This window comes from Streptomyces sp. NPDC057271, assembly GCF_042668715.1.
Taxonomy (GTDB): domain Bacteria; phylum Actinomycetota; class Actinomycetes; order Streptomycetales; family Streptomycetaceae; genus Streptomyces.
Genome location: NZ_JBHUYJ010000026.1, coordinates 1 through 54,690, shown reverse-complemented (window position 1 = coordinate 54,690; position 54,690 = coordinate 1). Strand labels below are relative to the sequence as shown.

The 54,690-nt window shown below is 71.4% G+C and carries 61 protein-coding genes (1 of these 61 only partly in view); 22 read left to right on the top strand and 39 right to left on the bottom strand.

From position 1 onward, the window contains the following. A protein-coding gene (locus ACFUJR_RS15260) for a helix-turn-helix transcriptional regulator (RefSeq protein ID WP_383164127.1) crosses the window boundary here: on the top strand, nt 1–215 show its end. Its footprint begins 286 nt before the window's first position; the window shows 215 of its 501 coding nt (coding positions 287–501); its start codon lies off the left edge, out of view; the stop codon is at nt 213–215. 16 nt (nt 216–231) lie between these two features. Here the strand turns inward: ACFUJR_RS15260 and ACFUJR_RS15255 are convergent, their stop codons facing one another. The 32 genes from ACFUJR_RS15255 to ACFUJR_RS15100 all read right to left on the bottom strand — a co-directional run bounded on the left by ACFUJR_RS15255 (nt 232) and on the right by ACFUJR_RS15100 (nt 23,253). Continuing rightward, complete coding sequence (locus tag ACFUJR_RS15255) at nt 232–1,749, bottom strand: DUF2637 domain-containing protein (RefSeq protein WP_383164124.1); 1,518 nt, start codon at nt 1,747–1,749, stop codon at nt 232–234. Nucleotides 1,750–2,247: 498 nt separating this feature from the next. Further along, nucleotides 2,248–3,207 (bottom strand): hypothetical protein, encoded by a 960-nt coding sequence (locus tag ACFUJR_RS15250; protein ID WP_383164122.1) that lies wholly within the window; start codon nt 3,205–3,207, stop codon nt 2,248–2,250. Continuing rightward, nucleotides 3,204–3,842 (bottom strand): plasmid partition protein, encoded by a 639-nt coding sequence (locus ACFUJR_RS15245; RefSeq protein ID WP_383164119.1) that lies wholly within the window; start codon nt 3,840–3,842, stop codon nt 3,204–3,206. The genes ACFUJR_RS15250 and ACFUJR_RS15245 overlap by 4 nt, the downstream gene beginning before the upstream one ends. A gap of 236 nt (nt 3,843–4,078) precedes the next feature. Continuing rightward, nucleotides 4,079–4,504 (bottom strand): NUDIX domain-containing protein, encoded by a 426-nt coding sequence (locus ACFUJR_RS15240; protein ID WP_383164116.1) that lies wholly within the window; start codon nt 4,502–4,504, stop codon nt 4,079–4,081. A gap of 66 nt (nt 4,505–4,570) precedes the next feature. Continuing rightward, nucleotides 4,571–4,813, bottom strand: coding sequence for a hypothetical protein (locus tag ACFUJR_RS15235; protein WP_383164114.1), 243 nt, complete (start codon nt 4,811–4,813; stop codon nt 4,571–4,573). Nucleotides 4,814–4,898: 85 nt separating this feature from the next. Next, entirely contained in the window at nt 4,899–5,078 is a 180-nt protein-coding gene (locus tag ACFUJR_RS15230; RefSeq protein ID WP_383164111.1) for a hypothetical protein, read from the bottom strand. Continuing rightward, nucleotides 5,078–5,557, bottom strand: coding sequence for a hypothetical protein (locus tag ACFUJR_RS15225; protein ID WP_383164108.1), 480 nt, complete (start codon nt 5,555–5,557; stop codon nt 5,078–5,080). Before ACFUJR_RS15225 ends, ACFUJR_RS15230 begins: the two co-directional genes overlap by 1 nt. Next, nucleotides 5,554–5,754 (bottom strand): hypothetical protein, encoded by a 201-nt coding sequence (locus ACFUJR_RS15220; protein WP_383164105.1) that lies wholly within the window; start codon nt 5,752–5,754, stop codon nt 5,554–5,556. Before ACFUJR_RS15220 ends, ACFUJR_RS15225 begins: the two co-directional genes overlap by 4 nt. A 22-nt stretch (nt 5,755–5,776) precedes the next feature. Beyond that, nucleotides 5,777–6,055 (bottom strand): hypothetical protein, encoded by a 279-nt coding sequence (locus ACFUJR_RS15215; protein WP_383164102.1) that lies wholly within the window; start codon nt 6,053–6,055, stop codon nt 5,777–5,779. Next, complete coding sequence (locus tag ACFUJR_RS15210; protein ID WP_383164099.1) at nt 6,052–6,486, bottom strand: hypothetical protein; 435 nt, start codon at nt 6,484–6,486, stop codon at nt 6,052–6,054. The genes ACFUJR_RS15215 and ACFUJR_RS15210 overlap by 4 nt, the downstream gene beginning before the upstream one ends. Further along, nucleotides 6,483–7,154, bottom strand: coding sequence for a GGDEF domain-containing protein (locus ACFUJR_RS15205; protein WP_383164096.1), 672 nt, complete (start codon nt 7,152–7,154; stop codon nt 6,483–6,485). Before ACFUJR_RS15205 ends, ACFUJR_RS15210 begins: the two co-directional genes overlap by 4 nt. Before the next feature lie 119 nt (nt 7,155–7,273). Further along, a complete protein-coding gene (locus tag ACFUJR_RS15200) occupies nt 7,274–7,549 on the bottom strand; it encodes a hypothetical protein (RefSeq protein ID WP_383164093.1) in 276 nt (91 codons plus the stop codon). A 106-nt stretch (nt 7,550–7,655) separates the two neighbouring features. Beyond that, nucleotides 7,656–8,345, bottom strand: a complete 690-nt coding sequence (locus tag ACFUJR_RS15195) for a hypothetical protein (RefSeq protein ID WP_383164090.1) — start codon at nt 8,343–8,345, stop codon at nt 7,656–7,658. A 34-nt stretch (nt 8,346–8,379) separates the two neighbouring features. Continuing rightward, nucleotides 8,380–8,583, bottom strand: a complete 204-nt coding sequence (locus ACFUJR_RS15190) for a hypothetical protein (protein WP_383164087.1) — start codon at nt 8,581–8,583, stop codon at nt 8,380–8,382. Next, on the bottom strand, nt 8,580–9,587 hold the full coding sequence (locus ACFUJR_RS15185) for an AAA family ATPase (protein ID WP_383164084.1): 1,008 nt from the start codon (nt 9,585–9,587) through the stop codon (nt 8,580–8,582). Before ACFUJR_RS15185 ends, ACFUJR_RS15190 begins: the two co-directional genes overlap by 4 nt. Beyond that, on the bottom strand, nt 9,584–9,937 hold the full coding sequence (locus tag ACFUJR_RS15180) for a hypothetical protein (protein WP_383164081.1): 354 nt from the start codon (nt 9,935–9,937) through the stop codon (nt 9,584–9,586). The genes ACFUJR_RS15185 and ACFUJR_RS15180 overlap by 4 nt, the downstream gene beginning before the upstream one ends. Then, nucleotides 9,934–10,551, bottom strand: coding sequence for a hypothetical protein (locus tag ACFUJR_RS15175; protein WP_383164078.1), 618 nt, complete (start codon nt 10,549–10,551; stop codon nt 9,934–9,936). The genes ACFUJR_RS15180 and ACFUJR_RS15175 overlap by 4 nt, the downstream gene beginning before the upstream one ends. Before the next feature lie 125 nt (nt 10,552–10,676). Then, nucleotides 10,677–10,967: a hypothetical protein gene (locus ACFUJR_RS15170; RefSeq protein WP_383164075.1), complete on the bottom strand. Its 291-nt coding sequence runs from the start codon at nt 10,965–10,967 to the stop codon at nt 10,677–10,679. Next, the gene (locus tag ACFUJR_RS15165) at nt 10,964–11,212 is read right to left on the bottom strand and encodes a hypothetical protein (RefSeq protein ID WP_383164072.1); all 249 of its coding nucleotides are present in this window, start codon (nt 11,210–11,212) and stop codon (nt 10,964–10,966) included. The genes ACFUJR_RS15170 and ACFUJR_RS15165 overlap by 4 nt, the downstream gene beginning before the upstream one ends. 19 nt (nt 11,213–11,231) lie before the next feature. Then, the gene (locus ACFUJR_RS15160) at nt 11,232–11,660 is read right to left on the bottom strand and encodes an RRQRL motif-containing zinc-binding protein (RefSeq protein WP_383164069.1); all 429 of its coding nucleotides are present in this window, start codon (nt 11,658–11,660) and stop codon (nt 11,232–11,234) included. Between the two features lie 273 nt (nt 11,661–11,933). Continuing rightward, nucleotides 11,934–12,674: a hypothetical protein gene (locus ACFUJR_RS15155; RefSeq protein ID WP_383164066.1), complete on the bottom strand. Its 741-nt coding sequence runs from the start codon at nt 12,672–12,674 to the stop codon at nt 11,934–11,936. 100 nt (nt 12,675–12,774) lie between these two features. Beyond that, nucleotides 12,775–13,392, bottom strand: a complete 618-nt coding sequence (locus ACFUJR_RS15150; RefSeq protein WP_383164064.1) for a hypothetical protein — start codon at nt 13,390–13,392, stop codon at nt 12,775–12,777. A gap of 114 nt (nt 13,393–13,506) precedes the next feature. Beyond that, nucleotides 13,507–13,815 carry a hypothetical protein gene (locus ACFUJR_RS15145; protein ID WP_383164061.1) on the bottom strand — a complete coding sequence of 103 codons (309 nt, stop codon included), beginning with the start codon at nt 13,813–13,815 and terminating at the stop codon, nt 13,507–13,509. Nucleotides 13,816–13,817: 2 nt separating this feature from the next. Continuing rightward, complete coding sequence (locus ACFUJR_RS15140; protein ID WP_383164059.1) at nt 13,818–16,355, bottom strand: DNA translocase FtsK; 2,538 nt, start codon at nt 16,353–16,355, stop codon at nt 13,818–13,820. Between the two features lie 42 nt (nt 16,356–16,397). Continuing rightward, nucleotides 16,398–18,473, bottom strand: a complete 2,076-nt coding sequence (locus tag ACFUJR_RS15135) for a hypothetical protein (RefSeq protein WP_383164056.1) — start codon at nt 18,471–18,473, stop codon at nt 16,398–16,400. A 354-nt stretch (nt 18,474–18,827) separates the two neighbouring features. Further along, on the bottom strand, nt 18,828–20,573 hold the full coding sequence (locus ACFUJR_RS15130; protein ID WP_383164053.1) for a DUF2637 domain-containing protein: 1,746 nt from the start codon (nt 20,571–20,573) through the stop codon (nt 18,828–18,830). Next, the gene (locus ACFUJR_RS15125) at nt 20,570–20,833 is read right to left on the bottom strand and encodes a hypothetical protein (protein ID WP_383164050.1); all 264 of its coding nucleotides are present in this window, start codon (nt 20,831–20,833) and stop codon (nt 20,570–20,572) included. Before ACFUJR_RS15125 ends, ACFUJR_RS15130 begins: the two co-directional genes overlap by 4 nt. A 212-nt stretch (nt 20,834–21,045) precedes the next feature. After that, nucleotides 21,046–21,258, bottom strand: a complete 213-nt coding sequence (locus ACFUJR_RS15120) for a hypothetical protein (protein ID WP_147986118.1) — start codon at nt 21,256–21,258, stop codon at nt 21,046–21,048. A 147-nt stretch (nt 21,259–21,405) separates the two neighbouring features. Continuing rightward, entirely contained in the window at nt 21,406–21,720 is a 315-nt protein-coding gene (locus ACFUJR_RS15115) for a WhiB family transcriptional regulator (protein ID WP_383164048.1), read from the bottom strand. Nucleotides 21,721–21,880: 160 nt separating this feature from the next. Next, nucleotides 21,881–22,066: a hypothetical protein gene (locus ACFUJR_RS15110; protein ID WP_383164045.1), complete on the bottom strand. Its 186-nt coding sequence runs from the start codon at nt 22,064–22,066 to the stop codon at nt 21,881–21,883. Further along, entirely contained in the window at nt 22,063–22,275 is a 213-nt protein-coding gene (locus ACFUJR_RS15105; RefSeq protein ID WP_383164042.1) for a hypothetical protein, read from the bottom strand. Before ACFUJR_RS15105 ends, ACFUJR_RS15110 begins: the two co-directional genes overlap by 4 nt. Nucleotides 22,276–22,416: 141 nt before the next feature. Then, complete coding sequence (locus tag ACFUJR_RS15100) at nt 22,417–23,253, bottom strand: hypothetical protein (protein ID WP_383164039.1); 837 nt, start codon at nt 23,251–23,253, stop codon at nt 22,417–22,419. A gap of 368 nt (nt 23,254–23,621) precedes the next feature. On the opposite strand from ACFUJR_RS15100, the gene ACFUJR_RS15095 reads away from it, so the two are divergent. The 8 genes from ACFUJR_RS15095 to ACFUJR_RS15060 all read left to right on the top strand — a co-directional run bounded on the left by ACFUJR_RS15095 (nt 23,622) and on the right by ACFUJR_RS15060 (nt 33,134). Then, the gene (locus ACFUJR_RS15095) at nt 23,622–24,941 is read left to right on the top strand and encodes a GNAT family N-acetyltransferase (RefSeq protein ID WP_383164036.1); all 1,320 of its coding nucleotides are present in this window, start codon (nt 23,622–23,624) and stop codon (nt 24,939–24,941) included. Nucleotides 24,942–25,063: 122 nt separating this feature from the next. After that, nucleotides 25,064–26,497 carry a helix-turn-helix domain-containing protein gene (locus ACFUJR_RS15090; protein WP_383164033.1) on the top strand — a complete coding sequence of 478 codons (1,434 nt, stop codon included), beginning with the start codon at nt 25,064–25,066 and terminating at the stop codon, nt 26,495–26,497. Nucleotides 26,498–26,501: 4 nt separating this feature from the next. Continuing rightward, nucleotides 26,502–27,182 (top strand): RibD family protein, encoded by a 681-nt coding sequence (locus ACFUJR_RS15085; protein WP_383164030.1) that lies wholly within the window; start codon nt 26,502–26,504, stop codon nt 27,180–27,182. Beyond that, a complete protein-coding gene (locus tag ACFUJR_RS15080) occupies nt 27,182–27,649 on the top strand; it encodes a deaminase (protein WP_383164027.1) in 468 nt (155 codons plus the stop codon). Before ACFUJR_RS15085 ends, ACFUJR_RS15080 begins: the two co-directional genes overlap by 1 nt. A gap of 104 nt (nt 27,650–27,753) precedes the next feature. Then, complete coding sequence (locus ACFUJR_RS15075; protein ID WP_383164202.1) at nt 27,754–28,059, top strand: helix-turn-helix transcriptional regulator; 306 nt, start codon at nt 27,754–27,756, stop codon at nt 28,057–28,059. 920 nt (nt 28,060–28,979) lie between these two features. After that, a complete protein-coding gene (locus ACFUJR_RS15070; protein ID WP_383164024.1) occupies nt 28,980–30,428 on the top strand; it encodes a winged helix-turn-helix domain-containing protein in 1,449 nt (482 codons plus the stop codon). Between the two features lie 9 nt (nt 30,429–30,437). Beyond that, entirely contained in the window at nt 30,438–31,319 is an 882-nt protein-coding gene (locus ACFUJR_RS15065) for a DciA family protein (RefSeq protein ID WP_383164021.1), read from the top strand. Nucleotides 31,320–31,424: 105 nt separating this feature from the next. Next, nucleotides 31,425–33,134, top strand: a complete 1,710-nt coding sequence (locus tag ACFUJR_RS15060; RefSeq protein ID WP_383164018.1) for a hypothetical protein — start codon at nt 31,425–31,427, stop codon at nt 33,132–33,134. Nucleotides 33,135–33,175: 41 nt separating this feature from the next. Here the strand turns inward: ACFUJR_RS15060 and ACFUJR_RS15055 are convergent, their stop codons facing one another. Together ACFUJR_RS15055 and ACFUJR_RS15050 are read right to left on the bottom strand one after the other, a co-directional pair. Next, the gene (locus tag ACFUJR_RS15055) at nt 33,176–34,696 is read right to left on the bottom strand and encodes a hypothetical protein (protein WP_383164015.1); all 1,521 of its coding nucleotides are present in this window, start codon (nt 34,694–34,696) and stop codon (nt 33,176–33,178) included. 138 nt (nt 34,697–34,834) lie between these two features. Next, the gene (locus tag ACFUJR_RS15050) at nt 34,835–36,628 is read right to left on the bottom strand and encodes a hypothetical protein (RefSeq protein ID WP_383164012.1); all 1,794 of its coding nucleotides are present in this window, start codon (nt 36,626–36,628) and stop codon (nt 34,835–34,837) included. Nucleotides 36,629–36,872: 244 nt separating this feature from the next. Here ACFUJR_RS15050 and ACFUJR_RS15045 point away from each other — a divergent pair, with 244 nt between their 5' ends. From ACFUJR_RS15045 to ACFUJR_RS15030, 4 genes are all read left to right on the top strand, one after another. Next, nucleotides 36,873–37,247 (top strand): hypothetical protein, encoded by a 375-nt coding sequence (locus tag ACFUJR_RS15045; RefSeq protein WP_383164009.1) that lies wholly within the window; start codon nt 36,873–36,875, stop codon nt 37,245–37,247. 188 nt (nt 37,248–37,435) lie between these two features. After that, nucleotides 37,436–37,855 carry a hypothetical protein gene (locus tag ACFUJR_RS15040; protein WP_383164006.1) on the top strand — a complete coding sequence of 140 codons (420 nt, stop codon included), beginning with the start codon at nt 37,436–37,438 and terminating at the stop codon, nt 37,853–37,855. 335 nt (nt 37,856–38,190) lie between these two features. Continuing rightward, on the top strand, nt 38,191–39,333 hold the full coding sequence (locus ACFUJR_RS15035) for a hypothetical protein (protein WP_383164004.1): 1,143 nt from the start codon (nt 38,191–38,193) through the stop codon (nt 39,331–39,333). Nucleotides 39,334–39,656: 323 nt separating this feature from the next. Beyond that, nucleotides 39,657–39,896, top strand: a complete 240-nt coding sequence (locus ACFUJR_RS15030; RefSeq protein WP_266542384.1) for a hypothetical protein — start codon at nt 39,657–39,659, stop codon at nt 39,894–39,896. Between the two features lie 82 nt (nt 39,897–39,978). Here ACFUJR_RS15030 and ACFUJR_RS15025 read toward each other — a convergent pair whose 3' ends face one another. Next, nucleotides 39,979–42,660, bottom strand: a complete 2,682-nt coding sequence (locus ACFUJR_RS15025) for an ATP/GTP-binding protein (RefSeq protein ID WP_383164001.1) — start codon at nt 42,658–42,660, stop codon at nt 39,979–39,981. A 152-nt stretch (nt 42,661–42,812) separates the two neighbouring features. Between ACFUJR_RS15025 and ACFUJR_RS15020 the strand changes: the two genes are divergently transcribed. Beyond that, a complete protein-coding gene (locus ACFUJR_RS15020) occupies nt 42,813–43,061 on the top strand; it encodes a hypothetical protein (RefSeq protein ID WP_376501544.1) in 249 nt (82 codons plus the stop codon). Here the strand turns inward: ACFUJR_RS15020 and ACFUJR_RS15015 are convergent. Beyond that, nucleotides 43,025–44,878: a zeta toxin family protein gene (locus ACFUJR_RS15015; RefSeq protein WP_383163998.1), complete on the bottom strand. Its 1,854-nt coding sequence runs from the start codon at nt 44,876–44,878 to the stop codon at nt 43,025–43,027. The two genes, ACFUJR_RS15020 and ACFUJR_RS15015, sit on opposite strands and share 37 nt — an antisense overlap. A 141-nt stretch (nt 44,879–45,019) precedes the next feature. Here ACFUJR_RS15015 and tap point away from each other — a divergent pair, with 141 nt between their 5' ends. The 6 genes from tap to ACFUJR_RS14985 all read left to right on the top strand — a co-directional run bounded on the left by tap (nt 45,020) and on the right by ACFUJR_RS14985 (nt 49,524). Beyond that, nucleotides 45,020–47,155, top strand: a complete 2,136-nt coding sequence (tap, locus tag ACFUJR_RS15010) for a telomere-associated protein Tap (protein WP_383163995.1) — start codon at nt 45,020–45,022, stop codon at nt 47,153–47,155. Nucleotides 47,156–47,158: 3 nt separating this feature from the next. Next, complete coding sequence (tpg, locus tag ACFUJR_RS15005; RefSeq protein WP_249004815.1) at nt 47,159–47,716, top strand: telomere-protecting terminal protein Tpg; 558 nt, start codon at nt 47,159–47,161, stop codon at nt 47,714–47,716. Between the two features lie 14 nt (nt 47,717–47,730). Continuing rightward, a complete protein-coding gene (locus tag ACFUJR_RS15000) occupies nt 47,731–48,213 on the top strand; it encodes a hypothetical protein (RefSeq protein ID WP_383163992.1) in 483 nt (160 codons plus the stop codon). Between the two features lie 77 nt (nt 48,214–48,290). Next, nucleotides 48,291–48,596: a DUF6247 family protein gene (locus ACFUJR_RS14995; protein WP_376501643.1), complete on the top strand. Its 306-nt coding sequence runs from the start codon at nt 48,291–48,293 to the stop codon at nt 48,594–48,596. Beyond that, nucleotides 48,593–48,853: a hypothetical protein gene (locus tag ACFUJR_RS14990; protein WP_383163989.1), complete on the top strand. Its 261-nt coding sequence runs from the start codon at nt 48,593–48,595 to the stop codon at nt 48,851–48,853. Before ACFUJR_RS14995 ends, ACFUJR_RS14990 begins: the two co-directional genes overlap by 4 nt. Nucleotides 48,854–48,990: 137 nt before the next feature. Continuing rightward, nucleotides 48,991–49,524: a hypothetical protein gene (locus ACFUJR_RS14985; protein WP_383163986.1), complete on the top strand. Its 534-nt coding sequence runs from the start codon at nt 48,991–48,993 to the stop codon at nt 49,522–49,524. 55 nt (nt 49,525–49,579) lie between these two features. On the opposite strand, the gene ACFUJR_RS14980 is transcribed toward ACFUJR_RS14985, so the two are convergent. Beyond that, nucleotides 49,580–50,077, bottom strand: a complete 498-nt coding sequence (locus ACFUJR_RS14980) for a hypothetical protein (protein WP_383163983.1) — start codon at nt 50,075–50,077, stop codon at nt 49,580–49,582. 176 nt (nt 50,078–50,253) lie between these two features. Here ACFUJR_RS14980 and ACFUJR_RS14975 point away from each other — a divergent pair, with 176 nt between their 5' ends. Both ACFUJR_RS14975 and ACFUJR_RS14970 read left to right on the top strand, forming a co-directional pair. Further along, on the top strand, nt 50,254–50,817 hold the full coding sequence (locus ACFUJR_RS14975) for a hypothetical protein (RefSeq protein ID WP_383163980.1): 564 nt from the start codon (nt 50,254–50,256) through the stop codon (nt 50,815–50,817). 176 nt (nt 50,818–50,993) lie between these two features. Beyond that, entirely contained in the window at nt 50,994–51,782 is a 789-nt protein-coding gene (locus ACFUJR_RS14970) for a hypothetical protein (protein WP_383163977.1), read from the top strand. Between the two features lie 521 nt (nt 51,783–52,303). Here ACFUJR_RS14970 and ACFUJR_RS14965 read toward each other — a convergent pair. Continuing rightward, nucleotides 52,304–52,780: a helix-turn-helix domain-containing protein gene (locus ACFUJR_RS14965; protein WP_249004827.1), complete on the bottom strand. Its 477-nt coding sequence runs from the start codon at nt 52,778–52,780 to the stop codon at nt 52,304–52,306. Further along, nucleotides 52,777–53,457 (bottom strand): hypothetical protein, encoded by a 681-nt coding sequence (locus ACFUJR_RS14960; protein WP_249004828.1) that lies wholly within the window; start codon nt 53,455–53,457, stop codon nt 52,777–52,779. Before ACFUJR_RS14960 ends, ACFUJR_RS14965 begins: the two co-directional genes overlap by 4 nt. Between the last annotated feature and the right edge of the window lie 1,233 nt (nt 53,458–54,690).

Genomic DNA, 54,690 nt, shown 5'->3' with positions numbered 1-54,690 from the left:
GGGTACGGCATCAGCACGCCCTGGAGCTCGCCGAGGCCCGCCACGGTCAGGCGCTGGCGGAGAGCGAGGCGGTCCATCTGCGGGCGCAGCTCGAAGCTCGGGGAGAGCACATCGGTGACCTTCAGCGGGCGATGCAGGCGCTGATGCCCGCTCCGGTGCGGCCTGCGATCCCGCAGCCAGGCGAGGGTCTCGGCCGTTCGCCCTACAGCGGCTGACGGTTTCCCTGGCGGGTCAGCCGCGGTAGCCGGAGCGGATGAGCTCGTCGGCGGCCTGGCGGCGGTCGCCGGCTGCCGTCTTGGAGACGTTGAGCTCGGTGGCGATCTCGTCGAGGGACACCGCGTACATGTCCGGGTGGGCGGGACGCTGATCGGCCGGGAGACCGGCGTGTGCGGTGAGGATCATCCGGGCGACGCGTCGTTCGCCGCGTTCGCGGGTGCTGAGCCGGGCCACGTCCTCTGCTTCCTGAGCGGCGAGCTCTGTACGGGCTGCGGCTTCCCGGGCGATAGCGGCGGCCGCGGTGGCCTCGGCTGTCTCCCGCTCGGCCCGGGCGGTGCGGGCGGCGGCCTCGTGCTGTTCCGCGATCCGTCGGGCCTCTTCCGCCTTTGCTCGCTCGGATTCCGCGGATCGGCGGTCGGCTTCCGCCTGCGCGGTGGCGGCCGCGAGCCGGTCCTCCTGCGCCTGGCGCTGGGCAGCCGCAGTACGGGCCTCGGCTTCCGCCTCGGCAGCGGTCTTCTCCGTCGTCTCCTCCCGCTCGGCGGCCCGTTCCGCGGCCTGCGCGCGCCGTTCCGCCGCCTGGAGCTCTCGCTCCGCCTCCTTGCGGGCGGCTTCCGCCGTGAGCCGGGCCTGGTGTGCGGCCGCGTCCGCTTCGGCTTCGCTGACGGCTTCGGCGACCCGGGCCTGAGCCTCGGCCGCGAGCGTCTCGGCCGTGATCCGGCTCTCCGCCGTCGCGAGCCCGGCGCCGATCTCCATGCGCCGCACCTTCGCGGCGGCGTCCCGCGCTTCGGACTCCAGGAGCCGCTGCTCCTCACGGATGGCCGTCTGCTCGATCCGGTCTTGCTCGGCCGCTGCGCGGGCGTCGGCGGCTTCTTGCTGCAGGCGGGGCAGGGCGAGGGCTTCGTCGACGGTCAGACCGTAGGGGGCCATGGTGAAGGGCAGCAGCTCCTCGGCGCCGGCCTTCTTCCTCCAGCGGCGTCCGTACTTGTGCTGGAGCCATGCCTGGTAGACGGTGCGGTCCTTCTCCATGGCGACCATGCGGGCGTAGGAGGGGATCTCGTAGAGGCGCATGCGTCGGTACAGGCGCCAGGCTGACCAGGGGGCCAGCAGCCAGCGGTGGAGCGGGACCTTGTCGGACTCGACGGCCAGGGACAGCCGGTTGGTGTGGATGATGAGGTGCCGGGCGGCTTCGATCACCGCCACGAACAGCACGGGCAGGACGCCGTGCATCGCGGCGGCGAGTGGGTCCTCGGCCGGCGCCTTCTCCCCCGCGTTGATGTTGAAGACGATCGTGGCGACGGTGAGCAGGTGCGCGATGAGCCGCAGCAGCGGCTTGGGCATGCGCAGCCATACGAGGACGAGGTCGAGGCCGTACATCGCGATGATCCCGGCGTCGATCCCGACCGGGAACACGTAGGAGTAGTTGCCGAAGCCGCGGTCTTCGGCGAGGCCGCGAAGGGCTTCGTAGGAGCCTGCGAAACCGATGCCGCCGACGACTCCGGCGCACACCACGGAGGCCATAATCAGCCACCGCATCGCCTTCGGAGACCATGCCTTCGGACCCGGCTGGGAGGCCACTTCGGCCCCGGCCACTGGCCGCTCGGCCGGGGCCGTGAGCACCTCCCCCACGGCCGCCCCGGCCACCTGGCGGCCGCGCTGTCGCCCAGCTCCCGGAACGCCTCCCTTCGGCTCCGGAACGCCATCAGGAAAAGGCGGAACGGGTTCGCGTGAAGGCGGAACGGGTGTCCTGGCCTCCGGAATGGCCTCGCCTTCAGCGGAAGCGGCCGGGGCCATGGCCTCCTGAGTGGCCGGGGTCTGGTCATCCGTCAGCACGTCATGCATCCGGCCATCCTGCACCGTGCCAGACCAAACGGAAGCACCACCCCCTGATGTCGCACATTCGCCGGTCGCGGACGGAGGCGGTGGCTGCGTTCAGGGACCGGGCCGGAAGGCGGTACGAGGCTCCGCGATACATGCGGAGAGAACGGCACCGGCCCCCACCGCGGGCGGTGGGGGCCGGTGCTACTGCGGAACTCAGTTCGTCTTCGGCAGGAAGCTGTTGGCTCTGGCTGTGGCCTTGCCGGCAGTGTCCTTGGCCTGGGCCAGGATCTTGGCTGCCTCTCCCGCGTCTTCCTCGAGTGCCTTCTTGATGCGGGCGGGGGCGAGAGCGCGGTGGGCAGCTTCCAAGTTCGTCACGGCGCTGCGGAGCTCTTCCAGCGCAGAGACCTGCTCGCCGCCCGTCGGCTGGTTCTGGCGGGGCTGCGGCGTGTTCGCTGCGAGTTCCCGGACAAGGGCGGTCAGTTCTTCCTGTGACAGCTCCTTGTCTTCCTTGCGGGGCACCTGCTGGACGATGCCCGTGATCGCCTTCACGGTGACCGTCTTGCCGGTGGCGTCCTTGATGGTCTCGTGGACGGCAACGGAGGTCTCGGGTCCGTAGTCCTTGGTGATCGGGTTGAGGGCGCCGGCCGCCTTCTTGCCGATACTGATGGTGTCTGCACGTGCAGACACTTTGTTCGAATTCTCTTCGAACGGTTTGTCTGCACGTGCAGACAGAAGCTCTCCGATCGCGTACGCAGTCATCTCTTCGTAGGCGATGGGGCGGGACTTCTTGAAGACCTCCTCGGCGAAGGCGCCGAAGGTGGCGTGGGTCTTGCGGTAGAGACGGCGATTGTTGATGTTCGCCATGGCCTTGCCCATGACCCACCAGGCGTCCTCGAACTGCTGGACTCCTCGCATGCACAGCGCGAGGATCTCCTCCTCAGCGTCGCTGAGGTCACCCGTCGCGTCCGGTGTTTCAATGGGCTCCGGCAGGTCGGCGAGCGTCATCATCTTCTCCGGCCGCCCCTGCGCGAAGGAGAAGCCGGCCGGGGTGTGGCTGTGGCCGGTCTCCTGGGCTGCGGCAAGAGTGCCGTCCTGTTGGCCGGGGACGGCCACCGCCGTGCCTGCGGCGGCCTTGCGGGCCTGACGGTCCTTGAAGGGGTTCGGCTTGCTCACGGCAGCAGGCCCCGCTCTTCCATCTCAGTGACGAGCTCGTCGAACACCGAGCCCTTGGCCTGGATGTCACTGCCTTCGTGGGTGCGCATGTACTTCACCACGGACGGCACCACCGTGGTGAAGACGTTGTAGCCCTCGTCCTCCAGGTACTCCCGCACCTGCTTGATCTCGTTGACGCCGGACGGGGCCTTGCACAGGAGTACCCAAGTGGCCGGCGGCTGGCTGTCGACCCGAAGGGGGGCGAGTTCCTGGATGAACTCCTTGGTCGGGAGTTCCTCCATGCGCTCGACGTCGTTCATCGACGGCGGAAGGTTGACGATGGCCAGGTCGGCAAGGCGCAGCACGGAAGCTCCGACCGCCTTGTGGTCCTCAAGGTGGCCCACGTCCACGACGCCGATGCCGTCCTCGAATCCGGCCGGGATCATCTGCGGGACGTTCATGTGGAAGGCGGAGGTCGCAGCCTGCTGGACGACGAACGGGTAGGAGCCCGCGGCCTGCCAGCGGCTGAACTGCCGGGAGTCGTCCGCGTCGAAGCCGATCACCTTGCGTCCGCGCTCGTGCAGGGCGTGGCTCATCCACGCGGAGTTCGTGGTCTTGCCCGTGCTGCGAGGGCTGACATTGGCGATGAAGAACATGGCGTGAGCGTACCGACCCGATGCGCTGTCGAAGCCTCGCCCGGCCATAAGCGCGCGTCTGGTCGTCCCTCCAGAACGCAAAAAGGCCGGTGTCCGCGCGTTCGCGTGGACACCGGCCTTGAGGCATGGCGATGAAAGTCAGCGAGCCCAGGTAGCGGGCGCGCCATCGTCAGGGTCGAGGAGAGCGGTGGCGGTAGTCGGGGCGGCCGGGAAGGGTGGGCGCGGCGCTCTGGGGATCAGGGGGCCGATGCCGCAGCGGCGAGGATCGCGGCGTGGTCGAACGCCAGTCGCTCCGGCAGCGCGTCCAGGGGCCACCAGCGGGCGGTGCGGGCGTCGTCTCCGGCGGTGATCGTGGTGCCGACGGGGACGACGGCCGCGTAGGCGACGGTGATGTACCGGGCGCGCGGGTCGCGGTCGGGGGCGTCCCAGACGCCGATCTGACGCAGGGCGTCGGTGGTGACGGTGACGCCCGTTTCCTCCTGCAGCTCCCGGGCGGCGGCCACGAGGCTGGTCTCACCGGCGTCGACGTGGCCGCCGGGAAGCGCCCAGGCGCCCTCGTGCGGCGGCCAGCCGCGCTGGATCAGCAGGACCTCGCGGGCAGGTGTCAGGGCGACGACGTCGGCGGTGTAGCGAATCGTCTCGAATGTCTCGGTCTCGGTCATGTGCGCCTTCCTCGGAAGAGCTGCTGTTGGTGGTCGGGGGACTGGCCGCTGTACGTCTTGGGCTGGTCAGGCGGTCGCGGGACGGCTCAGGCCCGGGATCCTCTTCTTCCAGCGGTCCCACAGGGTGGGGTGAGTGTGGCGCCAGGCGACGCGGTCGAGTCGCACGGGGTCGGTGTAGCGCTGGGAGAGCCCGCAGGTGCACTCCAAGTTGTAGGGGAGCGGCTGGGTGTCGTCGCGGGTTGTGGTGACGACGACGCGGTTCCCGTCGTGGGCGCCGTGGTAGGTGCCGACCCAGAACTGTGTGAGCATCGCGATTCCGATCTGTGTGAAGGATGGTGCCGGGGCGGCCGGGCCATGGCCGGCGGCCGCCCCAGGCTGACTGGTGGGCGGGGTCCTATGCGGTCGGGTGGTCGGTGACCACGAGGAACTGGTCGGAGTCGAGGTCCATGACGACCCGCGCGTCCGTTCCCTGGTCGCGTTGGGCAGCGGCGTATTCGTCGGCGGACCAGGATCCGCGGGGGTAGCCGGCGGGGAAGCTCTCGAGGACCTGGCGCTGCGCGGGCAGGGTCGTCATCAGGGTTCGCCGTTCTCGAAGGCGTCGATCAGGTCGCCGATCGCGTCGGGGCTGGCGGCCTGACCGATCCAGTGGCCGGAGGCGGTGAACACCGGCACGCCGTCGTGGTCGGCGTTGAAGACGGACACGTAGTCGCCCCAGCGCTCCAGGATGAGGTCGTACAGCACTGGGGCCGGCGCAGCTTCCAGGACCTCCAGGGCGTCGACGGTGAAGTGCGCGGGGGCGTCGGGGTTGTCGGGCTGGACGGCGGTGCCGGTGATGCGCAGCAGGTCGCCGGGCTGGATCTCGCGCAGCAGCACCTCGGTGATGCGGGGGTCGCCGGTGGTGCAGGCGTACACGGTGTCCGGGGTGTCGGGGGCGATCCGGTCCGCGTCGGCGGGGGAGTGGATCAGGTCGAACGTGGCGGTGCCCCAGCTGGTACCGGGGGCCGGGATGGCGTCGACGTAGCCGTCGATGACGAGGTGGGTCTGGGAGTTCATCGGTGGGCCTCCGCCCGGGTCTTGGTGGTGCGGGGTCGGGGGGTGTGCTGCGCGAGCACCAGGAGCTCGCGGTTGCGGCGCTGCTGTTCGGGGGTGAGCGGCCGGGCCTTCGGGCGGCGCTGGTGCCAGAGCGGCGAGGCCGGCGGTTCGGGGTAGGCCAGGGCGTGGTCGACGTCGTTGGGTGTGGTGCTGGCCATGAGGGCCTCCGGATGGAGGGGTTCAGGCGTGGTCGTCGTCGCGCTGGCGCTTGGGCTGGAGGTCGGAGGCGTACCGGCCGAGGCGGGCCTCGGTGGGGTTCGCGGCGATCCAGGATTCGGCGCACGCCTTGTGGACGGGCTCCCCGTAGTGGGAGCGCATCGGCGTGGGCCGCTCGCACAGCGCGCAGGGGCGGTCGGTCCAGCGGTCGAAGTGCTGGGCGTCGCGCCAGTCCAGCAGGCCGCCGGGGACCGGGATCAGGCCCGGTTCCCACAGCGGCTTTCTGCGGGACTTGCGGGTCACGGCCGCAGGTCGGGCAGCTGCTGGAGGACGTGGTCCACGAGGGTCTGCGTCGGCTTCCAGGCCGGGAGCGCGCCCGTGGCGGGCACGGGCAGCGGCAGTTCGTGGACGTCGGCGAGGACCAAGTGGTGCACGTCGCGCTGCGCCCAGGGGCTGGTGCAGCGCTCGGGGCCCTGGTCCGGGTGGCAGTCGATGAGCCGGGCGACGCCGATGACCGCGCCGCGGTGGAGTTCGCGGCCGCGGATCGTGGTGGCCACCAGCGGGTCGCGCAGGGCCGCGCGGTCCAGCTTCAGGCCCGCGTGGATGAGGACCCAGCCGCGCCAGGGCCAGTGGGCGGGCCTGTTCTCCGGGGTCTTCCCGGCGAGGATGCAGGTGGCCCAGGGCTGGCGGATCGTGATGCCGCGGATCCAGTCGCCGCCGTCGAGTCCGGTCATGCGGCACGCTCCAGCGCGGTGCCGGGGCGTCCCTGCCGACGGCCGTTGACGGTCGGCGTCTGGAGGTCCTCGATCTCCGCCCATCCGTACCGGCCGGAGTGCTTGGTCCGGTACATCGAGACGTCCGCGCCGCGCAGCAGGGCGGGCAGGGCGCGGATGCCGAGGTAGTCGGGGACGGCGGTGCCGACCGAGGCGGCGACCGGGAGCGGGCCGGCCTGGGTGGGCACGGGCTGGTGGAGCGCATCCATCAGCTGCTCCAGGCGCTCCTCCATCGCGTGGTCGCTGGCCTGGGTGTCGACGCGGGTCGCGACGGCGAACTCGTCTCCGCCCAGGCGGCCGACGACTCCGTGCGGCCCGGCCCAGCGGGCGAGGCGCTCACCGGTCGCGGCGAGCGCGGCGTCACCGGCGGCGTGGCCGTGGGTGTCGTTGAGCCCCTTGAAGTTGTCAAGGTCGACCAGGCAGAGCAGGGAGTCCTTCTGGTGACGGGCGAGCAGGCGCTGGGCGCGGCGCTCGAACGCGGCGCGGCGCTGGGCTCCGGTGAGCGGGTCACGGCGTTCGGCCGCCAGGCGCCGGTGGAGCGTGAGGGCGTGGACGGCCCAGCCGGTGACCGGTAAGGCGAGGGTGGTGATGATGAGGACGCGCTGCCCAGCGCGCGTGACGGGGTCCATACTTGGGGTCTCCCTCTCGTCTTGTGTGGGATGGGGTGGACCCGGGACGGTCGGTTGGTTTGGACGCCTTGTCGTCCGTCCCGGGGCAGAGCTGCGCAGCCGACCGGTGTGGGTCGGGCTCAGCGGTAGGGGTTGTGCCAGAGGCCGGCCTTCGCGGCGGACCAGTCGAGCGCCCAGTCGGGCCGCAGCCCGCGCGCTCCCCAGCCCCCGGCCTGCTTTCCGGGGTTCTCCAGTCCCGCCGCCTGCGCGGCGAGCGCGGCGTCGTACGCCTCGTGTGCGCGGCGCAGGGCCTCGCTCGGGGACGACGCCTCGCCGGTGAAGACGTGGACGCCGTGCAGCTGGCGGTTGGTGGTGTGGCGTATCGGGACGTCTACCTCGAAGTGGCGAGTCGGCATGACGGCCCATCTCCCTTCCCTTGTGCTGGTCGTGGCGGAACACCGCGACCGCCCCGGCCAGGTGAGGCCGGGGCGGCACGGAGGAACGCCGCGCTGCGGGGGAGGGTCAGGCGCCGGCGGTGACGGCGGCCATGCGCTCGGAGAGCTTCGGGGCGTCGGCGACGCGGACCCACTGTCCGTCGGTGATGGGCTTGGCGCCGTGGGCGGGCGTGGTGTGGTCGCCGTAGAACGCGTGGAGGACCGGGACGCCGCCGCTCCACCGGTCGAAGTGCTTCCAGGTGAAGGCCGGGTGCTTCGGGTCGTCGTAGTAGCACTCCCCGGCCGGGACGTACGCCTCGGTCAGGTCGAAGACCTGGCCGGTGGCGGGGTTCGTCCACTCGGTGCGGCCGATCTCGTCCTCGTCGATCGGCTGGCCGTCGGCGTCGATGCGGCGGTCCAACCAGGAGACGGTGACCTGGCAGCCGCGGTGGTCCCAGGTGTTGGGGTAGGGCTGGCCGACGGAGTGGTAGTCGACGTGGACGTCCAGGTCGTTCAGCGGCTGGCGGCCGCGGAGCTCGGTGCGGACCAGGCGGGCGCGGCCGGCCTCGATCGGCTCGGTGTACGGGTCGTCGAAGCGGCCGGTGCCGCCGCCGTTGACGAGCCAGCCGCGCACCGAGGCGTACACGCGGCCGTCGCGGTCGGGGGCGTTCTCGGTGACCTCCCAGTCGGCGATGATCAGCGCGACATCGCCCGCGAAGTGCAGGGTGCCGTGCTCGGTGTCGGCGATGTGATGGTCGGGGGTGTTCCAGTCCTGCATGACGAGTTCCCTTCGGTGGGAGCGGCCGGGCCGCTCAGAGCTGGATGTGGATCGGGGTGCGGTGGTCGCCGTAGTCGCGGCGGGGGTTGTGGACGGTGCGGCGGTGCGCGGCGAGGCCGGCGGCCCCGCCCTGGATCGGCAGCTGGCATTCGTCGCAGCCGTACAGCCACTCGTCCCCGGCGGGGAGCTCCGGCGGGGTGAGGGGGTGCGGGTGCGGGCCCTCGGCGGCGCGGCTCACGCGCGGACCGCGGCCGCGTACTGCTCTTCCAGGTCGGCGCGGCCCTCGAGGTCGTCGTCCATGCCGCGGGTGTGGTCGTCGGCCTCCTGGTCGACGTCGTCGGGCCCGCCGTGGACGGAGCAGGCGGCGTCCGGGTGCAGCCCGGTGTCGCTGGTGTGTGCGTTCAGCAGGTCGGTGACCGAGAAGACCGGCTGCCACGCCGGGGCGTCGCAGTCGTCGTCGTGCGGGCAGCCGACCAGCAGGTCGAAGCCCACATCGCCCTCGCCGTCGACGTCGGTGCGCAGGGCGAGGACCAGGCGGTCGGGCCCGAGGCGGATCTCGCCGACGCGGTCGCCGTCGGCGAGCTGCGATCCCTCGCGCCACTGCCACAGCGGCAGCACGTCCGCGCCGAAGAAGCGGCGGACCAGGAGCAGGCTGCCCAGGCCGTCGCCGCCGTCCCAGCCGAGCTCGCGGCGGCGGGTGTCGCTGGCTCGCTTCAGCAGCGGCTCCAGGCGGTGGATGTTGTCGGCGAACACGACGTGGTCGAAACCCTCGTTGCGCAACTGGGGGAAGGCGGCGACGGCTTCGGCGTGCTGGCGGCGTACGACGTCCTCGGGAACCGCGCGGTCCGGGCTCCGGTCGGCCTGGCGCTCCACGCAGACCGAGGCCGGGGTGGAGACCAGGAACGCGACGGTGGGCACGCCGTAGTTCCGGGCCATCTGCACCAGGCTGGCCCTCACCCGCTCCTCGGTGTTCGTCGCATCAATGACGGTCGTCTTCTTCCGGGCGAGGCGGGCCTCCAGCACGGTGTGCATCACGTTGACCGCGGACATGGTGGCCGACTGGTCCCCGGCCTCGTCCGAGACCATGGCCCTGAACCGGTCGAGCTCCAGGACCTGCGTGGAGGGCCAGGTGCTCGCCCAGGTGCTCTTGCCGCTGCCCGCAGCCCCGATGAGGACGATCAGCGCCGGGTCCGGGATGGTCGTGTCAAGCGGCTGCATGGTGCCTTCGAAGGTGATCTTCACGGGCGTTCTCCTTGCGGGTGGAGGGTGGAGGCGGCCAGGTGCAGGCGCATCCCGGCGGAGTCGAGGAGGAAGGCCGCGGCCTCGTCGACCGCGCAGGCGGCGGACTCGGAGTCCTCGCCGTCCAGCGGGGTGAGCGCGGCGGCGCGCGAGGCCATCGTCAGCAGCTGGTTGAGCGAGCCGAGGACGCCGCCCTTGGGGTCGGCCTCGTCGAACAGCTCGCGCAGCGTCTCGGCGAGGAACTCGGCGTCGATCGAGCCGCCCAGTTCGTCCTCGATCTGCTGGACGGCGAGCTTCACGATCCCGGCCGACGCGCGGACGCGCTCCAGCCGAGTGCGGGCGGCGGGGGTCACCGGCGGTCGCCCTTGCGCAGGGTGAGCCAGGCGGTGACCAGGGCGGCGGCCACGCCGATCGCGCGGTGGGCCGCCTGGTCCAGCTCCATCAGCGCGGTCCCCGGACCGGAGACGTCCTGGACGGCCTTGGGGTACTCGGTGCCCTCGCCGCCGGCCTTGCGGACGACGGTGGCGTGCTTGATGTAGCCGCCCTTGCCGGCCTTCCCGGCGAGCCAGATCAGCGGGTCGCGCCGGTCCAGGATTCCGTGGGTGACCGCGTTGATCGCGGCGCCGGTCAGGAGCGCGGCCGCGGGGACGCGGTAGCCCAGGGTGCGGGTGACGGCGATCGTGGAGGCGAGCTGCAGGGCGCTGTAGCTGGCGACATGCCGGCTCACGCTGCGGCGGCCGTATGCGCTAGCGGTGCAGGTGCGGCCCTCCCTGCCGGTGCGCCAGGGGTTCTCCTCCACCGGGGAGCCGTCGTTCGTGTAGACCAGGTGCGCGCCGTGCATGCCCTTGGTCGACGCGTCGTGGCTGTTCTGGACGAACTGGTCGCCGAGGGGGTGGACGGAGTCGAAGACGGCGGTGAGAGCGGCTACCAGGGCCAGGCCCTCGATGGCGCGGAGGCGATCGGTCATGCTGGGTGTGCTCCTCATCTCGGTGTTCGGGGTGGGGTGTGCGGGGTGGCCGGCCTCTTGCGGATGCTGCGGACGCCCTGTGGTGCCTCGCCCCCGGCCGGACTCCGGCCGGGGGCGGTGGTGTTTCAGAACGGGGGCTCGTCCCAGGCCGGGACGGGCAGGAGCCGCAGGCGCAGCTCGCGGCGGTGGGCCCAGCAGCCGCACGCCTCCATCTCGGGGAAGGCGCCGCCGACCCACCAGCCGCCCTCGCCGTGGCAGCGCGGGCAGTCCGGCCGGGGGCGGGCGGTGATCTCGATGCGGTGCCGGTCGGCGTAGAGCTTGAGGTTGCTGGCCTTGAGTGCGGCGGCGGCCGCCGCCGCGGCGAGCGGAACGGTGGCGGCGATCAGCAGGGGGGCGCGCACGCGGCGGGCGGTCACGTCAGCGGGATGGCACGGCAGGCGGTGGCGTGGTTGTTGGCGTCGGGGCGGATGCGGAAGAGGTAGTCCTTCTCCGGGGCGCGGGAGGCGTCACCGCAGCCGTGGCACGTCCAGCGGTTGTTGTCGAAGTGTTCGCCGTGGCCGGTGACGTCGACGTAGCTGCCGCCGGTGGTGACGAACCGGATCAGCAGGCCCTTGGGGCGGTCGGGCTCGGTGAAGGCAGAGGTACGGACGGCGGTGCTCATGAGTGGTGGTCCTCTCGGGTCAGGCGGCAAGCAGGTGCTTGGCCGGGGGAGCGATGTAGGAGGCGGGGTCGGCGGGTGTGCCGTCGAAGCACTCCAAACAGGAGCCCAAGGTCTTCAAAGGGAGGCAGTGGAAGTAGCGCCGGCCGCAGGGGCCGGGGCACGTCTGGCGTGCGGCCATCGCCTTGTCGAGCGCGGCTTCCTTCGCGAGGGTCATCGGGCGCTTCGGTTTCGCCAGGTCGATCCGGTACAGCCACGCGAAGCGCTGACCGCGACGGCATTCGATCCGGGCGACGGGCTCCTGGCCGCCTGGGCGCAGTCCCATCTGCCGCAGCTGGCGGCGGGTCGCGAGGTTCGCGCGGCCGGCCTGCTTCCACCGAAAGACCGGGATGGAGCCGTCGCCGGGGTCGTTCGGGTCGACGTCGACCAGGTCCTCGGCCTGGTCGGCCATCACCTGCTCCAGGAGCCGGGGAGTCGGCGCTGGGGCTGCGGGTAGCGGGGGCCGGGGATGGTGGGGCGCGGGCGGCCGATCCTGCGGCGGGGCCGGGGGATGAGCACGATCAAACCCTCCGTGTCGGTGGCGTGGACGTGGTGCGCCCGCCGTCCCTGGTGGCGGGGCGGCGGGCGCGGGCGGAGCGGTAGGCCGGTCGGCCTGTCCGGTCACCGGCAGCCAGCCGCCCGGGGTGCGGGCGGCGGCGGCCGGTGGCCAGACGGAGCGACCGGGTCAGCGGTTGAGCTGGCGAACGTTGTCCGGGGCCGGGCTGTCGGGCTGGGCGGGGATGTGGATCTGGGGCTGGACGGTGACCTGCGGGGCTCCGACGGTGGCGAACACGCGGGGGCGCAGGTTGAGCCCCCGCAGGGCGAAGGCGCTGGCGATCGTCCAGGCGAGGACGGCGATGGCAGTGGCGACGGTGCGCGAGGTCTCCGGGGTCGTCGTCCAGACCATCGCGATGCCTGCGATCCCCCAGGCCGACCAGGTGAGCCGCACTCCGTTGCTGCGGGTGATGAACCCGGCGATCAGGGAGAACAGGCCGGTGACTTGCCAGAGCGTGTAGACGGTGGAGGCACTGATCGGCAGGCCGGCGGAGTGGGCGGCGATGTAGGAGCGGATGGGGTTGTCGATCGTGGCCCACACGCCGGTGGAGGTGTTGTCGCCGACCTGGACGTTCGGGACGGCGGTGAGGATGCGGTGCGCGGCGTCCAGGAGGACGTCGACGGCGCCGTCGAAGAGCAGGACGACGAACGAGAACACGGCGATGGCGGCGACGGCCTTGATCCAGTTGGCCATGCCGTGCCATCCGGCCTCGGGTGCGCGTCGTACGTCGTCCCACATCTCGTGGAAGACGCCGCCGTCGTCCCACGCTTCGTTCCACCAGGTGCGGGCTTCGGCGAGGCGGGGCTGCTGCTTCGGCTGCGTCGCCGGGCGGTCGTTGTCGGTGGTCGGGGTGGGGTCGTTGGGTGCCAAGGTGATGCTGCTCCTTGTCGAGACGGTGGTGCGGGCCGGGTGGCCTGTCCCGTCCCCGGCGCCCGGGTTGGCGGGGCGGGGGCGAGGCAGGCAGCCCGGCTCATCCGTGGAACTTGTTGCGCCGGAAGACCGCCTTGCGGATGTTGACCGTGGTGCCGCCCTCGCTGCCGCCGCGCGAGGTTCCGCGTACGGCGAGGGCGAGGAAGACGAGGACGAACAGGCCCGCCACGCTCATCACGGCCTGGCCAGTCGCGGTGAGGATCGCGGGGAGCTGGGCGAGGGTCGGGGCCGCGGCGCCGATGCCGACCCCGGCGAGCGCGATGCCGCCTCCGGTCGACAGGGCGAGGGCGCTGTACTTCCAGACGAAGGCCGGCACGGCGCGCTGCGGCGCGACCACGGCGGGCGGGAGCGCGGGCGCCAGGGCCGGAGCCATGATCTGGGGGTGGGCCGGGACCGGGGTGAGGGCCGCCCGCTGGTACTGCGCGCTGAGGTAGCGGAGGGCTTCCTCCCTACGGACCAGGTCGTAGACGCGCGCCATGTACGCCTCGTCCGTGGGAAGTCCGGCGGCGGCGTGGATGGGCGCGGCGGGGAGTGCGCCGGGCCGGGCCTCGGGGAACAGGGCCCAGATCTGCTCCATGCCGTCGACCGGGAGGCCGGGGGACGGTGCGGGGTGCTCGGTTCGCTGGTAGTCGGTGAGGGTGAGGTCGCGGGGTTCCACGAGGTGCTCCTTGGCCGGGGGATGGTGGTGGGGAACGCGAAGGACCCGCCCGGCCGAGGTGGCTGGGCGGGTCCTTGGGGGCCCGGGTCGGGCCGCAGGGGGCGGGGCGGTGGGTCAGCCGAGGCTGTAGAAGGCGAGGAACGCGGCGGCGAGGACGCAGCCGAGCTTCGCCCACCACGGTCCGACTTCCCAGGCACCCCAGAGCAGGGCGAGGGAGCCGGCGCGGAGGCCCCAGCGGGCGAGGAACCCGAGCGGCTGGTGCTGCTGGAGTTCCTGGATCCGTTGGGTGCGCCGGTTCATCTCGTCTTGGAGGTGCGCGCGGGTGACAGCGTCGGTCGGGTCGGTGTTCTTGAACGTCTCGCTATAGCGGTGCCGTTCGACCTCGAGGCGCTCGATCTCCTCGTCCGCTGTCTCGAAGGACATGGTCACTCCTTGGTGTGCGAAGCGGTGGCGGCCACGAGGCCCAGCGCGCCCAAGTCGCGGGCGCTGTAGCCGAGTTCGTCGGCCAGCCTCATCATTACCACCTCCAGGTCCTGCGTCGAGACCAGGATGTCGCGTGCCTTCGCGCCGTCGGCGGGGCCGACGATGCCGTGGCTGTGGAGCAGTTCCATCAGCTGCTCCGCGAGGGCGAAGCCGATGCGCAGCTTGCGCTGGAGCATCGAGGCGGACCCGAACTGGGTGGAGATGAGCAGTTCGACGGCCTGGAGGACCAGGCCGCCGTCGATGCCCTCGGGCAGCTGCTCCGTCCCGGCCGTCTCGACCGGTGCGGTGCTGGGCTGCTGGGCGGCGGCCTCTCGGGCGATGTACCGGGTGTACTGCCCGGAGTCGTCCTTGATGGCCTTGCCGTCCTTGGCCCACGCCTGGAGCCAGCCGCCGACCGTGCGCGGCGCCGGGGTGGCCTCGTCGCCGAGCAGCTGCTTGAGCATCTCGTGCAGGGCCTTGGGCGCGTAGCCTGTTTCGCCGGCGGCGACCAGGAGCTCCCAGCCCTTCTCGCGCGGGTCGACGGGGCGGGAGGGGCGGGGGAGCGGTCCGGCCTGCGGGACAGCCGGGGCCGCTGCCGGAGGCGGGCCCGCGGGGACGGCGATCGGTCCGGACGTCGGGTCGAGGCTGGCGTTGACGGCGGCGAACAGCTCCGCCGCGCCGCCGAAGCCCTCGAAGCCCTGCGGCACTGCGGCGGCCGGGGCCGCCGCAGGGTGGCCGGCGACCCGGGCAGTGGCCGGATCGGAGGCGAGCAGGGTGGCGGCGTCGATGATCTCCCCGGCGTTGTCGATGGCGTGCTGCGCGGACTCGGTGAGCGTCTGGCCCTTGTAGAGGTCCGGCAGGGTGCGCGCCCACCGCTGCGGGTAGTACGCCCCGCTCTCCACCGACGCGGACAGCTGGTCCAGCTTCGGCCGCCGGGCGGCGGTCGCGGCGCAGATCTTGTCGGTGAGCTCGTCGACCAGGCGCCACACCTTCATCGCCGTGGGCTTCTTCGGGCCGAGGCGGGTGTGCATCGTCCAGCCGGCGCCCGCGACGGGTGCGTCCTTCGGGTCGATCTTGATGTAGCCGGGGAAGAGGTAGGCGAGCTCTTCTGCGTCGGACACGGTCATGCCGACGCGCCACTTCGCCTGGATCTTCATGGTGGCGGTGACGACGTCCTGGGTGGCGCGCAGGCCGCAGACGAGGTTGCGGACGCGCATCGCGCGGCCCTCTTCGGCGACCTTGTCGAGCATCTCCTTGACGTCGAAGGGCAGGGAGGCGGTCTCGTCGGTGATGATGACGATGCCGGGGATCTCGTGGGAGATCGGCAGCTTGTTGTCGGTCTTCTTCTCCCGCATCAGCTGCTGGTAGCCGGCCTTGCGGGCGGCGATGATCTCCCCGGCCATCTTCAGCATGAGCCGGGCTTCGTCCTCGGTGTGCGCGATCCAGTCGACGACCGGCGCGGAGGCGAGGCCCTCGGTGGCCCACGGGGTGATCCACGGGAGGGCGACGCCGCCGCCGGTGATGTCGATGGCCCAGATCAGCGCGTCGGGCATCCGGGCGAGCTGGCCGGTGACGACGCGCAGGGTGTTCGTCTTGCCCGCGTCGGTCTCGCCGATGAGGATGCCGCAGTCGTTGCAGAGACTGCCCATGGCCTGCTTGCCGTTGCGGTGCAGGCCGAAGGGGAACCGCTCGGTCAGCGTCAGCTCCGAGAAGTCCTCCGGGTAGGGGATGTCCTCGCTGATGACGTCCTTGAGGGTGACCTCGATCAGGATCGTGCCGCGGTGGGCGCCGGGGAAGATCTCGACACCGCAGCCGTCGGCGAGGCGCAGGTCGGCGGCGAACTTCGGGCCGTAGCCGTTGAGGTCGTCCGCGTTCGAGCCGCCGGAGGGCAGGTCGATCTCAACGGTGTAGCCGACCTTCTCGGGCCAGTGCTGCACGTCCTTGCCGACGCAGTTCTCCAGCCGGGCGACGCGCTTCATGCGGTCTTCCCAGTCGCGCAGGATGCCGACGGACTCGCGGCGCAGCTTCAACAGGCGCTTGCGCTCGGAGCGGGTGGACTCCGAGCGCGTGGCGGACGCGTTCGCGGCGATGCCGACCGCGGCCAGGCCCAGGCCGGTGGCCCAGCCGGTGGAGGTGAGGGGCGCGGTCGCCAGCGCCCAGGACGCCCAGCCGGCTGCGGTGACCCAGGACAGGGCGCGGGTGGTGAGGGTGCCGACTGTGGTGCCCTCGCGCAGGTCGTGGACGGCTCCGGCGGCGGCCGCGAACCCGAGGGGGATGGCGGCGGCCTGCCAGGGCAGTCCGGTGAGCGGGGCGAGCATCACCATCGAGGCGGCGGTCTCGCTGGCGTATCCGAGGAAGGTGGTGTGGCCGCTGGGCAGCGACCAGTCCCAGTGACGCATCGACATGGGGAAGTTCTCCGTCCTGGTGAGGAAGGGGCGGGGCAGCAACAAGGCGGGCAGCAAGGGAGCCGGTGGCCGGCCCTTGTGGTTCGGGGCGGCCACCGGCTCCTGGTGGGTGCGGGTCGTGCTCGGGGTGGGGGAGGGTCAGCGGGGGGTGTTCCACATGGCCTCGGCGGCCGGGCCCTTGCGGGGGTTGGTGTTGTGGCTGATCTCCAGCTGGTGGTCCTCGAGGAACAGCTTCGCGGCCATGTCGGCGTCGTCGGCCGCCGCCCGGATCATCGTGACCAGCGTGCCGAGCTCGTCGGTGACACGGTCGTCGACCGGGTACAGGTCGCGGGTGCGCTGGTGCAGGGCCTCGATCGCGTCGGCCAGGGCGTTGAGCCCGTAGCCCATGCCCTGGTACTCGGATCCGACCTGCATCATGTGGACCGGGTCGAAGGTCCGGTAGAGCACGGCCATCAGGACGCACCCGGACTCGATCCGGCCGGGCTGGAACATCGCGGCCGCGTCCCCGGACGACCCGTTCGGGGTGACGTTCCACATCCACTCGTTCGTCCTCGGGGCGACGATCCGCTCGATGTCGAACGCATGGGCCCAGCGGAACAGGGCGACCATGGTCTCCGCGCGGGAGGCGGCGTTGACCATCCGCTGGTACGCCTCGGTGAGCTTGGCGATGGCCCGCTTGGAGCACGGGTACTTCTGGTCGGAGTTGACGGCCATCTGCTGCAGGGCCATCGCCGCGGCCCGGATGCCGTTGGGCAGACCGGCGTACTCGGCGGCGACCTCCATCATGCTGGTCGGGCTGTAGCCGGTGTACGAGGAGTGCGTGGCGCGCATGGCCAGGGCGAACCTGGAGTTGTTGCCGTCCAGCACGGCGGAGCCGGCGGCGAGGGAGGGTCCGGTCACGTCAGTGTCCTTCCGGGGGTCGTTGACGGTGAGGTTGAGCTGGTCCGCCTTGGCTTCCTTGTCGTGGCGGGCCTTGGAGCGGCGGAAGAAGAACCGCCAGATCCGCCCGGCGATCCGGACGGGGAAGGCGAACCCGTGGAGCGGGTCGCGGTGCCGGGTGAGCATGCGGAAGGCGCCCCACAGGATCCCGAGCGGCAGGGTGAGGATCCCGGAGAGTCCGGCAAGGAGCCCGGCTCCGGCGCAGCGAGCCCAGTGCCCGAGCTTGCGGGCGGCGACGCGGCGCATCCGGTACAGGCGGCCTGTCACCGGCCCGGCCTTGGTGCCCGAGCCGGTGCCGCCGGGGGTGCCGCTCTTGTTCTTCTTGGAGCGGCGGAGCTTGCCCGCCCAGCCGCGCATCTTCTGCATCGCGCGCCCGAGGCGGGACTTCGCCGGGGCGGTGGTGCCGGTGCTGCCGGCCCCGGAGCCGTTGGAGCCGCCGGAGGAGCCGGCGTTGCCGGTGCCCGCGCCGCTGTTGCTGCGGCGCATCTTGTTGCCCCAGCCCTTGAGGGTCTGCCACGCCTTGCCGGTACGGGACTGCTGACCGGCGCCGGCCTTCCCGCCGGGGCCGTTCTTCCCGCCGCCGGTGCCCTTGGGGGTGCTGGCGCCGGGGCTGGTGGCTCCGTTGCCCTGGCCGCCCTTTCCGCGGCCGCCCTTTCCGAGCAGTCCGCCCAGGCCGCGCCCGTTCTTCCCGGGCCCGCCGGTGCCGGTCCCGTGACCGGAGCCACCGCCTGCAGCGTGGCGGCCGCCGCCGGGACGCTTGCCGCCGCCGGGGCCGGTGGAGCCGGGGCCGTTCATCCGCCCGCCGCCGCTGTTCAGCCTGCCGCTGCGGTTGTTCATCTTGCCGCCGCCGCCCGCGCCGCCGCCTCCCCGGCCGCGACCACCGCCGCGCCCGAGCAGACCGCCCTTGCCCGCGCCCCCGCCCGCCCGCCCGGAGCCGCCTCCGGAGCGGTTCGCGGCAGCGGTCTTGCGGGCGGCGGAGACCTTCGAGCGCTTCTTCCGCCCGGCGAGCGCGGCAGCGGCGACGGCCACTCCGGCCGCGCCGGCGGCGATGAGTCCGGGCACTCCGGCGACCCCATAGGCGATGCCCGTGGCGATTCCGGTTGCGTTCGTGCCGTGCACGATGAGCGGCAGCGCCTGGGGGCGGCCGCGGCTGGTCTTCTTCTGCTCCGGGGCCGGGTCGGTGGCCTCCGATGGCTCGGTGACGACGGTGTACTCGTCGGTGTCCGCGCCCTCGGCGGTGGTGGTGTCCGGGGGCGCGGTCGCGGTGTCTGCCACGACGGATCTCCTCACATTGCGTAGCGGAGAGGCGAGGCGAGGCGACGCGAGGTGGGGGCAGAGACCCCCTGTCACCCCCGGTTGGAGGGTTCAGCAGGGGGCTGGGAGGGGGTTCCCCCCTCGCCTCGCCTCGCCTCGCCTCGCCTCGCCGCTACTTTCCGTAAACGGCGGGGTCGGGGGTGCAAATAGTGCTTTCCGGGCGGCTGTTCGGCCTGGTCCGTGCTGGTGGAGCGGGTGACGCGGTCGGCCTGGCGGCCGCGGCCGGCCCCCGCAGCGCTCTGCCCGGCGGCGTGCCGGGCAGACGGTGCGAGGGACGACCGTGGGGGCCAGGAGACCCTCAGATTTGGTTCCGTTTCAGGCTGCTGCCTGCTCCGGAGCCTCGTTGCCGCCGCCCTTGAGGAGCTCGACGGCGCGGGTCTTGCGGTCCTGCGCGGAGCCGGTGGAGATGCCCAGTTCGTCGGCGATGACGCGGACGGTGACCGCGCTCTCGCCCCGGGCCTCGATCATCGCGACGACCCGGTGCACGTCCCAGTCGACCTGCGACATCCGGGCCAGGGCCGCGGCCTCGACCGCGCGGGCCTCGTGTTCAGCGGCCCGCGCCCGGTGCTCCGCCGCCTCCTCGACCGCAGCCGCCTCCCGAGCCTTCGAGGCGGCAATCTCCTCCTTGTCGCGCTGCTCCTGCCGGGTCGTGTTCAGGGTCGCGGCGCGGTGTTCAGCCTCCTTCCGCTCGTGTTCAGCGGCCTCTTCGAGGGCCTTCTTGGTGGCGGCCTCGGCTGCGGCCCGGCGCTGCTCCTGCTCGGCGAGGCCGGCCTTGCGGGCGATCTCGTCGCGCTGGGCGCGGGCGGCGGCGTCGGCCTGGATCCGGCGCTCGGCCTCGGTGGCCTCGGTGGCCATCTGCTGCTTCTCCAGACCCCAGCTGGCCTGCACCTTCTCCCGGTCGATCTGGGCGAGGGTGCGCCGCTTCTCGGTCTCGTCGAAGAGCTCCTGGGCCTCGGCCGCAGCCTGGTCCTCGGCGAGCTTGAGCGCGTGCTGACGCTTGGCTTCGCGCAGTTGAGCATCGGCCTCGGCGCGCTGAATCTCCGCCTGAGCCTCGCGCTCCGCTTCGGTGCGGGCGATCTTCAGCTGACCCTCGGAGCGGATCTTGTCGACCTCCGCCTGAATGCGAGCGGCCCCAAGTTGAACATCGGCCTTGACTCGCTGAACCTCGGCCGCGGTCCGCTGAAAGGCCGCGTCCGCGAGACGCTTGGCCTCCCGGACTTCCTCCATCAGCGGGACCGCCAGGGCCTCGTCGACTGAAAGCCCGACCTTGGCGAGTTGAAAGGGGGCCAGCTCCTCCTGAACGGCCTTCCGGCGCCAGCGGCGGGTCTGGTACTTCGAGGCGAGGCGCTGCTCGTAGACCATCCACTCTTTGTGGTGGGCGAGCGCGACCTCGTAGTCGGTGATCTCGTCCTGCCGCATCAGCTTCCAGATCCGCCACGTCGTCCGCGGCTGGCACAGCCACCGCGTCAGGCGGATCTTGCCCATGCGGCGCGCGCCGTGGACCTCGCCGATGTGGGCCGCGTACAGGTGCGCGGCGATCTCGGAGAAGATCACCCACAGGGCGGCGAGGCCGGCGTGGCCGACCTGCGCGGGCAGGGTGTTGGCGGCCTCCCAGTTGAGGTAGATCGTCAGGACCGTGCCGCCGCGGGGCACCCACTTGATCCACCACAGCGGGCGGCGGGCGCGGATCAGCAGCAAGTTGACGATGCCGAAGGCGAGGATCGACAGGTCGATGCCGACCGGCAGCAGCCACGGATCCTCCCAGCCCCAGCCGCCCTGGGAGGCCGGCAGCGCGGCCTTGTCGTACAGGGCGCCGAAGCTGCTGTAGAGGCCGAGGACGGCGACGCCGGTGCCGAGCAGGACGCCGAAGACGGCGAGCCACAGCTCCCACTTCGCGTAGCCGCGCTCCCGTTCCTGCTCCGGTTCGTCGGCATCGTGCGCGAGGTCCTGGTCGTGCTGGTCGTCGGGGTGGTCGGCCGGGCCGGTGACGTCCCAGGAGCGCGGGTCGTCGTCGCCGTCCGGGCGGATCACGTCGGGCTTGCGGAAGTCGACGGCGGTCATGTGCTGGTCTCCGGGTCGTCGGTCGAGGTGAACGGGGTGAGGGCCAGGCCCACGCACAACCGGACCAGGCCGAAGACGGCGAGGCCGACGGTCAGGTGCAGGCAGGTGGGCCACACGCCGTTCATGAACAGGTCGAACAGGGCGAGGACGGTGGCGACCAGCGCGGTGAGCGTGGCCAGCAGCGCCGTGAGCGGGCTGTGCGCCACGTACGTGTCGTCCGTCGTCTTGTCGGGGGCCGGGGTCGTGGTCGTCGTACTCACCGGGCACCCCCACTGGTAGCGTTGGCCATGCGAATCGCTCCTTGTCAGCGGATCGCGAGAACAAAGGAGAGGCCCCCTGACCGGGGCCTTTCTGCTTTGCCGAGCCATCTCCGGCTCTCCGGCTCCGCCACGGCCTGGTTGGTCGTGGCGGAGCGGGAGAACCGCCGGCCCCGGCGCGGAGGTGGACTCCGGCCGGGGCCGCGGCGGATGGTTCAGGACTTCGCCTTGCCGTCGCGGTGCTCCTGGAGGTACTGGGCAAGCTGGATCTTCACGCTCGCCATGCCGGTGTAGGCGTTCATCGCCGCCCACACTCCGTGGTTCTCCTCGGCGCGCAGGAGCAGGTCGTACGCCTCGACGACCAAGTCGTCGGGCTTGGCGTCGATGCGGCGCAGCGGGCTGATCATGCGGGCGAACATCCCGGCCATGAAGGACTCCTTCGAGGTGTGGCTCCTGGACTGTCACCAGGAGCAGGACGCGGATCAACGGGGCGGCCCGGGGAGCGGGCCGCCGATGTGCTGTGGTGCTGCGGGGCGGGCGGCGAGTTGGCCGGTGCTCCCGCCGGGCGGGAGGGGTCAGGCCGCGTTGCGGGCCCGGTTGCGGGCGGCGCGGCGCTTCATGGCGCGGCGCTCGTCCTCGCTGAGCCCGCCCCAGACGCCCGACTCCTCACCGCTCCCCAGCGCCCACTGGAGGCAGGTCTCCATCACCGGGCAGCGGCGGCAGACGGCCTTGGCCTCCTCGATCTGGAGCAGCGCCGGGCCGGTGTTGCCGATGGGGAAGAACAGCTCGGGGTCTTCGTCCTTGCACACCGAGCGGGCCCGCCAGTTGATGTCGACCGGCAGGTCGGCGGAGGGGGCGTAGCTGGTGCGTACGATGGACTCGCGATTCATCAGGGCCTCCCAGAAGGTCCAGAGCGAAGGACAGCCCCGGGGCGGCCACCCCGGGGCTGTTGCATGTTGTGGCGGCCGGATGGCCGGAGCGGGCGGGAGCTCCCGGCGCTCTTCGCCGGCCCCGCCCGGGACGGCGCGGGGACGACGGGCAGGGCCGGGTTCAGCGCTGCTTGTTCGAGCGGTTGTTGTATGCGTCCTGGAGCTTGGCGAACCGCTCGTGGACCGGCGTCCCGGCCTCGCACGGCTCCTCGGCCTGGCAGGCCGCGCAGCCGCCGAGGTGCGTCGTCGAGTCCTCAAACGCCTTCATATACCGGACGAACAGGTCGTTGGTCGGTCGGGCACTCATCGGCCGCTGCCTCCCGACGAGCGCTTATTGACCTCGGCGAGCTTCCGGCTCAGCTCCTCCGGGTCGTCGGCCATCAGCAGGCGGACCAGCTGGTAGAAGGTGTCGGTCTCGTCCAGCTCCGGGCCCTTCTGGTTGTCCTCCTCTTCCATGTCGCTGTAGAGGCCGGCCGACGGAGCGGCGGGAACGGGACGTGCCATCATGCTGTTCATCAGGTCCTCCGATTCAGGTCCTGGACAGCCCCGGGGGCCCAATCCCTGGGGCTGTCGCCGTTCTGACTGCCGTACGAGCAGCCACGGCCCTGGCCCCCCGATCGCGGGGTGGCCAGGGCCGTGGGCGTTCGTGCCGCGGTTCTAGCGACTGAGCTGCTCGGCCTTCGTCGCGAACAGCGTGATCGCGCTCATGAGGTCGGCGCGCTCCCAGTCGTTCAGCTGCGGGCCGCCGGCCTTCGTCGGGCTGAGCGACTGGAGCATCGCGACCAGGGCGTCGTGGGCCTTCTGGAGGTCGGCCCGGCGAACTGAGTCGGCCGTCGACGCCCACTTCAGTTCCCGCAGCAGCCACAGGCCCTGCTCGCGCTGCTCCGCCAGCTCCTCCTTGACCGTGAGGGCAGCGCGGCGGGCGGGCTCGGTGCGCCGCTTGTGCGCGACCAGGTGGGCGAGCTTGCCGCCGTCGGCGCAACGGGTGCGGCCGGACGGGGCGCAAACCGCGCAGCCCCTGGTGTGGGCCTCGTACATCTTGAGCGCGGCCTTCGCGTCCAAGAGCGGCGACAGGATCTGCATGACGGCCGGAGCGACCGCGACCTTCGGCTTCCGCGTGACACGCTCCGGGCGGATCCCGTTCGTCTCCGCGACGCCTTCCTCCAGGCGGCGGCGCCACCTGGCGGCGTCCACGTCGATGATGACCCGCCGGTGGCTGCCGCCCTTACAGACGAGCGGGTCGGCGGTGCCGGCCCTTCCCGTGTGGTGGGGCACCAACTTCGTCCGTCCCGGCTGTCCGTTCGGACGGTTGATCGGGACCCAGGTGCGGCAGGACGGGCAGACCAGCGAGACGCAGGCCGGATCCAGGTCGTACTCATGGACGGCGAGCTGGGAGATGCGGATGGGGGCGAGTTCGTTGGGGGTGCGGTGGCGGGAGCGGGTGCGGCGGACCCGCTCCTTGGCGGTGCGCTCGGGGGTGGCGACAGCAGACATGTGAACTCCTCACGTGCAGAGCGGACGGAGTGCGTCGCGAATGTGCTCTCCGCCGCTGCAGGCACCCGGCTGGGCCGGGGTCCCGCAGGACGGACAACGCATCAGCGCTGCGACTTCACGCATCAGCCCCTGAGCCGAAGGCTCAAGTCCGGAGGAGTTAGTGGTGCCTCATGGTGCAAAGACTCCGGGGCCACCGAGGTGGCGACTGGTGCGAGTGGTGCGGGTGGTGCTGATCTAGGGGGCTTTAGGCAGTCGACTTAGATTGACTACTCAATGCCCGACGCAATGAAGCATGCACGGTGCGCGACACGGGGTCAAGCACTTCACCTACATTGACTAGTCATTCCCTGGCCCTGTAGACATCTCCTATGGCAGTCAGCGGCAGGGCACGAGCCCTCTACCAGCGCATCGCGGACAAGATCCGCGCTCAGATCACCGACGGGACCCTGAGTCCGGGTGACCGGCTGCCGACCGAGGCCGAGATCGCTGCCGAGTGGGACACCACTCGCTCGACTGCCGTGCAGGGGCTGAAGGTCCTGGTCAACGAGGGACTCATCACCAGTGATCGGCCGCGCGGCTACTTCGTTCGGGGCCGCCAGCCGATGGTCTACCGGCCGCAGGGCGAGTTCCGTAAGCGCCCGCTGTCGCCGGAGATGGATCAGTTCCTGACCCAGATGTCCGAGGAGGGCCGGGAGGCCAGCCAGCACATCGAGGTGAAGGTGGAGACGCCTTCGCGGCACGTTCGCGAGCGCCTCCGCCTGGACGACGGCGAGCTGGTTGTTGTCCGTCGGCGCGTCAGGTTCATCGACGGCGTCCCGTACAACACGAACGACTCCCACTTCCCGCTCTCCCTGGTGGCGACCAGCGAGATCATGAACCCCGACGACATCGCCCGGGGTGCGAACGTCGTTCTGGCGGAGCTCGGTCACGAGCAGGTCCGTGCCCTCGATGAGATCCACGTCCGCATGCCGACGCCCGACGAAGCCGACCGGCTGCTGCTCGGTCCCGGCACACCGGTTGCCGTGCACATGTGCACCGGCTTCACCAAGGACGGGAAGCCTGTCCGGGTTGTGGTCAACGTCCTGCCCGGAGACCGTCACGTCATCACCTACGAGCGCAGCCGGCCCCAGCTCGAGAACAACCTCTCCATTCGCCCGGCCGTCATCGCCGACCTCCGCACGGTTATCGCCCTGTGGGAACACGCAGCCACGTGGCTGGACGAGCGCGGCATCGATCAGTGGCAGTACCCGCCGCGCGAGGACCGCATCAAGGCCAACATCGAGGCCGGCGAGTGCTGGGTCGTCGAAGCTGACGGTGCGCCAGTGGCAACCATCACGCTCGATGAGCACGCTGACCCGGACTTCTGGACAGCCGCCGAGGCCGCCGAGCCCGCGCTCTACGTCCACCGCATGGTCGTGCGCCGGGATGTCGCAGGCGTGAACCTCGGTTCGTCCATGCTCGACTGGGCGGGGCAGCAGGCGCTGCGCAAGGGCAAGCAGCTGCTCCGTCTGGACGCCTGGCGCACCAACGACGGACTCCAGCGCTACTACGCCGACCGCGGTTTCGCGCACGTCCGAACCGTGGAGGCCGCCGATCGCAGCAGCGGCGCCCTGTTCCAACGCGCGGCCGACTACAGCCGCGGAACGGGGCCGGCGCTGGAGATGAAACAGTCCGACAGCACTCACTGAGCCACACCTCCTCGCTGGGCTGGAAAACCGATGCTTCGGTTCTAGGCCCCCGGGAGCTGCAAGTTCCAGATCTGACATGTGGCCGGACGAACTGGCCACATCAGCCACAGGATTGGGGCGGGATGGCACAGAAACCACGGGAGCTCACGCCCTGGGTATCCCCCTTACACAACTGGGGCTACGAGCTGCGCGAGCTGCGAAACCTGCGCCGTCTCAGCCTTCGCGCGCTGGCCAAGCGAGCCATGGTCGACCACTCTCACCTGGGACGATTCGAACGCGCCGAGCGCATGGCCACCCGAGAGCAGGCCGCGCAGCTGGACAGCGCCTTGGGCGCGAACGGCATGCTGCTCCGCCTCTGGGAGCGCATCGGAGACGAGCGTGGCCATGTGGCCAATCCGCCCGTCCATGTGGCCAAGTCGTCGGTGGATCTGGCCCTGTCGGTGCCGGACCAGGCAGCGTCGGACGGTGAGGGGATCTCGGTCCCGTGTCGTCTAGCTGATGGGTCGGTGGTTTGGGTGGCTCTGAATCGGCGTGCGCTGCTGCGCACGGGGATGGGGCTCGGGGCTGCGGCCGCAGTAGGGGTTGGTTCGCCGGCCTTCGCGGACTCCGGCGCCGTTTCTGGTCTGGTCCGCAAGGCTCGGGCCGCGTACGCGTACGGCTCGACCCCGGTGGAGCACCTGCGTCGTACCCGCCGCTTGCTGATCGACAACGACAACCTGCTCGGTCCCCGGCACGCCATCGCCGCCGTACGCGACCACATCCAGGTCATCCAGGAGCTGCGCCGGGACGCGAAGGGCGCTGACCGGCGCGACCTGATGGAGCTCCAGACGCAGTACGGCGAGTTCCTGTCCTGGCTCTACCAGGACCTGGGCAACCCACAGGCGGCGTCGTACTGGCTGGACCGGGCGATGCAGTGGTCGAACACCGTCGGCGACGTCGACCTGAGCACGTACGTGATGGCCCGCAAGGCGCAGCTGGCCGGGGACACTGCGGACCTGGTCGACGTGGTCGACCTTGCCGAAGCCGCGCAACGCATGGCCCGGCCCCGCAGCCGCCTCGCCGCCGTCGCGCGCACCTACGAGGCGTACGGCCACGCGCTGCGCGGTGACGCTGACGAGAGCGAGCGGGCGATTGACGACGTCCGCAACGCCCTCGATGGCGCCGCCGCCGACCCCACCCCGTGGGGCGTGTGGCTGAACGCGTCGTACGTGGAGATCCACCGCGCCCAGGGCCTGGAGGCCCTCGGCAAGCACGACCAGGCCGCGGACGCGTTCGGCGCCGCGATCCGGTTGATGCCGGAGGGCTACCACCGCGACCGGGGCGTCTACATGGCGCGGCAGGCCGTGGCGTTGGCCGGCGCCCGCGCCCCGGAGCAGGCCGCCGCCCTCGGGATGCACGCGTTGACCGTCGCGGAGGACACCGGCTCCGGCCGGATCACGAACGAGCTCGCGCGGCTCGACAAGGCCCTGATCCCCTGGCAGCGCGAACCGGTCGTAGCCGAGTTCCGCGCCACCTTCGACTCCACCCTCTTCCACGAGACAGAAACGGAAGCCTGAGCAGATGACTGACCGCCCGTACGTCGTGCTGTCCGCCGCCATGTCGGTCGACGGCTATCTGGACGACGCCAGCCCCGAGCGGCTGAGCCTGTCCAATGCCGCCGATTTCGACCGCGTCGATCAGGTCCGCGCGGAGTCCGACGCCATCCTGATCGGCGCGACGACCATGCGGAAGGACAACCCGCGCCTCCTGGTCAATAGCGAGGAGCGCCGTGCTCAGCGCGTCGCCGACGGCAAGCCGGCCTACCCGCTCAAGGTCACGGTGACCCGAACCGGGGACCTCTCCGGCGACCTGAAGTTCTGGCACCACGGCGGCGAGAAGTTGGTCGTCACCGTCGACGATGCGGCGGAGAAGGTGCGCGCCACGCTCGGGGACCTCGCCGACGTCGTCAGCGTCGGGCCGGATCTCGACTGGGGCCTGGTCCTCGATGAGCTCGGGCGCCGCGGCGTCGGCCGGCTCATGGTGGAAGGCGGCGGCACGATTCACACCCAGCTGATGGCCGCGAATCTCGCCGACGAAGTGCACCTGGCCATCGCGCCGCTGCTGGTGGGTCAGCCGGAGGCAGCCCGTTTCCTGGGCGCCGCCGACTACCCCGGTGGATCGACGGCACGGATGAAGGTGCTGGAGGTCCAGGCGATCGACGACGTCGTCTTCGTCCGCTACGCGCCGAAGGAGCGCAGCTGATGGACGGGTTCGACCGGTGGCAGGACATGCAGTGGATGAGGCGCGCGATCCGCCTTGCGGAGATGTGCCCGCCGGCCGCAGGTGCCTTCTCGGTCGGCGCGATCATCGTCGACGAGGACGGCGTCGAGATCGCGGCTGGCTACTCCCGGGAGGCCGACCCGCGCGAACACGCGGAGGAAGCCGCCCTGGGGAAGCTCGTGGCGAACGATCCACGCCTCGCCAAAGCGACGATCTACAGCACGCTGGAGCCCTGCTCCCAGCGCAGCGCTGCCCGCACGCCGTGCGCGCAGCGGATCCTCGAGGTCGGCATCCCGCGCGTCGTCATCGCCTGGCGCGAGCCGAGCCTGTTCGTCGACGACTGCGTCGGCTACGAACAGCTGGTGGAGGCCGGGGTGATGGTGGTGGAACTGCCCGAGCTGGCAGCGGCCGCGAAGGCTGTCAACTCGCATCTGGGCGGGCTGGCATGACGGCGACAGCCGCACCTTCCCCCGCTGACACGTCATTCGTGGACGACAAAGATCACCCGGATCATGTATCTTTCATGGTTACAACGATCATGGAAGGCGTGGCTATGTCCGACTCGGACCGCTCGCAGCGGGTGGACGCTCTGCTGAACGGCCTGCCCGAGGCTCTGCCGCCCCCGCATGTGCGCGCGAAGCTGCGCCTGGCGGCCGGCCTCACCCAGCAGGACGTCGCGGACGCCGTGGGCGTGAAGAGGGTCGCGGTCACGCGCTGGGAGTTGGGCCAGACCAGCCCCCGCCGCCCGCATCGCGAGAACTACCTGCGCCTCCTGAAGGGCCTTACGGAACGCTTCCCCGAGGTCGCGGAGGCGGATGAGGGTATGCCGACGCCGGCCTCCGAAGGGGGGTCGGGATGACCTAGGTCATCGGCCGCGCGCGCCAAGAAGCGGATTAACCACCCGCTGGCCTCGCGCGGCCCGTCTACCGACCGGAATAACCACCCGCGTCGGCTGCTCAGGTCCCAGTTCGTAGCTGGTCCTGAGCCGCGGCTCACCGAGCCGCTCGTTTCACCTCGGCCCCTAACCAGGGCCACTTGCACCACCGGCCACTAACCACGGCCACCACAGCCAGATCAGTACCGATCCGCATCACCCGCGGTGCCCCCACCACAGGGGCCACGCGGTTCAGCAGGACCGGGAGGGACAGAGAAATCTCCCCCCACCCGATCGGTGTCCGCCCTCTTCTCACGAAGGGGGCTTACCAGCACATCCGCACATGAAGGTCGGTCCAGCCCCGAGGGGCTCGATCGGTCCAGCCATATGGAAGGCAGGTCGTTTCTCATAGTGCACGAGAGTGGTGTCCCCTGTCAGCTTGACCTTGTCCGTTTCACCCCGGTTCAGGCGCGGCGGTCGTCCCGCGTGACGGGATCGGCGTACGGTTCATGCCCCTTTTTCCGTTCCGTACCGGAAATTGGATTTCCGGTAGGAAGCTACAAGAGCAACAGTTTCGGAGCGGGCTCGGCGGGCTCGGTCGCGGCCTCGCCCACCCGGCTCGCGCACCCGCTCGCGGAGATCGTCCACAACCCCGTCGGCGGGGACGTCCTCGAGGGCGCCGTCCCGTGTGGCGGGACGGGTTCCAAGATCTCTGCCCGCCGTGCGGGAGCGCGGGAGGTGATCCGGGCTCAGCGGGCTCTGTCCACAGGCCGTCTGATGCAGGGTCGGCGGATGGATCTCGAAGCGCGTGTTTTGCCTGCTGAGGGGGGTGTCCGCTTTGGCGTGTACACCAGCCTGATGATGACGCAGGCGGTAGTTCCCACCCCGGCCGGGACGGTGGGCCGATGAGCGGCACGGCGGCAGCCGTCGCCGCGCTGATTCCTGCTCCGCGTCCGTCGGCCGACGACGACGTGGTCTCCGTCGTGCCCGCGACGCTGTACGTGCCGGAGGCGTCGCAGTGGCTGTCGACGTCGATGGGCCGGGTCGCGCTGGACGGCTACTCGTGGATGCAGGCGGTGCACTGGGTGGCCGGGGCGGGGCTGTACGAGCCGCGGCGGCACCGGTCGCACGGGCCGCGCAGCTTCGGGCCGACGACGGTGCGCGTCGCCCAGGAGCTCGCGCAGCTCTTCCCGTGCCGTCCGGGGATCGAGTACCTGGTGCGCCGGACCGGGCTGTCGGAGCGGTCGGTGGAGTACCACCTGGGGATGCTGCGGGAGGCCGGGCTGCTCGCGTACGTCGTGCGGGGCACCCGGGTCCGCGGTGCGGCGGCGCAGGCGTCGGAGTTCGCCCGGATGGTGCCGGTGGAGTTCGACGTGGCGCTGGGCGTCCGTACGGCCGGTGAGGGCACCGGGCGGCGGATGACGGGGATCGCGGAGGCCGGCCGGGAGCTGATGGCGGCGCTGTCGAAGAAGGCGGCCCGCAAGGTCCGCAAGCGGCGGGCGAAGTCGTCCTCGAAGGCCCCGGCGAAGGGTGCCCGCAAGGGTGCTGACCAGGGTGCTGTGACGGCTGTTTCGGATGAGGCCCGTTGCACCCCAATGGGGGGTAGTTCCCGCAGTGTTTCTTCTGCGGGTACTACTTCCTTCCCCTCTGAGAGCAAGCTCGCCAGCGGGCAGAGCGATTCCCCCACCCCGAAGAAGGTCAAGCGCGGCCGCCGGAAGCTCAACGCGGTGGGGCGCCGTTTCCAGCTGGCCTCGGAGCTGATCCGCCAGGTGCCGTGGATGGGTCGCGCTTCGGTGCCCCGGATCGCCTGGATCCTCAAGGACGTTGCTGACGCGGGCTGGACGGCCGATGAAGTGATCGCGTTCCTGGACTGCGGCGACGCCCCGGGCACCGTGCACCGGCCCTCGGGGTTCCTCGCTGGACGACTCAAGACCGCGACGGCTCAGTGGCCGCACGCCGAAGGCCGGGCCCGCGCCGTTCAGGCGTACCGGGACTCGAGGCGCGCTGAGAAGGCCCGCCACCAGGAGTGGGAGGGCGACTGGACCCCGCCGCGCAGTGAGTCCGTCCGCCGCCTGGTCGCCAATGCGTTCGCCCCTCAGCAGCCGCAGTACGACCTCCCGGGCGGTCACCAGGACGCGGGCGAGGCCAGCCCCGATGTGCCCGGCGAAGAAGAGCTCAAGGAGTTCCGGGCCGTGGCCTGGCAGGAGTTCATGCTCGGCAGGCCCGACCAGGTAGTCACGACCCTCGACGCCCTCGGCCCGGCCGCCGCTGAGCAGATCTACGGCGCTGACCTGGTCCAGCGCGTACGCAAGCTGATCAGCGGCACCTCGCTGATGACCGTCGGACGCCGGTAGGAGGCCGTGATGACCGAGACCCTGAACACCACCACCAGCAGCAGCGAGCAGCCGGCCCCGGAGCTGTCGGGCGTCGACCTGGCCTGGGTCGCGCTGCACCAGGCGCGCGAGGCCGCCAAGGCCCGCGGCGAGGGCGGCACCCGCAAGGCCAAGCGCCGGATCGGGACGACGGTGCGGCGCGACGGCCGGGAGCCGACGGGGTTCGCCGCCGTGCTGCAGGGCCTGATGGCCGACCGGGCCTGGGACGTCCCGGCCGCCGGCGGAAGCATCCTGGACCAGTGGCCGGACATCGCCGCCGGCCTCTCGCCGAAGCTGGCCGCGCACGTCACCGCCGTCGCGTTTCACGCGGAGACGGGGCAGCTGGACCTGCGCCCGGACTCGCCCGCGTACGCCACCCAGCTGCGCCTGATCAGCTCCCGGATCGTCGCCGCGGCGAACGAGGCGGTCGGCGCCCAGGCGGTCCGCACCGTCCACGTCCTGCCCCTGGGCGCCCCGGCCCCGGCGGCCCGCGAGGTGCTCCCCGCTCCGACGGCGGCGGCCGCGCCCGGGACCCCGGTCAAGACCCGCGACATGGCCACGCCCGGCTTCCACCGGGCGCTCGCCGCCCACCAGGCCGTCCCGCGCGCCCAGCACGTCAGCTCGGGCGTCACCGAGGCGATCGAACGACAGAACCGGGCGATGCGCGAGCTCAGCCGCCGCGCGTTCCCCGAGACCGCCGTCGTCCCGGACGATGCGCCGCCGCCGATCGAGCAGAGCCGCGCGCAGCGACGCCGCCGGGCAGCAGCGACCGAGGCCGCCGCGCTGCGCCGGGCCCGCGCCGAACGCGCCGGAATTATCCAACTGCCGACTCAGACCCAGGCCACGCTTCATCCGCTGGATCAGACCGGGTGACGCCGCCAGACCAGCAGTCACCGCCGTACGACGGCGTGAACACGGAGATCGGCTGTGGACCCAATGCCTCTGGTGGGAGCATGAGTTGGGACGAAGGGTGGGGGTATGAGGGGTGACCGGCGGCAGATCCAAACGGCGGTGCTGGGCAGCGCGGACTCGGAGGAGCCGCTGTTGTTGCCGCTGGAGGCAATCGAGCTGGACGCCTTCCGCCGCCGGCATCAGCTCGACACGTTCTGGTGCGGTTTGCTCCTCGGTGGATGCGGAGCCCAGCTGACCACGAAGCTCTACACCGACCGGGTCTGTCACTTCGCACACCACCCCGGCCCCGACGGCCAGCCCCACATCTGCGGTCGCCGCGCCCGAGGCATCTCCAGCGCCGACCACCTGTACGTGAAGTCCGCGGCCGCCGCCTGGTTCCGCAACAGGGGCGAGGAGGCCGACATCGCCTTCGCCCAGCCGGACGGGGCGCCGGTCGGCTCGCTGGTGGACATCACCTCCCGGCACCGCCGGCTGCGCGTGCACCTGGACCAGGCGGTGGAGCCGGTGTGGGACGAAGACGGCACTGAGCCGGTGCTGGGGATGTCGGTGCCGGTCGACCGGGACACCCTGATCCGCCGCTGGTACGTGCACCGGATCCGCCTGGACAGCGAAGGCACCGCCCGCCGGGTACAGATCGGCACCGAGGCGTTCGCACGGCCCACCGAGTGGTTCGCGCTGGACACGTGCACGATGACCGAGCGTGGCCTGTCGACACCGGCGGTAGAGAAGATCATCCGCTCCCGTACCAGCAGGCCCGCCCCGGCCTGGACTCCCGGCAGGGCACGCAAAGCCCCGGACGTCGAGTTGCGGTCGCCGGTTCTGGACGTCGAGTCGCAGGCGCAGGTTCTGCTGCACGAGCTCGCCGACGCCCGCAAGGCGGAGGCCGCCGTCGTCGTGACCCGGCTGTGTGACCAGATCGCCGAGTTCACCGGCGCCAAGGAGGAGACGCAGGCACAGCTGGCGGCCGCCGTCGCGGACGCCGGGCACTGGCTGGAGCAGCAGGCCGAGGTCCGCCGCAGCCTCCTCGCCGACCTGGACGCCGCTGTTGTCGCAGGCCACACCCCACGTGTTCGGACGCTGCTCACCCACGTCAACATGACCGCCGGCCCCGACCGCACCGAGGAGGAGGCCCGCGTGGTCGGCGCGGCCGCCGACCACGTCGCCTCGACCGCCGCCGAGGCGACCGAGCGCGTACATGCCCTCCTGGAGGACCTCCGCCGCCTCCCCCGGAACCGGGCCGCCCACCTTCTGCGCCCCCAGGTACAGCAGCTGATTCAGGCAGCGGCCGAAGCCGGCCGTCTTCTCGGGCCGCGCCAGGAGGCCCAGATCGCTGCGTGGAAGGCGCGCACGGGCCTCGACAAGCCGGCCCCTGCCCAGACCGCAGCGCCCCGCACGTCGGTTGAGCAGCCACATCGGCGCCCGCAGCTGCACAAGCAGGTCGCGCGGCGGCACTGGATGAAGACAAGCTGTCCACGCTGCCGGGTAGGCAGCGGCCAGGAGTGCGTCGTCGACAACGGGAGCCGCGACCCTCAGGTACGCCACGTGCCCCATGACGAGCGGCTCCAGCCGATCATCGACGAACGCAGGGAACGGCAGCGGAACCAGCCGAAGCCGCCGCCCCCGTGGCGGGTGTACGAGGTGAGCTGCCCTGACTGCGGCCAGGGCGCCGACGCCCGGTGCGCGACGCCGGGCGGCCCGCACCGCTCACGCGTCGAACGGGCCAAGGAGTTCACCCGTATTCGAAAGCCCCGGCCCGAGGCCGGCGCGGAGGCGTGACCTGACGAAGGCCGCCCGAAGTGATCCGCCCGACCGTCCCACTAGCCAGGCAGAGGGCAGGTGAGCGGGAGGACACGCTCGCTCACCTGCCCCGTGAGGTGGGTGCCGGTGAGAACGGCGTCGGTGAGCCAGTCCGCGGCGGTCAGCTGGTCAACCAGCTCCTCTAGTTCGCCGGAGCCGACCGGGACCCAGGCGGCGAGGGTGTCCAGGCCGATGCCTTGGCCGGCGGGGCCCAGGCATCCCGAGGCGTCGGTCTGAGTGGCCAGGGTCAGGGCGAGCAGCCGAGTTGCGGCGGTGGCCTTGACCTTGCGGAGCTTCTTGTCCGAGATGACCTTCTGGGCCCACCCGGAGAGCTTGGGCCGCATCTTCTTGCCGAACGTGAACGGGCCCGTCCCGTCGTCACCGGGCGCCAGGGAGGGAACGGTGACCGGGGTGGCGTTCTCCGGCCGGGACGCGAGCAGTTCGCTGACGGTGCCGGGAAGAACCAGCCAGCCGCAGCCGCTCAGCTTTTCGATCAACTCTTCCGGCCCGGTCAGCCCCAGCGCGGTGAGGTCCTGGCCGACGAGGTTGCCGGTGCCGGTGTGCGCGGTGCGCAAGGTCAGCATCAGCACCAGTAGCCGTGCCTCGGGCCCGGGCAGCGGGCTGTGGTCGGCCACGTGCGCGAGGACAGAGCGCGCGTGCTCCCACTGCGCCGGGACAGTCAGCAGCCGGGCCACAGCCGGCCCGCCGCCGTCGGGGATGCTGCCAGTGCGTTGCTGGTGCTGGAGGCGGACGGCGGCAGCGGCCTGTTCGGCGCGCCGGGCCTCCCACCGCAAGGCCCCCTCGCACGTGACGTCGGCCCAGGTGGTGAATGCGCGGGCCTTGCGCTCCTGGAGGTCGGCGAGCAGCGCCAGGTCGGGCTGGTCGCGCTGCTGGTAGGCACGGAAGAGGTCACCGAGCTCGATGAGCTCGTCTCGCAAGACGACGGGCCGCAGATCGCGGGGGATGACCCGCTGGGCGATCTTCGCCTGCGGGGGCCGGCGCCGCGCAGGTGCCGAACGCGGCGCCGGAAGCGGGCTGGTGACGACGCGCGGGTCGGAGAACTGCGGTACGCCGGCGCCTGGGGCAGCGGGCGCGGGCCGGTCCGGGGCCTGAGGCGCCTGGGAGGTGGCGGCGGTCTTCGCGCCGGGGGTGGCGGCCGCGCACCGAGAGCAGCATTCCATCGCCTGCCACCAGCGGCCTTCCCGGTCGGTGATCACGGCCAGGACGACCGGACCGCCGCACCGCCAGGGCTCCGCACGCCCGTGGCGGCCGCTGTCCGGGACATGGAGGTGGCAGCCCTCCGCCCTGCACGCGCAGTACGCCCCGGCCCGCGGGGCGGGGGCGGCACGCAGGTGGGCCTTGATGTGGGCGACCGCGGCGGCCCGGCCGGCGGCCGCGGAGGGATGACGCTGTTCGGCGCAGGCGGGGCGGCTGCACGAGATGCGTACCGCCGTACTGCCCCGGCCGGCGGCGTCCAGCCGCACCGTCCAACGGCGCCCTGGCACCCGTTCGTCCAGCTCGCTCACCGCGGCCTGCGTCATCCCGGCGTTCCTCCCGTCTCGTGGTCGTCGATGCTCACCGCCGCCTCCGGCCGTGTCGGGCATGTGCGGGTGGCGAGGCCACCGTATGTGGCACATGGGCGAAGGCCGGTGAGGTCGCCCGTGTGCCGCAGCAGTCCGTCAGGATGTGTGCGCTCGCGCGGGCGTCTGGTCCAGGGAGTCGAGGAACTCTCCGAAGGTGATCTTCTCTTCGTCGTAGTCGAAGGTCATGGCGGCGGCCAACGCCGCCCACCGGTCCGCGCTTCGGCCGCAGCGGTCGAGCAGGGTCTTCAGCGCGATCTCGGGTTCGTTGCGGGAGAGGATCTCGTCGGCCGGGATCTGGAGCAGGTGCTCGGGGGTGTGGTGACGGGACTTGATGACGGCCCGGTAGATCTCGGAGCGGGAGAGGATCTCGCCGGCCGCGGGGGAGTCGAGCCAGGACTGCAGGACGGCCGCGGGGTCGGGGTGCTTGCCGAGTTCGTCGTCGCTCACCAGCCGCAGCACACCGTCGTCTTCGTCCGCGGCGACCGGGACGGCGGCCGCCGCGCCCAGGAACCAGTCGGGGCCGCCGGCCCGCTCGGCGATCCAGGCCAGCTCCGCAGGGTGCAGCCCGTCCAGGACGTCGGTGACGGCGGCGTGCGGGGTGTGCGGGTTGGCGGCGAGGGCGGTCAGGGCCTGGACGCGGCGGTGCTCGGAGTGTCGTTCCAGGAGCCGGGCCGGGCGGTCGTGGTCGGGGTCGACGTTGTCGATGATGCGGATCAGGGTCCGGCTCGGTGCGGGGGAGACGACGGCCGGCTGATCCAGACAGGCGAGCTGGGCGCAGGCCCCGGCGAGGTGGTCGGGTTTGGCGCTGAGGAGGGCCAGGTCCTCGGCGAGGCGCAGGATGCGGCCGTCGAAGTCGCGGTCCTCGTCCTGCTTCTCGGGCGGGCTGAGCAGCTGGCCGTGGGTCACGAGGGCGTCGGTGGCCGCGTGCAGCTGGTCGGCGGCCAGGGCCTCCAGGCGTGGGTTTTTGTGGACGCGGTGGGCGATGTGGTGCAGGGTCCTGCGGGCCGTCACCTGCGGGTTGGGCAGTTCGGCCAGCTCGGGCAGGCACAGCGCCGGGAGGCAGGCGAGCAGCAGGTCTTCGCTCAGGGCGGGAGCCGGGTCGTCGGGGAGCTTCTCGCCGTCCGGGTCGGCGCCGGCGGCGCGGAGCCGGGCGTCCTCGAGGGCCTGGGTCTCGGCCTGGTCCAGCAGCAGGTGCTGGACGGCCGGCCCGAGCGTGGGGTGCGCGGCGAGCTCCGCCCACCGCTCGGGGCACCGGGCCAGCATCGCCCAGCCGCTGTGGCTGGCCAGGTCGAGCGACCAGTCCTTCGAGAAGTCGGACAGGGCCGCCCAGCCCTCTTCGGGCTCTGGGTGGAGCAGGTACGCGGCGAGCGGGGTGAGGCAGGCTTCCAGGACGGCGTCGAACAGTTCCTGCGGCACGGGCGGGACCGGCACGTCTGCTGCGCCGCGGGTGTAGCGGTCGGGGTCCCAGTCCCGGACGACATGCTCCACCTCGTGGCTGGAGAGCCGGGGCAGGAGCGCGATGGCTGCCTCGACCTGTCCGGGGTGGCGTGCCAGGGCGGAGATCAGCCCGGCCCAGGCCCGGCGGTGCCGCAGGACGGCGGGCACGTCGGCGGTGGTCACCGTGCCCGCGGCCGCCAGGTCGGCCAGCGTCTTGTCGTCGGCGTGCACCAGGAGCCGGCCGCGCAGACGCTTGGCCGATGTCCGGGTCAGCAGCGTGGGCAGTGCGGCCTTGAGCGCTTCCTCCCGCCACCGGTCGGCCTGGGAGTCGAAGCCGGTCGGAGTCGTCGCAGGGGTGCACAGGGCTTCGATCACCGTCTTGAGGGCTTCCTTGGGGAGGTCCTCGCTCATCGCGAGCTCCCGCCACAGCGGGTACGTACGGGCGTTGACCATCCTCGGATCCCCTCCCATTCCTGACCCGGCGGCACCGCCCGGTCCCCATCCGTGGAACGACCGTACGGCCCGCCCAGGGCCCGAGCGGGGCAGATCCCTGAAGTCGCCCCGCGCGCGGGTGCGCTGACCTGATCCACGGTGGGTAACCACCGTCAGGATGGCGGGGCCCCATGCGTGGCCCAGCGATCCGAGGGGGTGACCGGTTCTCCCCCATGAACGTCGGGCCAGAGGTGACCATCGTCGGATGGACACCGAACGAGTGCGATATGACGCCTACTTCACCAACCCGGACGATGACGAGGATGAGCTGATCTTCCCGGTGGCCTCATGGGACCGGAACGGCATGGCACTCATCCTGGATGAAGAGGGTGGCCAGCTCGTGGTGGCCAAAGAATTGGAAGGCTTCCTGAGGGTGGAGCGGTACGAAGTACCTCAGGTGCGCGCCGTGCTTCCGGGCGGGAACTGGCGTCTGCGGAAGAAGGACGGGATCCCCGGCGGCCACCAGGTGGTCGCCTTCCTCGTGTACGACGGCTTCGTCCGTCCGGTCTCCAGCCTGCCGTCGGCCAACCGCGGGTGGCCGATCTCCGCAGCGACGCATCAGCTGTACGAGAAGGACTAGCCGATCATCCGGTTATGAGGTCGGCGGGCCCCTGGACCGGCCGTTACCAGCCAATGCACGCGGTGAATCGGGCAGTCCACTCCGAGTACGGAGCGACCCCGGGGCGGGAGAACGGATGCTCTGCGTCAACAGCCCTGGAGCCCTGCCCGCAGCGGCTGCGCCGCCTTACAACAAGCCGAAGGAACCGCGTGCGCGACATCATTACGTTGGCCGACGACCCTGATCTGGCCCACCTGGTCGACCTGATCGACATCCTGCCCAGCCCGGGTGTGGCCAGCTTCTGGGACCCGAAGGGCGAGGGCAATTACAGCATCGGAGCCAAGATCAAGTCCGATCTGACGAAGATCCTCAGCGGACAGGGCAGCGCGAGTGACGTGGACTACTTCGCCGTGCATGTCCTGAAGTACCTCGGACGAGGCAACAGCTACATCTCCGAGGAGAAGATCGGCAAGAACCTGACCGCCCTAGAAAATCTCCCAGCGGCAGGTCACGCCTGGATCGAGGACGCTACGCGCACCGCCTGGATTCTGGTCACGCGCTACAGCCTCCCGCGCTGGCGCCTCTCCCGGCACCCCTCCGAAGCTGGCGCGGCGTGGCTGAAGCCGTAGATCCGAACAAGGCCGGGCCTCGGCGAGGGGCCCTCCAGGAACGAAGTCAGCAGCAGGGCATGAAAGCTGACGCTCCTGTGCGATGAGCTGGGCGCTCAGCCCGTAACCGGGCCTGAGCGTGACCGTGGCGGGCCGTTTCCAATGGAAACGGCCCGCGAACGGAAGTGTCCCCACAGGCACCCGAGACGGCGGCTCCGCCCGCCACCCATGAGAGGAAAGGCATGAGGACGGCCCGGGAACTGCGGCCTGACGGAACGATCGGGCGGACCGTATCCGCAGAAGAGATCGGTCCCGACCCGGAACCCTTCAGGCGCCCGCTGATCTGCGCCCTCTGCATGACTGGAGTCCTCCCCGTCCGCGGCTACAAGACCGTACCCAGCCTCTTCCGGCTCGGGTCCGGGCTCCAGCACGAGGCGGGCTGCGACCTCAACCCCACCGAGGTCATCGACTCCATCGCCCGCGATTCTCACGGCCTGGCCCACGTCGATCAAGGCATCCTCCGCCTGGAACTCCCCTCAGACCTCACAGGAGCAGCGGGCCCGGACGAGCCGACGGGCACCGGACCCGACAGCGCTGTCCGCACGCGGAACGTCACCACGGTCCGCCCCAAGCTGCCGCCCGCGATCACCAGCGCAGCGAAAATCGCCCGGTTCCTGCAGATGCACGGCTTCGACCCCAAGATCGTGAAGAAGTTCAAGGTCCGGCCACACGGCCACACCCCGGTCTCCTGGAACGAGTTCTGCTACGGACCCGCCGAAGACTCCCTTACCGCCCTGTACGTCCGGCAGCTCAGTGCGACGCCTGCCTCCTACCCCGTCGCGGTCCACGGCACCGTCCAAGCGGTCCGTACCGACACCGGGGGCCGCCGGTACGTCACCCTCGCTACCGACGTCCCCGCCCATCAGGGCCGGTTCCACGTCGTCCTGCGCTCCATGTACGAGAACCTCATCACCCCACTCACCCCCGGCACCCACGTGCTGGTCCTCGGCTACTGGTCCGTCCTCACCCGCAGCCACATCCCGCAGCTCCGGCTCTTCGCGGACGCGCACTGGCAGATCGCCTACTGGAACGACGACGAAGCAACCGGCCGCCCGACCACGCCGACGTGCCCACCACCCGTCACGGCCCGCGAGCGAGCATCGACCACGAACCACAAGCCCGCGGCGAAGCAACCAGCACCCGTGCCACCACCGGCCGCACCCTTCCCGCCGAAGCATCCGGCCGCGCCCTACCGGGACGACCCCGACCCTGTCATCAAGGCCATCCTCACCCCGCCGCCTCCGCTCGCGTTGGCGCCCGCTCTCACTCCGGCGCCGAGCCACACGCCGCCGCCCGTGCCGCCCCAGGCTCAGTACCCGACCCCGACACCAGCACCGGTCGAACCCGCCGAGGTGGTCATCCCTCCCAAGCCTGTGGGGCCCCCGCCGCCCGTTCCCCCTCCGAGGCGCAAGGGATTGTTCCGCTGGTTCGGCAGATGACGCTGACTTCTACAAGACGCTCTTTTCACCCTGTCTGGGAGAACCCGCTCCTGGTGGGACCGCTGCGGATAGGGTCGGGGCAGCTCGTGCCAGCATGGGTGTACGGGTCAGGCCCGGTGCCCAGAGCGCTCTGGGGGCAGTACCACCGGGCTGTCCCGCCCCGCACCGACGATCTAGCTGCGCGAGCAGCTGGTCGGCCGGATCGCGAGGTCAGCTGATGCTTCCTGCCGGACGAGACTGCGGAAGCAGAGGCTGTACAGGGGTACGGGCGCGATATCGTGGAGTCTCTATCTGCGGTTTTGTGATCTGGCAGGAGTGCCCGCGTGCCTGAGGACCCCATCGCTCACAGCGAGCTCGCTGCCCTGACCCGGCGCTTCGAAGAGGTCGCGGAGAAGCACGACCGCGAGTTCGGGATCATCAAGTCCGACCTCACCGCGGTACGTCTCCAGATCGGCAACCTGGACCAGAAGGTCGAGGCGCTTGACAAGAAGATCGACCGGAACCAGGCGCAGATCATCGAGCTGCTCACCCAGCTCGTGGGACAGCGCCCCGACGCCGGCTGACTTCCCCGGGCCCGGTGCCCGGTCCGTACATGGCGACAGCCCCGACCCGAGGTCTCCGGTCGGGGCTGTGGTGTGTCCGGAGTCAGTTTCCGGCGAGGAGGTGTTCCTGCCGGGCTCGGACCAGGCCGCGCCAGGCGGAGCGGACGTCGGCTTCGTTCACGCTCCAGCGGGTGGTCGACGGCTCTGAGAGCGGCAGTCCGGCCATGTAGTGGGCGATGTCGGTGAAGTAGGCGAAGTCGCCGGTGGTGGTGAGCGCGCGGAGCCGGTCGATGGTGGCGGCCAGGTCCTGGTCCTCGCCGCGGACGGCGTGGTGGAAGGCGAGGGCGAGTTCCACGAACCGGTGGAGGAAGGGGAGCCCCGCGGCCTCGATGCCGGTCCGCAGGTTCTGGGCGCGGGAGGTGACGTCGCCGGTTCCGGCGTCCTTGATCAGGGCGACGACCTGGGCGAGGAGGGTGTTGGAGCGCTGGTCGAGGCCGTCGAGGAGCTGGTGGGCGAGGGAGAGTTCGTCGTCGGCCCGGTCGGGGTCGGCGAAGGAGACGGCCAGGGCGAGGCGGACCTGCATCATGGCGCGTTCGCCGGTGGCGCCGTGCTGTTCGGCTTCGGCGCGACCGGCTTCGAAGGCGGCGACGGCGGCCGCGGTATCGGCGTGGGACCACAGGATGTCGCCGTGGACTCGGTGGTGGCGGCCCTTCCATCCCAGGGTGGGGACGGCGGCCAGCGCGGTGGGGAAGTCGCCGGCGAGGCGGGCCAGGTTGGCCAGTCCCCGGCGGGCCCGGGGAGCGTACCGGCCGCCCGAGTCGACGACCTGCTGCATTCCGGCGCGGGCGGCCTGGTTCTGGCTGAGGTCCTTGTACGCCTTGGCCCGGTAGTACAGGCCCATCTCGGCGAGCTCGCCGGGCAGCAGTCCGCTGTCGAGGACGGCGGTGAGCCGGTCGGCGGTGCGCTGACGGTGTTCGTGCTGGCGGCGGGCGATCGCGGTGAGGAGCTCGGCCAGGGCGTCGGCGGGGGTGTCCGGTACTGGGTCGGCACTGGTGTCGGTGGGGAGGGAGAGGGGTTCCCACACGGAGTCGTCGGTGTAGGCGTGGGCGGCGGCGGCAAGCCAGCCCAGGTCGGCGAGTCGGTGTTCGCGGGCCAGGCGCAGGCCCTGGCGCAGGCAGGCGACCAGGAGCATGCGGCTGGGGCCGAGCGCGGTGGCGTGGGTCCACTGGTCGCCGAGGGCGGCCAGGGCGCGGTTGGCGGCCTGGGCCCAGTCGGCGGGGGTCCAGCGGTCGTCGCTGTGGTCGTCGTCGCGGACGGCGCTGCGGATCGCGCGGTGCAGGTGGTAAGGCCACAGGGCGTACGGGTTCTCGTTGACCAGGGGCCGCTCCACCAGGCGCCGGGCCGGCGCCTGCTGGGCGAGGCCGGCGGTGCGGGTGGCCAGGTCGAGGTCGAAGGCGTCCAGCAGGGCGACGCTGCGCAGCAGGTGGCGTTCCTCGGGGGTGAGGTCGGACAGGGTGCGGGCCAGGAGCGCGGGGAAGGTGCAGTCGAAGTCGGCCGGGGTGGGGGTGCGGCCGGTGCGGCGGATCTCCAGGAAGCGGCTCACGGCGAGGTCGAGGTGGAGGGGCAGGCCGTGGGAGCGGGCGGTGATCGCGGCCCGGATGTCGGCGCCGATGAGGGGCTGGCCGTCTTGGAGCAGGCGGCGGGCGAGGTGGGTCTCGCAGTCCTCGGGGGAGAGGTCGCCGATCAGATACTGCCGGGCGCTGGAACCGGCTGTCCGTGGCTGCGGGACCGTCAGGGAGGTGGAGGAGGCGGCCAGGCCGGGCCAGGCGGCGGGGCCGGTCCAGTCGAGCTGACCGTGGAGCGCGGGGTCGGCCCACGGCAGCCGGCTGCGGCCGCCGATGACGAAGAAGGTGCCGGGCATCAGCCAGACCAGGCGCTGCAGCAGCCGCTCGAAGTCCCGGTGGCGGTCGGCGGTGTCCTCGAAGGTGTCCAGCAGGACCACCGGGACGATGCGCTTCTTCGCGGGCAGCCGACTCAAGTCCCAGGCCAGCAGATGCGGGTAGTAGGACAGCGCCTCCAGGTCAGGGGTGGCCTCCAGCAGGGCTGCCGTGCGCGTGGCGCCGGCCAGGGCCTGGGCGCGTTCGTGGCGCTCGCGCAGCGCGTTGACCAGCGCCGAGGTGAGCTGTCCGGCAGCCGATCCGACCATGCCGGGCAAAGCGAGGGCGGCGGCGACCTCCCCGGCCCCGGCCTGCAGTTGCTGGGGCAGCAGTTCCGTGAACTTCCCGGCCAGGCCGGACCGCCGGATGTACTCGTCCAGCGGCTCGCCAGGGTGGACGTGCTCCCAGTAGTGCCGCAGCGCCACGTCGAAGGAGGGCATCGGCCGGCCCAGGGCCCCGGCGAGCGCGAGGCGGATCGTCAGGATGACGCGCTCGAAGTCCGAGCCGGTCGAAGCGGCCCTGGACAGGTCGATCCGGATGGGCAGGACCTGATCCGTCCAGGTGGGGGCACCCCACTGCTCGGGGCGGTGCTCGGCGGCTGTGAGCGCGGCCTCGATCTTGCGGAGCAGGGTCGACTTCCCGACACCGCCCACGCCGTGGAAGACGATCACGTTGCTGCGGGGGGCTTCGAGGTCCTCCACGTCGAAGGACCGGCCGGCGATGCGGCGCAGGTGTTGCTCCAGCGCGGCGGCCACCAGGACCCACTGGTTATGCCGGTCGGTGAAGGCCTCCGCGACGTCGAACGACGACGGGTCGTTGGAGCTGAACAGCGCACGCAGGTCGGCCACGGTCGGTCCCCCCAGGAATGATCATCGGCGGTACCACCCTAGGCGGCCCTGCCAGGCGACATGGTTGGTTTGTCCAACGCGGCCAGCCTGCCTTTCGTGCTGGCCAGAGACAATGACGCCCCATCACGTCCCGATCCGCGGAGGACACCCCTTTGTCAGAGCATGTGAGCCCCGAGGCCGCCGAGCGCTTCGTTCAGCAGGTGACCCTCTGGTACTCGGAACAGATCATGAAGGAGCAGCGCGCAGCAGGCGGGGCCGACCCGGAGCGCCTCAAGACCCTGAAGGACGGGTTGGCGGCGTGCGCCGCTGACCTGGAGACACTCGAGGACGCCGGCCCCGAGGAAGTGGACGAGATCGCAGCCCGTTACGCGGCCCTCGCCCAGGAGCTGGAGGGCCAGTAGCCGCTGCCCGTCCGGACAGGCAGCAGGGCCGGGGTGATCGTGGAGGCGAGGGCGCGCGGCTGGAGGTGGGCGGGCATCAGCGGCCAGGCCAGAGCGGCGATCTCGACAAGGTCGGACCGGTACTGCGGCAGCTCGCCTTTCAGGCGCTGGAGGGTGGCCAGGAGGTGGGCGGCTTCGGCGGGCGTGTAGGGGCGGTGCTGCTCGGCTTCCAGGACGTCCCCGCCCCGGGTCGGCTTCCTCCAGGTACCGTCCGGGGTCCGTTCGTTGCGGTACAGCGCGGTCAGGTCCCGGCGGATGACCGAGACGCAGTGCACGTACGGTGAGGCTTCGGCCGCGCGGACCACGGCGGGCACGATGTCGAAGGTTCTGGTGTGGGCGGCGGCCGCGGTGAAGCGGGGAGCAACGCCCATGCGGGCCACCTCGGCGCACCGGGTCGCGGTCCCCAGCCGGCTGTCCGCGGCCCGCGCCCCGATCACGACCAGCTCCACACGGCGGCCCGCCCGGTGGTCGCGGCGCGCGCTGTTGAGGAAGTGGTCGATGCTGTCCGGGGCGATCTCGACCAGCATGTCCCCGCGGTGGGCCCGTACGTGGGCTTCTGCCATCTCCTGCCAGGCCCGGTAGTCGGCCCGGATCCGCGCCGAAGCGGTACGTGGCTCCTCCCGCAGGAGCTGGCGGTAGTCGGGGTGCAGGGACTTGAACGTGCCGCCCTCGATCCCGGTGGGACGCCGCGTGCGCAGCGCACGGCGCAGGGCACGCGCGGTGTGGGACTTCCCTGACCCTTGCGGACCCATCACGTAGAGGGTGGCCGGGTCGTCCTGCGGCGTGATGGCGCCCAGGAACATGGGGACGATCAGCTCGTCGAAGATCCACCGGTGCTCGCTGGCGGACAGGCGGTGGTAATCAACGCCGGGCGGCACGGTGAGCGGCTGGGCGATCCGGCGGACCGGCTCGGCCAGCGCGGCGGCGCGCTCCAGGCCGCCGGCCACCGCCAGGCGCCGCTCGGGCGTGAGCACGGCGGGGTGCAGCCGCTGCTCGGCACTCGCGATCTGGCGGCGGAAGCGCCAGGTCTCCGGCGCCGTCCAGGGCCGGGCCCAGTACGCAGTCACAGCCTCCGGCGCGCCCGGGGTACGGCTCCAGGAAGCGCCGTCGGTGAGCTCGTTGCGGTACAGGACGTGCAGGTCGCGCCGCACCACCATGACCTGGTCCGCCCACCGCTCGTCCTCGGCCGCCTGCAAGAACAGCGGCAGGTTGCGGGTGCACCGGTCGAAGTTGCCCCACGAGACGTACCGGCCGGCGCCGTCTTCGGCGACCTGCGTCAGGTAGCGGTCCAGGCCGCTGAGCTGTGCGGTGGCCTCCGCCGTGGCCAGCGCCACCAGCTCGACGCGGTAGCCGGCCGCTCGGTAGGCGCGGGCCCTCGCGCATGCCTCCTCCACATCGGAGAGCGGCTCTTCCAGCACGATGTCGAACCGCCTGCTGCGGGCGTACTCCTCGACTTCCGCCTGCCAGCGCATGACGTCCGGACGGATCCGCACGCCCGCCGTGCGGTCATCGCTGCGCATGAGGCCGGCGTAGTGGGGGTGGGCCTTCTTGTAGAGGTCGCGGCCGATCAGCACCGCGCTGCCGCGCCGGCCAAGGACGGCCAGAAGGAGGTCACATAACTCGGACTTCCCGCTGCCCCCTGGCCCGGCGACGATCACCACCACCGGCTGGTCCTGAGGAACGGCGTCCTTGGTCCAGGTCGGCAGGATCTCCGTCCTCAGGATCTCTTCGTGCTGGCCCTCGGCCAGGACGACCGGGACGACGTCCTCGTCTCTCAACGCAACTCCCTGCTCGGTCTCGGGCGCCATCCCCGGCACCGCCACGCAGCATACACAGGCGACAGGGTTAAATGTGTGGGCTAAATTGAATCTCGCGATAGGGTTAAAGCGTGCTAGTGTTCAGGGTGGAGGTAGACAGACATGGCATCTGAGGAAGAGCTGTTCGCGAACATCGAGGCGCTGCTGGCTGAGGAGCCGCAGCTCCCGCCCCCGGCGGAGCGCGCACGGCTGCGCGAAGCCGCCGGCATCACGCAGGCCCGTCTCGCTCAGGCCCTGAAGTCGACGACCCAGACGGTGAAGAACTGGGAGAACGGCCGGAGCGAGCCGAAGCCGCCGCGCCTGGAGGCGTACAAGAGGCTTCTGGAGGGCTGGGCGGCGAAGTACCCCGCGCACGGATCTCCCGCCCCTGCCCCTACCCCTGCGCCCAGCCCGGCGGCCGAGCCGCAGCCGGAGGTGCCCGAGACGTTCACCGGCCCCGCCCCCGAGCCGCAGGCAGAGACCGTCGCGCCGGTCCAGGCCCCGGCCGCGCCCGAGCGCCCTGCCCGTCCGGCCACGCGCCCCGCGTCGACGTCGCGGCGACCGGCGGCGAAGAAGGCCGCCGCGCCCGCCACCGACCCGCGCTTCCCGCACGGCCCGCTCGCCGTGCTGGACGGTGACGGCTCCGCGTACGGCATCGACGGGATCGTGCTGGACTGCCCGGCGACCACGGTGGTGGAGCTGGTGGAGTGGACGCTGCGCGAGTCCGGCCTCGGCGCCGCGAAGCTGAACCGGTACGGCAAGGACTCCGACCCGCTGATCGTGCTCACCGCCGCGGCCGCCGTGAAGTTCGGGCTGCCCGAGCGCCTGGAGGGCCACGAGCAGCGCCGCTCCCTGCGCCTGCCGGAGGACCACCCGGTCGTCAAGCAGGTCGTGAAGGCCAAGTGGCAGCTGACGCAGCGAGGGTTCGGCCCGTGGGCGCGGATCTACCGCAAGGCGCAGGGCCGCGACCGGCAGTGCGTGCAGCTGGCGATCCTGTCGTGGGACGCCCTCGATGAGCGGGCCTGGCCCGGCGTTGCCGAGATGGAGCCAGCCGACATCGCCCGCGTCCTCGGGGTGTACGCCCAGCGGGTCATCACCCCGCGCGGATCCACGGCCGTCTCGGGCCTGGAGCTGATGACGGCCTTGCGCCCGCCGACGAAGCCGGAGCGCGACGAGGAGACCGGCAACTGGGTGTCCAGCTACAACCCTGGCAGCTTGGGGACGGAGCCGATGGACCCGGCGCCGCCGGAGGCCACCCCGGAACACCCGGTCGTCGTGGACAGCGGCTGGACCGGCGGGTTCCTCAACGAGGAGGCGTACCAGTGGGTGCGGTCGGTGGACCTGCTCTCGGATGAGGAGTGCATGCTCCCCTTCGCGGTCGGCCTCGACCTCAACACCGCGTTCCTGGCCGCCGCGGCCCGCCTGGTCGTCGGCCTCTCCGCCCCGGACCACTTCCACAACGTGAAGTTCAACCCGAAGATCCCCGGGAGCTGGCTGGTCGACCTGTCCGGCATCGAGCTGGACCCGCGCCTGCCCTCCCCGTTCACGCCGGACGGCTCCCGCCCGACGGGCCCGGCCTGGTACCAGACGCACACCGTCGCCTACGCCCAGGAGCTCGGCTACGACGTCCACCCGATCGAGGCGTACCTGCGCCGGGAGACCGGCGCGTACCTGGACCCGTGGCACGACCGGCTCAAGAACGCCTACGTCGACACCCTCGCCGACCTCGGCGTCACCAAGGACCTGGACGACCGTGCCTTCCTCGCCGCGATGGAGCAGCACAAGCAGGTCGACCCGGCCCTGGCCGCAGTCCTCGCGGCCGTCAAGGCCACCGTCAAGGGCGGCGTCGGCAAGCTCCGCGAGCGCCCGCAGGGCAAGCACTACAAGGACGGCGAGCGGTGGCCGGCCCTGGAGCGGCCGACCTGGCGCCCCGACATCCGGGCCGCCGTCATCAGCAAGGCCCGGGTCAACATGCACCGCAAGCTCAACAACATGGCGAAGATGACCGGACTGTTCCCGCTCGCCGTGCTGTCCGACTGCGTCGTCTACCCGAGCCCCGGCAGCAGCCCGCTGGACTTCCTGCCGTACGCGGCCTCGGGCAAGCCGCAGCCGGGCGGGTTCCGCCTCGGGCCTACGCCGGGCCTGGCGAAGCTGGAGGGCGTCCAGGAGATGGCCTGGGCGGTCGACCTGATGGAGAAGGGCCTGAACCCGGCCCGCCACATCAAGGGCGGCGACGCCGTCCTGGACGAAGGGGAGTAGACCGTGGGGGAGATCGACGACGCGATCGAGCGGGCCGACCGCGAGGCGTTCACCAAGGACCCGCCCAAGACCCTCAAGGGCCAGATCGGCTACCTCATCAAGCAGTTCGGCAGCGCGAAGGCCGTCGCGGCGGAGCTCGGCGTCACCGCCGACTCCGTCAACCGATACCGGCGCGGTGCGCGCAAGCACGCCCGCCCGGACGTCGCCGCGAAGATCGACGACGCCGTGAAGCAGCGGTGGCAGCCCATGGTGCGCAAGCGCCGGCAGAAGAAGGCCGCCACCACCGGCGGGATCACCGTGGAGACCCGGGCCCGGTTCGGCTACCAGTCCTCCGCCGGCTCGACCGACGACGGCCGCTTCCGCCGCCTCACCGTCAAGCTCCCCGCGACGTACGCGCAGCGCCTGTTCGACGCCCGCGACACCGGGGCCAGCGACCAGGAGATGCGTGGGATCATCGCGGAAGGGTTTAAGGAGGTCTATTTCCAGGACAATGGCGGCCGCGCCATGGGACTGTCGGATGTCGCCATCAACGACATCGATTACCTGGACCTCGAATACTGATTTCGGAGCCGTTTATGCCGAGCATCAATTACCCGTTCCCGGACCCGAAGAACGACGCCGAACGTACGGCGAACCGTCAGGCCGCCGACGACTACCAGCGCCAGGAGGAGGAAGCGGCCACCCTCCTGCGCCTGGCCGGCGGGCTTCCCCCGGTGGCCCCCGAACTGCTCCTCGGACAGGTGCGGCTCGACCTGGCCACGGCCGGCCTGCACGTGTCGCCGCCCGCACCGCTCACCGACGAGCACCAGGGCGGCGTCGTGGTCTACCTCAACGACGACGCCCAGGTCGTCGTTGACTGGCTGCCCCACGCCCGCCTCGACCGCGCGGCGCTCGACCAGGTCGAAGCCGACCGCACCGACGACGAGGCCGTCGTCCGCTACGAGGTGGTCCGCTCCGCGATGGACACCGCCCTCGGCACCATCCTGACCGGCTTCCGCTACGCCACCCGCCGGCCCGAGTTCGGCTTCGGCCACATCGTCGTGCAGAGCACCCGGTAGAAGGGGATCCGTCCATGCCCGCATCCACGGCCACCCCACGCGCGTACGGTGAGGTGACGACCCGCCGGGAGGACCAGATGAGCGCGCAGCCCGACCACGCACCCGTCACGCCGTACGCCCCCGCACCCGGGGCGCCGGCCGAACTCCTCGCCCAGCTGCGCGCCGACCGCCGCGCCGCCCAGTGGGTGCCGGCCTTCGAGCGGCAGTGGGCGGCCGCGCTCGAGGAATCACGCCGCACGTTCTCCCTCGCCGCGCTCTACGAGGTCGTCCAGGAGTGGCAGGGCCTCATCGCCTCCGCCCCGGCGGTCGACGCGTTCGTCGCCTCCGGCTACGACGACGCCGACTTCATCGACATGGCGGAGCTCCGCGGCAGGCGCCGGTGACCGGACAGCCGTACGCGATCCGTTTCTCCGCCCCGGCCGCCAAGACCCTCGACGCCCTGCCCGAGCACATCGAGGACACCGTGTGGGACGTCCTGGACGCCGCCGCGGCCGACCCCTGGGGGTTCCGGCAGTTCAACGCCGACGACCCCGAAGGTGAGGACGTGCGCCACGCCTCCGTCGGCCAGCTCTCCCTCACCTACTGGGTGAACCGCCCCCTGCGCCGGCTGTCCGTCCTCACCATCACCTGGCTCGGATAGCCACCCGGTGACAACCACGACCCCGGCATCGCAACTGCCGTGGTCGTGGCGCTCCGCATCGTAGCCACGGCCATATCCACCAGTAGCCACCCTGTGGATACGGCCGACAACCCGGCACTCCCCGAGAGGACCCCTGCGTGCACGCGCCCGGATACGACACCAGCGGCTTACCGACCTGGAACGCCTCCCAGGCCGCCATCGACGCCTACGGCAAGCACCTGCCCGACATCCGGTTCATCGCCTCCCTGCTGGCCGGCTACCAGTCCGACCGCGAGGCACTGACCGAACGACTCACCCATGGACAGGACGCCGTCCTCTCCGAGGTCCACCTCCTCGCCATGGAAGCCCGCGACGAACTCTTGGAGACCGGCGCCGTCCTGGACGCCCTGGCCCTCTCCTGCACACCGGGCCCCTATCTGCCGGGCGAGGAACCGTACGACGACGTCCCCGAACCGGTGGACTCCGCGGTGGAGCTGCGCACCGACGCGGCCATGCTCGCGGAGCGCCTGGTCGCCCACGACCGCATCCACGGGGGAGGGAAGACCTCACGCCCTCCGCAGCCCCGCACCGACGGGGACCGGGACGCCGAGCGGGACTCCGCCCGCGCCTACCTGCGCAGGGAGTGGATAGCCGCCCGCGAAGTCCGCTTCGGCGGCCACCGTCTGCCGTAGCCGTGCCGACCCCGCGTGTTGCCGCCCAGGCGGCAACACGTATCCACGCCGGTAGTCACCAGCTGCCACGAGGGCGTTCGGCACCGAGCTGGACCTCGCGCAGGCACTCGCGGCACTCCGGCAGGCCCTCCACGGCGCGGCCCTCGTTCTCGCCCCAGCTGAAGCCGCACAGCGACATGGTCCGGCGCCTGGAGCGCTCCGCCACGGCGTGGGAGTCGTAGCCCGGCACCTTCCACGTCACCGGCGTCCCGCCGTCGTAGGGGGCGCCGTTCGGCCAGGTGTAGGCGGCCTCGGTGGTGGTGCAGCGCATCCGCAGATCCGGGCCGCTCCACCGCTTGCCCTGGCGGAGCTCCATCGCGGCGTCGACGGCGTCGGCCAGGCGCTCGAAGGACAGGTCGAAGTCGTCCATGTGCTTCCACCTGCCGGGCCGCTGCTCGCGCATCAGCGTGCGGAACATCAGCAGCAGCCGGGCCAGGTCGTGCTGCCCGACCCGGACCGTGTTCGTCTCCGCCTCGTAGCCGTACGGGTTCTTGCTGGCGGTCTCCGCGGGCATCGCCTTCTCCTCGTCCACACGCTGGTGGGCCGAGTCTGCAGGAACCGCCGTATCCACCCATATCCGCCGCGCACAGCCCGGGTCCTGGCAAACCCCGGCAAGTTCGTGGCGCCCGCACCGCGCCGGCCGCCAGGCTTGTCCCCGGATCGGACCACCCAAGAGCAGGGGGCACGGGCATGACGGCGGTTGACGACGTGGCGGCAGGCGACGACGACGTCCAGGCGGTACGCCGGTGGGTGCGGCTGTCGTGCACCGAGCCCGGCACCCATCTGCCCGCGCTGGCCGAGATCGCGGGAGACCTGCGGCTGCCGACGGACGCGGTCCGCTCCGCGCTGGAGCAGCTCGCCGCCGAAGGGATGGTCACCCTGTACGAGGGCTACCGGCTGTACAGCGTCGGCACGACCACGCCGACCGAGCGCGCCTACCGGCTGCTGCGCACCGCGATCCACCGCAGCTACGAGCCCGGCGAACGGTTCATGACCCGCTACGACATCGGCCAGCACTTCGACATCGGCGGCAAGGAGGCCGCGGCCGCCGTACGGCAACTGATCGCCGAAGGGCTGCTCACCGGGCCGCGCGGGCAGTACGTCAACGCCTTCAGCCCCCAGCAGCAGCGCCGGCGGGTGAAGCAGCTGCGCGAACGGGCCAGCCAGCTGCGCCGCGAGGCTCTCGAACTGATGAGGACGGCGCGGGAGATCGAGCAGGATCTCCCCGCCGGCGGCGACGCCCAGGAGACGTAGGCACGCGCCCGGCGTGTGTCCCAGCCCTGGTGTCACGCCAACCACCTATGAGACTCACAGGGCGTTTCCCCAGGTGGGCGGGTTTGCTGTGAGGGCTGTGAGCCTGTGAGGCGGGGCTCGCGCCTGTGCTTCCGCACGCCCTGGTGGGGCCTGCAGGGGCGGAGGACGATGGAGGCGTGGGCGAGCACGAACAGGACCAGGAGCACGCCGTCGAACCGGCGCGGCCGCCGCTCACCGCGGCCCGCGCCCGGGAGATGACGGCCGGGCTGCGCGAGGCTATGGACGACGTCCGGCGCTCCGTGGCGGTGCTCGCCGCCCGGGTCCGCGACGCGCACGCCGCCCGCGTCTGGGTGCCGCTCGGGCACAGCAGCTGGGAGTCGTACTGCGACGCGGAGTTCGGCATCAGCCGCGCCCAGGCGTACCGGCTCCTCGACGTCGCCCGCTCCCTCGCCGCGATCCATGGCGCGGTCACCGCCGGCACCGACACGTCTCGCACGCGAGACACCGACCCGGCCGCCGCGGCCGCCCTCGACTACGGCCTGTCCCAGCGCGCCCTGATCGCCGTCTCCGGCCGTACGGACACCGTCGCGGAGCTGATCACCCGCCGCCTCGCCACGCTCGCCCACAGCGGCCTCCAGCCCCTCAACACCGCCGCGGTACGTGCCGTGGTCCGCCAGGCCGTCCGCGACGTCCGCACCGCCCCGCCACCGCCGCCCACCGCTCCGCCGGCGGACCCGACCGTCGCCGCGCTGCGCGCCGTCGTCGACGACCTCGCCGCCAGCGCGCACGCGATCGGCGAGCTGATGCTCGAAGTCGCGCCGGCCTACCTGTCCGACACCGAGGCGGCGAACGGCGCCCTGGCACTGCTGTGCGAGCAGATCGGCGAGCCCCTTGAGCACGGCCTCGCCGCCCGCCGCTACGCCCTGACCGGCGACCGCCGCGCCCTGCACGGAACCGTGCTGTAGGTGCTGCTGCTGACGTGCTGCTCCGGTTGCTGCTCGTCGTCCTGGTGGTGGTCGTCGGATGCAGCAGCGCAGCATCCCGGGTGCAGCAGGGCGGCGTCCGAGGTGCAGCGCAGCATTTGCCTGGGTCAGGCGGCAGAAGGGTGCTGCTCGTGTAGCAGGCCGGCCCCGGTGCGATGCAGCACGTCCTGCTGCTCCGGGGTAGCAACGGGTCTGCGGAGGCCGTCACGGCCGCTGCATAACATCGCAGATCTGCGATGTTCCGGGTGAGATCCATTCACCGCTGCTGCATGGATCGCGAAGGAGCAGCACCCCCGTGCGGAACGGCGGCCCTCTCGTTTCCTGCACTGGGGAACGCCGTGGGCGCGGCCGGTTGAGGTGCCGGCTGTTCTAGAGATCCAGAACAAGGCGGTTGCCCTAGTGCTACCGTCCCGCCCGCCGCGACGGGCTGGCTTCGGCTCTCCCCACACGCGAAAGCGGCGCCGCACGAGGGGTGCGACGCCGCAGGGCACTGCTTCAGAAGATCAGCGCTTGCGCCGCGACGCGAGGTCGATGGGCGGCTCAGCCGGTCGCAGACGGCGAGCGGCCTTCTCCTGGCGCTCCTTCTCGTACTGCGCAACCCGGCGTTCGTAGCGCTCCTGGAAGTCCGGGTGGTCGAACCGGTCGTCGTCGTCCATCGCTCCGATCGCCGCCAGCTGGTCCGCGGGCGTGCGGAAGCCGGCGATGAGCGGGCTGAGCCGGTAGACCCCGTTCCCTTCCTTCCAGACCATCTGGGCGAAGCCGAGGTGCTGAAGGCCGCGGGTGACCTTCGAGCGGCTCAGCCCCACGTGCTGAGCGATGACGTCCTGAGTGGCCACGCAGCGCCCGCCGGGCTCCTGGCGACCCAGGAGGTGCAGCAGGACTGGATACGCGGCCGGTGGCATGCCCCTGGGAGCGAAGGCGAGGGCGTTGTTGGCCGTCCAGACGTACTCGGGGATCATGCTCTCCACGGCGATCGTCATGACGTCCCATCCTCCTCCGGCCGTGCCTGCCGGGCTACGGCTCGGGCCCGAGCTCGGGCCTTGTCTTCCCGGGGCGGCTTCTTCTCCGGGTCCGGCAGCCTCCGCAGCGCGCGGAAGGCGTCGGGCAGGTCCTCATTGTCTTCGATCGCGTCCAGCAGCGAGAGCTGGTCGACCTTCATCGTGCCCGCTACCCGCAGGCCGGGCTTCGGCTCGATCGGCACCCGGCCTCCCCTGAGCGTCAGCCGGGGGTGCAACTGGTACGTCCCGGCCTTGAGCTTGACGACCACTCCGATCTGCCCGGCCTCCTTGAGCGACCGGGAGATCTGCGACTGCTTCACCTTCAGCAGCTCCGCCAGCTTCGTCTGCGTCGCCTCCACGGTCCCGCCGGGCTTCTGCATGCCCATCATCCGCACGATCAGCCGCAGCGAGACCAGGTCGTCGCGGTAGTAGTCGGCGAGCCAGCACAGGAACGCCTGGCTGTCCATGACGAAGTCCTCGTCCAGGAACCCGTCGCTGGTGACCGGAGGCTCCACCGAGGCCCGGTAGCCGTCCGGCAGGTTGACCACGTTCGCCTGCCGCAGCGCCCCGGGCATCCGAAAGGCACTCGGCGGCGGCGGGGGAGGAGCGTTGGCCGGGGCCGGCCTCTGCCGCGGCTGCTGCTGGGGCTGTGCCGTCATCGGGGCGCTCCGCTCCTCATGATCCGTAGGTGGTGGCCGCAGCATAGTGGATTGTGCCCCTCCTGCACTTTCCTGTTCCCCTCCTGCACTTTCCGCGTGTCGTTATCACCCGGGGGTGATTTCTCCCCCCTCCCCGCCGGGCCGACCGCGACCCGATCACACCGCTCGTTTTGTGCCCCGCATGCACAATCCGCATCACGCGAACCGAGCCATCGGCCGACAGAATGTGCACCTGGGACACAAAACGAGGGTGTTTTACAACCCCGGGGTGATAACCCGGAACCTGCTTTATCACCCCGGGGTGATACCCCCGCGCCCCCAAAAACGCGCTGACCTGCGGAAACATCGATCTCTCTTCCCCCTCTAGAGCGTGCGCGCGCGTGATACCGGATCTTGCCGCCGGTCTCAACCACCGACACGCCGCACTGCGCTGTTGTCGGCTAAGCCCTCGCGAGGGGCTGGGGCTCTCCGGCTGAGGCGGCTTCGCGTGCGGCCCGGCGGACCGGTGCGGCCCGTGGACGGCAGCAGCGTTGCTGCGTCTCGGGCGGTGCCGACCGTGACGTCCCAAAGCACGGAAGCGTGGCTGGGGCCGGCGGGCAGTTCCGCCGCCCGGCCCGGGGGGCCGTTCGGCTCCGGTACCTCCGCACGCCGAATTCTGGCATTCCCATATCGGGCTTCCGTTCTGTCGCTGAGCTATTCAAGGTCGCGGAATTCGAATTCAACCGGTTGATTTTTGCCGGGGTAAGGGGTGGTGCTGTCAGGACCCAAACGCTACACAGCGTTCACCCGTGATGCATCACACTGGCCGCGTGTTCGCTCGCTCGGATGATGCATCGACGGATTCCGCCCCACCATGGCGGGTTGGCGTGTATGCTGGCGAGGTATTGGTGAACGTGAACGGCCGGTTTCGAGGGTGGGGGAGGGGTTCGGGTGGAGCGCAGCGGAGCCCGTCACTGCGGTGGGGCCGGCACCCCGTCAGGCCAACGGTCCGTCACTCTCGTTGCGGGGGTGGTAGCTGGGATTCCCAAGCTCTACACAGGCCCGCGCGTGATGCACCTCCCCTTGCTGCCAGCTTCAGCACCCGCGCTTGCGCGGGTGCCCGCAATTCGCGCTTGCGCGAATTGTCGTGCCTTTTGAATTCCGCTTGCGGAATTCCATTCCGGCGCCTGCGCCGGAATCCGAATTGCGCTTGCGCAATTCGCGCTCTATGCCCCGGCTTGCCGGGGCATATCC

Bases quoted from the DNA above. Each gene is read 5' to 3' on its own strand.
- ACFUJR_RS15210 (WP_383164099.1), bottom strand. From the start codon at position 6,486: ATGACCGGACTCGACGGCGGCGACTGGATCCGCGGCATCACGATCCGC.
- ACFUJR_RS15145 (WP_383164061.1), bottom strand. From the start codon at position 13,815: ATGTCCTTCGAGACAGCGGACGAGGAGATCGAGCGCCTCGAGGTCGAA.
- ACFUJR_RS15045 (WP_383164009.1), top strand. From the start codon at position 36,873: ATGGACACCGAACGAGTGCGATATGACGCCTACTTCACCAACCCGGAC.
- ACFUJR_RS15055 (WP_383164015.1), bottom strand. From the start codon at position 34,696: ATGACGCAGGCCGCGGTGAGCGAGCTGGACGAACGGGTGCCAGGGCGC.
- ACFUJR_RS15000 (WP_383163992.1), top strand. From the start codon at position 47,731: ATGCCGAGCATCAATTACCCGTTCCCGGACCCGAAGAACGACGCCGAA.
- ACFUJR_RS15200 (WP_383164093.1), bottom strand. From the start codon at position 7,549: ATGCCGACTCGCCACTTCGAGGTAGACGTCCCGATACGCCACACCACC.
- ACFUJR_RS15255 (WP_383164124.1), bottom strand. From the start codon at position 1,749: ATGCGGTGGCTGATTATGGCCTCCGTGGTGTGCGCCGGAGTCGTCGGC.
- ACFUJR_RS15225 (WP_383164108.1), bottom strand. From the start codon at position 5,557: ATGAACTCCCAGACCCACCTCGTCATCGACGGCTACGTCGACGCCATC.
- ACFUJR_RS14965 (WP_249004827.1), bottom strand. From the start codon at position 52,780: ATGACGATCGCCGTGGAGAGCATGATCCCCGAGTACGTCTGGACGGCC.
- ACFUJR_RS15130 (WP_383164053.1), bottom strand. From the start codon at position 20,573: ATGACCGCCGTCGACTTCCGCAAGCCCGACGTGATCCGCCCGGACGGC.
- ACFUJR_RS15230 (WP_383164111.1), bottom strand. From the start codon at position 5,078: ATGACGACCCTGCCCGCGCAGCGCCAGGTCCTCGAGAGCTTCCCCGCC.
- ACFUJR_RS15115 (WP_383164048.1), bottom strand. From the start codon at position 21,720: ATGAATCGCGAGTCCATCGTACGCACCAGCTACGCCCCCTCCGCCGAC.
- ACFUJR_RS14975 (WP_383163980.1), top strand. From the start codon at position 50,254: ATGACGGCGGTTGACGACGTGGCGGCAGGCGACGACGACGTCCAGGCG.
- ACFUJR_RS15235 (WP_383164114.1), bottom strand. From the start codon at position 4,813: ATGCTCACACAGTTCTGGGTCGGCACCTACCACGGCGCCCACGACGGG.
- ACFUJR_RS15060 (WP_383164018.1), top strand. From the start codon at position 31,425: ATGAGGGGTGACCGGCGGCAGATCCAAACGGCGGTGCTGGGCAGCGCG.
- ACFUJR_RS15065 (WP_383164021.1), top strand. From the start codon at position 30,438: ATGACCGAGACCCTGAACACCACCACCAGCAGCAGCGAGCAGCCGGCC.
- tap (WP_383163995.1), top strand. From the start codon at position 45,020: ATGGCATCTGAGGAAGAGCTGTTCGCGAACATCGAGGCGCTGCTGGCT.
- ACFUJR_RS15080 (WP_383164027.1), top strand. From the start codon at position 27,182: ATGGACGGGTTCGACCGGTGGCAGGACATGCAGTGGATGAGGCGCGCG.
- ACFUJR_RS15175 (WP_383164078.1), bottom strand. From the start codon at position 10,551: ATGACCGATCGCCTCCGCGCCATCGAGGGCCTGGCCCTGGTAGCCGCT.
- ACFUJR_RS15035 (WP_383164004.1), top strand. From the start codon at position 38,191: ATGACTGGAGTCCTCCCCGTCCGCGGCTACAAGACCGTACCCAGCCTC.
- ACFUJR_RS15205 (WP_383164096.1), bottom strand. From the start codon at position 7,154: ATGGACCCCGTCACGCGCGCTGGGCAGCGCGTCCTCATCATCACCACC.
- ACFUJR_RS14960 (WP_249004828.1), bottom strand. From the start codon at position 53,457: ATGACGGCACAGCCCCAGCAGCAGCCGCGGCAGAGGCCGGCCCCGGCC.
- ACFUJR_RS15050 (WP_383164012.1), bottom strand. From the start codon at position 36,628: ATGGTCAACGCCCGTACGTACCCGCTGTGGCGGGAGCTCGCGATGAGC.
- ACFUJR_RS15095 (WP_383164036.1), top strand. From the start codon at position 23,622: ATGGCAGTCAGCGGCAGGGCACGAGCCCTCTACCAGCGCATCGCGGAC.
- ACFUJR_RS15075 (WP_383164202.1), top strand. From the start codon at position 27,754: ATGTCCGACTCGGACCGCTCGCAGCGGGTGGACGCTCTGCTGAACGGC.
- ACFUJR_RS15195 (WP_383164090.1), bottom strand. From the start codon at position 8,345: ATGCAGGACTGGAACACCCCCGACCATCACATCGCCGACACCGAGCAC.
- ACFUJR_RS15240 (WP_383164116.1), bottom strand. From the start codon at position 4,504: ATGACCGAGACCGAGACATTCGAGACGATTCGCTACACCGCCGACGTC.
- ACFUJR_RS15070 (WP_383164024.1), top strand. From the start codon at position 28,980: ATGAGCGGCACGGCGGCAGCCGTCGCCGCGCTGATTCCTGCTCCGCGT.
- ACFUJR_RS15085 (WP_383164030.1), top strand. From the start codon at position 26,502: ATGACTGACCGCCCGTACGTCGTGCTGTCCGCCGCCATGTCGGTCGAC.
- ACFUJR_RS14995 (WP_376501643.1), top strand. From the start codon at position 48,291: ATGAGCGCGCAGCCCGACCACGCACCCGTCACGCCGTACGCCCCCGCA.
- ACFUJR_RS15220 (WP_383164105.1), bottom strand. From the start codon at position 5,754: ATGGCCAGCACCACACCCAACGACGTCGACCACGCCCTGGCCTACCCC.
- ACFUJR_RS15110 (WP_383164045.1), bottom strand. From the start codon at position 22,066: ATGAGTGCCCGACCGACCAACGACCTGTTCGTCCGGTATATGAAGGCG.
- ACFUJR_RS15245 (WP_383164119.1), bottom strand. From the start codon at position 3,842: ATGTTCTTCATCGCCAATGTCAGCCCTCGCAGCACGGGCAAGACCACG.
- ACFUJR_RS15105 (WP_383164042.1), bottom strand. From the start codon at position 22,275: ATGAACAGCATGATGGCACGTCCCGTTCCCGCCGCTCCGTCGGCCGGC.
- ACFUJR_RS15160 (WP_383164069.1), bottom strand. From the start codon at position 11,660: ATGGCCGACCAGGCCGAGGACCTGGTCGACGTCGACCCGAACGACCCC.
- ACFUJR_RS15090 (WP_383164033.1), top strand. From the start codon at position 25,064: ATGGCACAGAAACCACGGGAGCTCACGCCCTGGGTATCCCCCTTACAC.
- ACFUJR_RS15100 (WP_383164039.1), bottom strand. From the start codon at position 23,253: ATGTCTGCTGTCGCCACCCCCGAGCGCACCGCCAAGGAGCGGGTCCGC.
- ACFUJR_RS14980 (WP_383163983.1), bottom strand. From the start codon at position 50,077: ATGCCCGCGGAGACCGCCAGCAAGAACCCGTACGGCTACGAGGCGGAG.
- ACFUJR_RS15120 (WP_147986118.1), bottom strand. From the start codon at position 21,258: ATGGCCGGGATGTTCGCCCGCATGATCAGCCCGCTGCGCCGCATCGAC.
- ACFUJR_RS15165 (WP_383164072.1), bottom strand. From the start codon at position 11,212: ATGAGCACCGCCGTCCGTACCTCTGCCTTCACCGAGCCCGACCGCCCC.